Annotated in this window: 52 protein-coding genes (2 of these 52 only partly in view); 24 read left to right on the top strand and 28 right to left on the bottom strand. The window is 68.1% G+C overall.

Annotation, left to right across the window (positions count from 1 at the left end):
* Positions 1-46, top strand: the 3' end of a protein-coding gene (locus tag DFR24_RS15135) for a glycosyltransferase (RefSeq protein ID WP_133882223.1). The gene continues 1,166 nt to the left of window position 1, outside the view; only the last 46 of its 1,212 coding nucleotides appear in the window; its start codon lies beyond the left edge, outside the window; its stop codon occupies positions 44-46.
* An 82-nt stretch (positions 47-128) separates the two neighbouring features.
* Here DFR24_RS15135 and DFR24_RS15130 read toward each other — a convergent pair whose 3' ends face one another.
* Genes DFR24_RS15130 through DFR24_RS15110 form a run of 5 tightly spaced genes read right to left on the bottom strand, consistent with a single transcriptional unit; the run spans position 129 to position 4,827 of the window.
* Positions 129-1,277 (bottom strand): Gfo/Idh/MocA family protein, encoded by a 1,149-nt coding sequence (locus DFR24_RS15130; RefSeq protein ID WP_133882222.1) that lies wholly within the window; start codon positions 1,275-1,277, stop codon positions 129-131.
* Entirely contained in the window at positions 1,277-2,368 is a 1,092-nt protein-coding gene (locus tag DFR24_RS15125; protein WP_162851233.1) for a Gfo/Idh/MocA family protein, read from the bottom strand. The genes DFR24_RS15130 and DFR24_RS15125 overlap by 1 nt, the downstream gene beginning before the upstream one ends.
* A complete protein-coding gene (trpC, locus tag DFR24_RS15120) occupies positions 2,365-3,168 on the bottom strand; it encodes an indole-3-glycerol phosphate synthase TrpC (RefSeq protein WP_133882220.1) in 804 nt (267 codons plus the stop codon). The genes DFR24_RS15125 and trpC overlap by 4 nt, the downstream gene beginning before the upstream one ends.
* Positions 3,165-4,205, bottom strand: a complete 1,041-nt coding sequence (gene trpD, locus DFR24_RS15115) for an anthranilate phosphoribosyltransferase (protein ID WP_133882219.1) — start codon at positions 4,203-4,205, stop codon at positions 3,165-3,167. Before trpD ends, trpC begins: the two co-directional genes overlap by 4 nt.
* A gap of 40 nt (positions 4,206-4,245) precedes the next feature.
* Complete coding sequence (locus DFR24_RS15110; RefSeq protein ID WP_210772321.1) at positions 4,246-4,827, bottom strand: anthranilate synthase component II; 582 nt, start codon at positions 4,825-4,827, stop codon at positions 4,246-4,248.
* A gap of 179 nt (positions 4,828-5,006) precedes the next feature.
* Here DFR24_RS15110 and DFR24_RS15105 point away from each other — a divergent pair, with 179 nt between their 5' ends.
* A complete protein-coding gene (locus tag DFR24_RS15105; RefSeq protein WP_133882218.1) occupies positions 5,007-6,338 on the top strand; it encodes a hypothetical protein in 1,332 nt (443 codons plus the stop codon).
* Between the two features lie 13 nt (positions 6,339-6,351).
* On the opposite strand, the gene DFR24_RS15100 is transcribed toward DFR24_RS15105, so the two are convergent.
* The 3 genes from DFR24_RS15100 to rpe form a co-directional block, all read right to left on the bottom strand.
* On the bottom strand, positions 6,352-7,212 hold the full coding sequence (locus tag DFR24_RS15100; protein ID WP_133882217.1) for an alpha/beta hydrolase family protein: 861 nt from the start codon (positions 7,210-7,212) through the stop codon (positions 6,352-6,354).
* The gene (trpE, locus tag DFR24_RS15095; RefSeq protein ID WP_133882216.1) at positions 7,209-8,660 is read right to left on the bottom strand and encodes an anthranilate synthase component I; all 1,452 of its coding nucleotides are present in this window, start codon (positions 8,658-8,660) and stop codon (positions 7,209-7,211) included. The genes DFR24_RS15100 and trpE overlap by 4 nt, the downstream gene beginning before the upstream one ends.
* Positions 8,661-8,798: 138 nt before the next feature.
* A complete protein-coding gene (gene rpe, locus DFR24_RS15090; RefSeq protein WP_133882215.1) occupies positions 8,799-9,491 on the bottom strand; it encodes a ribulose-phosphate 3-epimerase in 693 nt (230 codons plus the stop codon).
* Positions 9,492-9,618: 127 nt separating this feature from the next.
* Between rpe and DFR24_RS15085 the strand changes: the two genes are divergently transcribed.
* The gene (locus DFR24_RS15085) at positions 9,619-10,842 is read left to right on the top strand and encodes an iron-containing alcohol dehydrogenase (protein WP_133882214.1); all 1,224 of its coding nucleotides are present in this window, start codon (positions 9,619-9,621) and stop codon (positions 10,840-10,842) included.
* 154 nt (positions 10,843-10,996) lie between these two features.
* Here DFR24_RS15085 and DFR24_RS15080 read toward each other — a convergent pair whose 3' ends face one another.
* Positions 10,997-11,764, bottom strand: coding sequence for a peptidase (locus DFR24_RS15080; RefSeq protein WP_133882213.1), 768 nt, complete (start codon positions 11,762-11,764; stop codon positions 10,997-10,999).
* A 103-nt stretch (positions 11,765-11,867) separates the two neighbouring features.
* Here DFR24_RS15080 and DFR24_RS15075 point away from each other — a divergent pair, with 103 nt between their 5' ends.
* The 8 genes from DFR24_RS15075 to DFR24_RS15040 all read left to right on the top strand — a co-directional run bounded on the left by DFR24_RS15075 (position 11,868) and on the right by DFR24_RS15040 (position 20,257).
* Positions 11,868-12,728, top strand: coding sequence for an alpha/beta fold hydrolase (locus DFR24_RS15075; RefSeq protein WP_133882212.1), 861 nt, complete (start codon positions 11,868-11,870; stop codon positions 12,726-12,728).
* A gap of 68 nt (positions 12,729-12,796) precedes the next feature.
* Positions 12,797-13,396, top strand: a complete 600-nt coding sequence (yjgA, locus tag DFR24_RS15070; protein WP_133882211.1) for a ribosome biogenesis factor YjgA — start codon at positions 12,797-12,799, stop codon at positions 13,394-13,396.
* 11 nt (positions 13,397-13,407) lie between these two features.
* The gene (locus tag DFR24_RS15065; protein ID WP_133882210.1) at positions 13,408-14,364 is read left to right on the top strand and encodes a tRNA dihydrouridine synthase; all 957 of its coding nucleotides are present in this window, start codon (positions 13,408-13,410) and stop codon (positions 14,362-14,364) included.
* A gap of 139 nt (positions 14,365-14,503) precedes the next feature.
* Positions 14,504-15,208, top strand: coding sequence for an MOSC domain-containing protein (locus tag DFR24_RS15060; protein ID WP_210772320.1), 705 nt, complete (start codon positions 14,504-14,506; stop codon positions 15,206-15,208).
* Positions 15,205-17,727 (top strand): ATP-dependent helicase HrpB, encoded by a 2,523-nt coding sequence (gene hrpB, locus DFR24_RS15055; protein WP_210772319.1) that lies wholly within the window; start codon positions 15,205-15,207, stop codon positions 17,725-17,727. Before DFR24_RS15060 ends, hrpB begins: the two co-directional genes overlap by 4 nt.
* Positions 17,728-17,838: 111 nt before the next feature.
* Positions 17,839-18,393 (top strand): L-threonylcarbamoyladenylate synthase, encoded by a 555-nt coding sequence (locus tag DFR24_RS15050; RefSeq protein WP_133882209.1) that lies wholly within the window; start codon positions 17,839-17,841, stop codon positions 18,391-18,393.
* Positions 18,390-19,319, top strand: a complete 930-nt coding sequence (hemF, locus tag DFR24_RS15045) for an oxygen-dependent coproporphyrinogen oxidase (protein ID WP_133882208.1) — start codon at positions 18,390-18,392, stop codon at positions 19,317-19,319. Before DFR24_RS15050 ends, hemF begins: the two co-directional genes overlap by 4 nt.
* Positions 19,316-20,257, top strand: a complete 942-nt coding sequence (locus DFR24_RS15040) for a hydrogen peroxide-inducible genes activator (protein ID WP_133882207.1) — start codon at positions 19,316-19,318, stop codon at positions 20,255-20,257. Before hemF ends, DFR24_RS15040 begins: the two co-directional genes overlap by 4 nt.
* Before the next feature lie 89 nt (positions 20,258-20,346).
* Here the strand turns inward: DFR24_RS15040 and DFR24_RS15035 are convergent, their stop codons facing one another.
* Entirely contained in the window at positions 20,347-20,733 is a 387-nt protein-coding gene (locus DFR24_RS15035; protein ID WP_133882206.1) for a hypothetical protein, read from the bottom strand.
* A 141-nt stretch (positions 20,734-20,874) separates the two neighbouring features.
* A complete protein-coding gene (locus tag DFR24_RS15030; RefSeq protein ID WP_133882205.1) occupies positions 20,875-21,669 on the bottom strand; it encodes a sulfite exporter TauE/SafE family protein in 795 nt (264 codons plus the stop codon).
* 82 nt (positions 21,670-21,751) lie between these two features.
* On the opposite strand from DFR24_RS15030, the gene DFR24_RS15025 reads away from it, so the two are divergent.
* Both DFR24_RS15025 and DFR24_RS15020 read left to right on the top strand, forming a co-directional pair.
* Entirely contained in the window at positions 21,752-23,716 is a 1,965-nt protein-coding gene (locus DFR24_RS15025; protein WP_162851232.1) for a transglycosylase SLT domain-containing protein, read from the top strand.
* Between the two features lie 5 nt (positions 23,717-23,721).
* Positions 23,722-24,945, top strand: coding sequence for a multifunctional CCA addition/repair protein (locus DFR24_RS15020; protein ID WP_133882203.1), 1,224 nt, complete (start codon positions 23,722-23,724; stop codon positions 24,943-24,945).
* Positions 24,946-25,194: 249 nt separating this feature from the next.
* On the opposite strand, the gene DFR24_RS15015 is transcribed toward DFR24_RS15020, so the two are convergent.
* On the bottom strand, positions 25,195-26,046 hold the full coding sequence (locus DFR24_RS15015; protein ID WP_211346608.1) for a hypothetical protein: 852 nt from the start codon (positions 26,044-26,046) through the stop codon (positions 25,195-25,197).
* Between the two features lie 43 nt (positions 26,047-26,089).
* Between DFR24_RS15015 and DFR24_RS15010 the strand changes: the two genes are divergently transcribed.
* Positions 26,090-26,305, top strand: coding sequence for a hypothetical protein (locus DFR24_RS15010; RefSeq protein WP_133882201.1), 216 nt, complete (start codon positions 26,090-26,092; stop codon positions 26,303-26,305).
* A 39-nt stretch (positions 26,306-26,344) separates the two neighbouring features.
* Here the strand turns inward: DFR24_RS15010 and DFR24_RS15005 are convergent, their stop codons facing one another.
* Together DFR24_RS15005 and DFR24_RS15000 are read right to left on the bottom strand one after the other, a co-directional pair.
* Positions 26,345-27,241 carry a DUF547 domain-containing protein gene (locus DFR24_RS15005; RefSeq protein ID WP_133882568.1) on the bottom strand — a complete coding sequence of 299 codons (897 nt, stop codon included), beginning with the start codon at positions 27,239-27,241 and terminating at the stop codon, positions 26,345-26,347.
* Positions 27,242-27,243: 2 nt separating this feature from the next.
* On the bottom strand, positions 27,244-28,179 hold the full coding sequence (locus DFR24_RS15000) for an alpha/beta hydrolase (protein ID WP_162851231.1): 936 nt from the start codon (positions 28,177-28,179) through the stop codon (positions 27,244-27,246).
* Between the two features lie 210 nt (positions 28,180-28,389).
* On the opposite strand from DFR24_RS15000, the gene glpK reads away from it, so the two are divergent.
* The 6 genes from glpK (at position 28,390) to DFR24_RS14970 (ending at position 35,099) form a co-directional block, all read left to right on the top strand.
* Positions 28,390-29,871, top strand: a complete 1,482-nt coding sequence (glpK, locus tag DFR24_RS14995; protein WP_133882199.1) for a glycerol kinase GlpK — start codon at positions 28,390-28,392, stop codon at positions 29,869-29,871.
* Positions 29,872-30,074: 203 nt separating this feature from the next.
* Positions 30,075-31,172 carry a bifunctional DNA-binding transcriptional regulator/O6-methylguanine-DNA methyltransferase Ada gene (gene ada / locus DFR24_RS14990; protein ID WP_133882198.1) on the top strand — a complete coding sequence of 366 codons (1,098 nt, stop codon included), beginning with the start codon at positions 30,075-30,077 and terminating at the stop codon, positions 31,170-31,172.
* Positions 31,169-31,915, top strand: coding sequence for a 2OG-Fe(II) oxygenase (locus DFR24_RS14985; RefSeq protein WP_133882197.1), 747 nt, complete (start codon positions 31,169-31,171; stop codon positions 31,913-31,915). Before ada ends, DFR24_RS14985 begins: the two co-directional genes overlap by 4 nt.
* Before the next feature lie 13 nt (positions 31,916-31,928).
* Entirely contained in the window at positions 31,929-32,573 is a 645-nt protein-coding gene (gene alkB / locus DFR24_RS14980) for a DNA oxidative demethylase AlkB (RefSeq protein ID WP_133882196.1), read from the top strand.
* 204 nt (positions 32,574-32,777) lie between these two features.
* Positions 32,778-33,503: a helix-turn-helix transcriptional regulator gene (locus DFR24_RS14975; protein ID WP_162851230.1), complete on the top strand. Its 726-nt coding sequence runs from the start codon at positions 32,778-32,780 to the stop codon at positions 33,501-33,503.
* Positions 33,504-33,662: 159 nt separating this feature from the next.
* Positions 33,663-35,099: an amidase gene (locus tag DFR24_RS14970; protein WP_162851229.1), complete on the top strand. Its 1,437-nt coding sequence runs from the start codon at positions 33,663-33,665 to the stop codon at positions 35,097-35,099.
* Positions 35,100-35,201: 102 nt separating this feature from the next.
* Here the strand turns inward: DFR24_RS14970 and DFR24_RS14965 are convergent, their stop codons facing one another.
* From DFR24_RS14965 to DFR24_RS14955, 3 genes are all read right to left on the bottom strand, one after another.
* On the bottom strand, positions 35,202-35,903 hold the full coding sequence (locus DFR24_RS14965) for a hypothetical protein (protein ID WP_133882193.1): 702 nt from the start codon (positions 35,901-35,903) through the stop codon (positions 35,202-35,204).
* A 133-nt stretch (positions 35,904-36,036) separates the two neighbouring features.
* A complete protein-coding gene (locus DFR24_RS14960) occupies positions 36,037-37,326 on the bottom strand; it encodes an ABC1 kinase family protein (RefSeq protein ID WP_133882192.1) in 1,290 nt (429 codons plus the stop codon).
* Between the two features lie 189 nt (positions 37,327-37,515).
* Positions 37,516-39,849, bottom strand: coding sequence for a Tex family protein (locus DFR24_RS14955; protein ID WP_210772317.1), 2,334 nt, complete (start codon positions 39,847-39,849; stop codon positions 37,516-37,518).
* Positions 39,850-40,056: 207 nt separating this feature from the next.
* Here DFR24_RS14955 and bchE point away from each other — a divergent pair, with 207 nt between their 5' ends.
* A complete protein-coding gene (gene bchE / locus DFR24_RS14950) occupies positions 40,057-41,604 on the top strand; it encodes a magnesium-protoporphyrin IX monomethyl ester anaerobic oxidative cyclase (RefSeq protein WP_133882190.1) in 1,548 nt (515 codons plus the stop codon).
* A gap of 155 nt (positions 41,605-41,759) precedes the next feature.
* Here the strand turns inward: bchE and DFR24_RS14945 are convergent, their stop codons facing one another.
* From DFR24_RS14945 to DFR24_RS14935, 3 genes are all read right to left on the bottom strand, one after another.
* Complete coding sequence (locus tag DFR24_RS14945; protein ID WP_133882189.1) at positions 41,760-42,062, bottom strand: hypothetical protein; 303 nt, start codon at positions 42,060-42,062, stop codon at positions 41,760-41,762.
* Positions 42,063-42,233: 171 nt separating this feature from the next.
* Complete coding sequence (locus DFR24_RS14940) at positions 42,234-43,979, bottom strand: N-acyl-D-amino-acid deacylase family protein (protein ID WP_133882188.1); 1,746 nt, start codon at positions 43,977-43,979, stop codon at positions 42,234-42,236.
* 383 nt (positions 43,980-44,362) lie between these two features.
* On the bottom strand, positions 44,363-45,472 hold the full coding sequence (locus DFR24_RS14935; protein WP_162851228.1) for a TPM domain-containing protein: 1,110 nt from the start codon (positions 45,470-45,472) through the stop codon (positions 44,363-44,365).
* A gap of 202 nt (positions 45,473-45,674) precedes the next feature.
* On the opposite strand from DFR24_RS14935, the gene DFR24_RS14930 reads away from it, so the two are divergent.
* Positions 45,675-46,283: a glutathione S-transferase family protein gene (locus tag DFR24_RS14930; protein WP_162851227.1), complete on the top strand. Its 609-nt coding sequence runs from the start codon at positions 45,675-45,677 to the stop codon at positions 46,281-46,283.
* 203 nt (positions 46,284-46,486) lie between these two features.
* Here the strand turns inward: DFR24_RS14930 and DFR24_RS14925 are convergent, their stop codons facing one another.
* The 3 genes from DFR24_RS14925 to DFR24_RS14915 all read right to left on the bottom strand — a co-directional run bounded on the left by DFR24_RS14925 (position 46,487) and on the right by DFR24_RS14915 (position 49,132).
* Positions 46,487-47,029 (bottom strand): hypothetical protein, encoded by a 543-nt coding sequence (locus tag DFR24_RS14925; protein ID WP_210772316.1) that lies wholly within the window; start codon positions 47,027-47,029, stop codon positions 46,487-46,489.
* Positions 47,026-47,931 carry a metal-dependent hydrolase gene (locus tag DFR24_RS14920; RefSeq protein WP_162851226.1) on the bottom strand — a complete coding sequence of 302 codons (906 nt, stop codon included), beginning with the start codon at positions 47,929-47,931 and terminating at the stop codon, positions 47,026-47,028. The genes DFR24_RS14925 and DFR24_RS14920 overlap by 4 nt, the downstream gene beginning before the upstream one ends.
* Positions 47,932-48,361: 430 nt before the next feature.
* Positions 48,362-49,132 (bottom strand): DUF2306 domain-containing protein, encoded by a 771-nt coding sequence (locus tag DFR24_RS14915; RefSeq protein WP_162851225.1) that lies wholly within the window; start codon positions 49,130-49,132, stop codon positions 48,362-48,364.
* A 109-nt stretch (positions 49,133-49,241) separates the two neighbouring features.
* Between DFR24_RS14915 and DFR24_RS14910 the strand changes: the two genes are divergently transcribed.
* On the top strand, positions 49,242-50,243 hold the full coding sequence (locus tag DFR24_RS14910; protein WP_162851224.1) for an AraC family transcriptional regulator: 1,002 nt from the start codon (positions 49,242-49,244) through the stop codon (positions 50,241-50,243).
* 66 nt (positions 50,244-50,309) lie between these two features.
* On the opposite strand, the gene ahpF is transcribed toward DFR24_RS14910, so the two are convergent.
* The 5 genes from ahpF to DFR24_RS14885 form a co-directional block, all read right to left on the bottom strand.
* On the bottom strand, positions 50,310-51,896 hold the full coding sequence (gene ahpF, locus DFR24_RS14905; RefSeq protein WP_133882182.1) for an alkyl hydroperoxide reductase subunit F: 1,587 nt from the start codon (positions 51,894-51,896) through the stop codon (positions 50,310-50,312).
* Positions 51,897-52,030: 134 nt separating this feature from the next.
* Positions 52,031-52,594: an alkyl hydroperoxide reductase subunit C gene (gene ahpC, locus DFR24_RS14900; protein ID WP_133882181.1), complete on the bottom strand. Its 564-nt coding sequence runs from the start codon at positions 52,592-52,594 to the stop codon at positions 52,031-52,033.
* A gap of 266 nt (positions 52,595-52,860) precedes the next feature.
* A complete protein-coding gene (locus DFR24_RS14895) occupies positions 52,861-53,790 on the bottom strand; it encodes a chorismate transformation enzyme, FkbO/Hyg5 family (RefSeq protein WP_133882180.1) in 930 nt (309 codons plus the stop codon).
* 43 nt (positions 53,791-53,833) lie between these two features.
* Positions 53,834-54,811 carry a magnesium transporter CorA family protein gene (locus DFR24_RS14890; RefSeq protein WP_133882179.1) on the bottom strand — a complete coding sequence of 326 codons (978 nt, stop codon included), beginning with the start codon at positions 54,809-54,811 and terminating at the stop codon, positions 53,834-53,836.
* Between the two features lie 139 nt (positions 54,812-54,950).
* Positions 54,951-55,940: a malate dehydrogenase gene (locus tag DFR24_RS14885; protein ID WP_133882178.1), complete on the bottom strand. Its 990-nt coding sequence runs from the start codon at positions 55,938-55,940 to the stop codon at positions 54,951-54,953.
* A 190-nt stretch (positions 55,941-56,130) separates the two neighbouring features.
* On the opposite strand from DFR24_RS14885, the gene DFR24_RS14880 reads away from it, so the two are divergent.
* Positions 56,131-56,404 carry the beginning of a glycoside hydrolase family 9 protein gene (locus DFR24_RS14880; RefSeq protein ID WP_162851223.1) on the top strand. 1,697 nt of this gene lie beyond the right edge of the window, so 274 of the gene's 1,971 nt are visible here — the first part of the coding sequence; its start codon is at positions 56,131-56,133; the stop codon falls past the right edge of the window.

The raw sequence follows: 56,404 nt of genomic DNA, 5'->3' as shown, positions 1-56,404 counted from the left end.
CGTGCTGGAGAAGGCGCTGACCGAAGTACCGATGTTCGACGCCTGAGCGTAGCCCGCACGAAGTCCGGGGTGAACGCCTCGATGAGCGATCTCGAACAGCCATCCCGGACTTCGTCCGGGCTACGACGCTACGAGGCCCAGGGCATCGGGGCGAGTGGCTCGAAGCGCGATTTCACTTCGCGCACGACGCCGTAGCGCTCCGGGTGCTGCATCGCGAGCACCAGTTCGTTCACATGCAGTGACCAGCGCGACGACAGGCGACTGTCACGGCCTTCGCGCGCCGCCGCCGCCGTCTCGGCGATGCCGCGGCAGAAATCCATCGGGTTGCTGCCTTTGGTGCGGTACTCGAAGCGGCGCTTGCGCACGAGCGACACCGTGGCCGGTCCCAGCCCGACGAGACGGGCGAGCGTCGGATATTTCTCGGCGCGGCCGGTGAAGCGGTTGCGCGTGGCCAGCGTCACGCGCGAGCCGTAGTCCCAGACGTTCTGCGTGGCCAGCGTGCCCTCGTCGCCGAAGATGCGCAGCCAATGATCATGCGGCGCGTAGAGACTGCAGGTGAAGCGCGCCACGGGACCGCTGGCGAACTCCACGCAGGCGGTCGCGAAGTCCGCCGTCTGCACGTCCAGCGCGATGCCCTTGTCCGGCTGCACGTTGCGGGCGAACGAGGTGATGCGGGTGGCGGGGCCGAAGAACGCGGTCAGCCACGTGAGGTAGTAGCCGGCGTGCTCGAGCGTGCAGCCCACTTCGAATTCGTCCTTCGCCGGCCACGGCGCGCCGCTGGCGCTGATCCAGTTCTGGTAGTCGCGCCGCGGCACGTTGCCGTCGTCGAGTTCGGCGTAGATCAGCCGCGGCGTGCCGATGCGGTTCTCGCGCAATGCCTTCCACAGCGTCTGCGCGGTCTCGCTGAGGACGCTGCACGGCGCGCTGTTCACTTGCAGGCCGTGCTGCTCGGCGAGCGCGACGAGGTGCTCGGCCTGTTCGAGCTGCATCGCCAGCGGTTTTTCGGAATAGACGTGCTTGCCGGCTTCGAGCGCGGCACGCGACACCGCGTAGTGGCTCGACGGATTGGTCAGGTTCACGACGAGTTCCACCTGCGGATCCGCCAGCGCGTCGTCGAGCGCCGGATAGATGCGTTCGATGCGATGGAACGCAGCGAAGGCTTTCGCACGCGCAGCGTCGCGATCGTGCACGCCCTGCAGCTTCAGCTCGGGATGGTTTGCGAGCGTGGCCATGTAGAAGTCCGCCACGTAACCGCATCCGATCACCGCGATACGCATCAGACGATCCAGGCTCTGCGGATGTGGTCGATGGTTTCCATGACGGCGAGCGTATCCGTCAGCGGCACGTCCGCGCTTTCTTTCGCGCCCGCACGAAGGCAACGCATCGCTTCCTCTGCCTCGACGGTGTAGCCGGTGCCGACGGGATAGAACGGCTTCGAGTCCTTGCGCAGGTCATCGCGCCAACCGCGCAGGCGATCCATCGCGGATCGCAGCAGCGGGTGCTGCCTGTATCGCCGTACGACGCTCGGCGATATAGGCGCAGGTTCGCCGGCCGCGTGCACCGGCACGAAGCTGTAGCGCTCCGGGAAGTACAGCGGCGCGTGCAGTTCGAGCACACCCTCGCGGCCATGCAGGCGCGCCGAGTTCGACAAGGTCGTGGAGAGGCTGGCGCTCAGGCTCGCGCTGCAGCCGTTCTCGTAGCCCAGCAGGATGTCGACGTGTTCGTCGACGCCCTCGGCCGTGCGGATGCGGCTGGCGCTGATGCGCGTCGGATTGCCGAACACGGCCTGCGCCAGCGCAAGCGTGTAGACCCCGAGATCGAGCAGCGCGCCGGCGCCCGCGCCTTCGAACAGGCGGTTGCCGGGCGTGGGCTGCTTGGCGAAACCGAGTTGCGCATCCAGATGCAGCAGCGGTCCGAGCCGCCCGTCGCGAACCTGCGCCAGCGCCTGCTTGAACGCAGGCGAACAGCGCGACCACATCGCCTCCATGCAGAACACATCGTGCTCGCGCGCCGCCTCGACGATCTCGTGCGCCTGCGTGCCGTCCAGCGCGAAGGGCTTCTCGCACAGCACCGCCTTGCCGGCGCGGATCGCGAGCAGGCAATGGTCGCGGTGATGCTCGTTGGGCGTGGCGACGTAGATGATGTCGATGTCGGGATCCGCGGCGAGCGCCTCGTAGCTGCCGTGCGCGGTGGGAATCCCGAAGCGCTGTGCGAAGGCGGTGGCGCTCAGCGTGCTGCGCGATGCCACGGCGACGAGCCTTGCGTCGCGTGCGTAGCCCAGGCCTTCGGCGAAGGCGCTGGCGACCCAGCCGGTGCCGAAGATCCCCCAGCGGATCGGCCGTGCTTCGGATCCCGCCGGGGCATTCACGAGGTGGCCACGAGTCTCTTGAGTGCGACGCCAGGGTTCGGCTGTCGCATCAGCGATTCGCCGACCAGGAAACGCTGCACGCCGGCGGCCAGCATGCGCTGCACGTCGGCGGGTGTACCGATGCCGCTCTCGGTGACCACCTCGTGACCCGGCGGCAGCCAGGGCAGCAGGTCGAGCGTGGTCTCCAGGCGCGTTTCGAAACTGCGCAGGTTGCGGTTGTTGATGCCGATCAGCAGGCCGGGTCCCAGCTTGGCGCCGAGCACGGCGTTGAGCTCGCTGCGGTCGTGCACTTCGATCAGCACGTCCATGCCCAGTTCGCGCGCCGTGCGATGCAGCACGGACAGGCGCGCCGGCGGCAGCGCCGCGGCGATCAGCAGGATGCAATCGGCGCCGATGGCGCGCGACTCGATCACCTGCAGCTCGTCGATGATGAAGTCCTTGCGGATCGCCGGAAGCGCGGTTGCGTTGCGGGCGGCCTTGAAGTCGTCCGCGGAGCCCTGGAAATAATCCTCGTCGGTGAGGATCGACAGGCAGGCGGCGCCGCCGCGTTCGTACTCGCCGGCGATCCAGGCGGGATCGAAGTCCGGACGGATCAGGCCCTTGCTCGGAGAGGCGCGCTTGATCTCCGCGATCACCGCGGGCTTGCCGGCATCGGCCATGGCGCGCAGGCCGGCGCAGAATCCGCGCGGTGCGCTCTGCGCCTGCGCCAGCTGCATCAGCGATGCGGCGGTGTGCTGCTTGCGAAGTAGTGCTACTTCCTCGCGCTTGCGCGTCAGGATGCGTTCCAGAATGTCATTCACGCCGCGACGGCTCCCAGGTCCTGCGAGAACGAGGCGAGCTCGTCCAGTTTCTGTGCTGCCTTGCCGGTCGCCAGCGTGTCGCGGGCCAGGGTCACGCCCGAGCGCACGTCCTCGGCCAGGCCCGCCACGTACAAGGCGGTGGCGGCGTTGAGCACGACGATGTCGCGCGCCGGTCCGGCCACGTTGTTCAGTGCCGCGCGGACCAGCGCCAGGCTCTGCAGCGGACCGTCGACCTTCAGGCCGGAGATGTCACCCATCTCCATGTCCAGCACGGTGGGCATCAGCGATCCGCTGTGGATCTGGCCGTTGCGCAGCTCCGCGAAATGCGTGCGCGCGCCGATCGAGATCTCGTCCAGGCCGTCCTCGCTGTGCACCACCATCACGTGTTCGCTGCCCAGTTCCTTGAGCACCTGCGCGACGGGGCGCAGCCAGTCGCGATGGAACACGCCGACGACCTGGCGCTTGGCGCCGGCCGGGTTGGTCAGCGGCCCCAGCAGGTTGAAGATGGTTCGCACGCCCATCTCGCGGCGCGGACCGATGGCGTGCTTCATCGAGGCATGGAATGCCGGCGCGTAGATGAAACCCACGCCGATGCGATGGACGCAGCGCGCCACGGCTTCGGGCGGCAGCTCCAGTTTCACGCCCGCCGCTTCGAGCACATCGGCGCTGCCGGACGTGCCGGAAACCGAGCGGTTGCCGTGCTTGGCCACGTGACCGCCGGCGGCGCCCACGACGAAGGCCACCGCGGTCGAGATGTTGAACAGGCCCGACTTGTCACCGCCGGTGCCGCAGGTGTCGATCAGGTGCTTGCGGAATTCCTCGTGCACCGGGACCGGCGTCACCAGTTCGCGCATCAGCTCGACGCCGCCGATGAGCTCGTCCACCGATTCGCCCTTCATGCGCAGCGCGATCAGGAAGCCCGCGACCTGCGCCGGCGTCGCGACGCCGGTCATGACATCGCGCATCGCGAGATTCATTTCCTCGCGCGTCAGGGATTCACGCTCGACCAGCTTGCGTAGCGCTTTTTGCACGCTCATGAGATGCCCTCGTGAAATCGCGTCCTGTCCTGCAGCGTGCTCATGCACCCTCCAGGAAGTTGCGCAGCAACTGGTGGCCGTGTTCGGTGAGGATCGACTCGGGATGGAACTGCACCCCTTCGATCGGCAGCGTGCGGTGACGCAGCCCCATGATCTCGTCCATCTCGCCGTCGGCGGTCTCGGTCCAGGCGGTGATCTCGAAGTCGTCCGGCAGGCCGGCGCGATCCACGATCAGCGAGTGGTAGCGAGTCGCGGTGTACGGCGTCGGCAGGTCCTTGAACACGCCGCGGCTGCGGTGGTGCACCAGGCTGGTCTTGCCATGCATGACTTCGCGTGCGCGCTTCACGACGCCGCCAAAGGCCTGCCCGATCGCCTGGTGGCCCAGGCAGACGCCCAGCAGCGGGATGCGTCCCTGCAGCTGGTCGATCAGGTCGAGACAGATGCCGGCCTCGTTGGGCGTGCAGGGACCCGGCGACAGCACGACGTGGCTCGGCTTCCTGGCGGCGACTTCGTCGACGCTGATGCGGTCGTTGCGATGCACCTCGACCTCGGCACCCAGCTCACCCAGGTATTGCACCAGGTTGTAGGTGAAGGAATCGTAGTTGTCGATCATCAGGATCATGGCGAGCCGGGCGTGCGAATCGGGTGTGCAGTGAAGAGACGGTCCGGACGCGAGGGGAAGCGCCGCGATATCGACTGAAGCCGTGAATACGGTAGGCGATTATCGGACCAAGGACGGTGTGCTGGATAGCGCGGCCAGGGCAGCACGCTAGGATCGGTGCGGGAAAACGGGGGTTGGCCATGGCAGAACGCGGAACGCTGGGGACGCTGATCGTGATCGCGGTCTACCTGCTCGTGGCCGCGCTGGTCCTGGGCGTGACCTGGATGCGGACCGGGCGCGCCGATCAGGCCGTCACCATCGTCGTCACCGTGATGTTGCTGGTGGTGCCGGTCGTGGCGGGGCTGGCCATGTTCGTCATGCCGGATCGCCGCGGACTGATCTTCTTCGGCAGCTTCTGGGCGTTCTTCGTACTGCCCTTCGTGGGCGTGCTGCTGTGGGTCGGGCCGCAGGCCTGGATGTCCTCCAGTTCGAGCGGGACCACAGCTTCCGAAGGTGCGGCCGAAAGCCCGTCGGCCGCCGCCGTCCCGAAGTTTCTGGCGAGCCAGCCGATGGCCTTGCGCAAGGGCGCGGAGTCCTCCGTCTTCGAGATGTGGTCCGACCGGGTCACGACGTGGCGCACGGTGTTCGTGGACGAGGCCGTCGCCGAGGAGACGCTGCAGGAATCCGAGCTGCGTGGCGGGGCATCCAAGCCCGCACGCCTCGGTCACCGCGAGGGCTGGATCAGGGAGATGCGGGCCGAGGGGCTGACGGTCTGGAACAGTCGCGAAGGGCGCGAACTGCTGCAGGCCACGGCGCCCGACGAGGCGACGCTGCAGCAGCATTTCGCGGCCAGGGATGCGGCGAAGCCCGCGCCGGTCGCGGCACCGAAGAGCTCCGGGCTGGTCACCGCACCGGGCGATCCGCTGGGTCTGGAGCGGCACTGGCCGCGATGGCTGGCCGGAATGGTCCTCTACACGCTGGTCATCGTGCTGTTCTTCTTCCGCGCGTCGAGCATCGCGACGACTTATGGCCCCGATGCCGGCGTCGCCACGCGCCCGGCTGCCTTGCTGAAGGCGCAGCTCCTCGCGCTCAACCGGGCCGATCTGCCGATCAAGGTCAGCCCTGCCGAGCGTCCGGACGAAGTTCTCGTCGACTGGCGTTTCGACGACGCCACCTGGCTGGATCTGGCGCGCGTGAGGCACGTGAACCGCGTGTTCCGCTATCGGCTGCGGCTGGACGAGAGCGACCACACGGTGCGCGTGCTCGAGTACAGCGCCAGCTTCGATGTTTCGGCGGGCTGGGACGGAACCGCGTCGCTGAATTTCCAGGCACAGCGCGGCATCACCTTCTTCGAGCGCAGCAGCGAGACGGTGTTCGGCCTGCAGCTGGGCCGCAAGCCGGGCCAGCCGCCGCTGCACTACACATGGCGCTTCGACGTGGACGAGATGCGCATTCCGCTGCGCGAGACCGTGACGGCCTCGGGCTGGACCTGGAAGCAGGTGATGCTGATCGCGCCCTGGCTGACGGGCTGAGGCCAGCACGGGTTCACCTCGCGTCGGCGAGCACGAAGGCCGCCACCGTCGGAACCACGAGATCGGGTCGCTTGGTCCAGGAGAAATGGTCGAGCGCGACGCCGCCGCTGTCGGCCGCGGTCCAGCGCAGATGCGTGCGCCGGCAACGGGGCAGCTTGGACAGCAGCCGCTCGGTCGAGCCGTAGGGCGCGAGCGTGTCGCCGGTGAAGCCGAGCGCCAGCACCGGCTTTTCCAGCCGCGCCATCGCCGCCTCGTAGTCGGTGGCCGAGCCCGCAACGACGTAGCGGCCGCCGCGCGCGGTGGCCGCCCAGTCGCGGATCACGCCGCGCGCTTCCTGGCCGCCGAAGCCCAGCTGCTTGCCCGGGAAGTGCCCGACGATCCGGCTGATCAACGTGGCGCTCTGCGTGAGCCCCAGGATGCGCAAGCCGCCGACGCCTTTCCAGCCGCGGAAATGCACGTTGCCGCTGGCGATCAGCACGACGCCGCTGACGTCCTGCGGCTCACGCGCGGAATACAGCGCCGACAACTGTCCGCCGAGACTGTGCCCACCGATCCACAGCGGCGCCTGCGGCAGCCGTTCGCGAAGTGCGCGGACCGCAGACGCGAAGTCCTGCTCCACCAGGTGCCGGTAGCCGAAGTCGACCTTGCGCGAGGCGCGCAGGGAACTGGTCTCGATGCCGCGCCAGTCGAAGCAGGCGAAGCTCACGCCGGCAGCCGCCATCGCGGCGCCGAAGGTCTTGTAGTAGCGCGCTCGGGTGCCCATCGCGGGCATGAACATCAGCAGCGGCGCGGTCGGCGACGCGGCAGCGAACAACGTGCCGCCGAAGCGATGGCCGTCGCCGGCCGTGACCTCGAAGTCCTGCGGCGCCGTCACGACGACGCGCCGGAGGCTTCCGTGGCGGCACGCATGACGGCGCGCGCCTTGTTCATGGTCTCGTTCCACTCGGACTGCGGATCGGAGTCGGCGACGATGCCGGCGCCGGCCTGCACGTGGAGCTGGCCGTCCTTGAGCACCGCCGTGCGAATGGCGATGGCTGTATCCATATTGCCGTCCCACCCGAGGTATCCCACAGCGCCGCCGTAGATGCCGCGCTTGACCGGCTCGAGCTCGTCGATGATCTCCATCGCGCGAACCTTCGGCGCGCCGCTGAGCGTGCCGGCGGGGAACGTCGCGGCCAGTGCGGCCAGCGCATCCAGGCCGGGCTTCAGCTTGCCAGTCACGTTGCTGACGATGTGCATGACGTGGCTGTACCGCTCGATGACCATCTTCTCGGTGAGCTTCACGCTGCCCACCTCGGCCACGCGGCCCACGTCGTTGCGGCCCAGGTCGATCAGCATCAGGTGCTCGGCGAGTTCCTTCGGGTCCGCCAGCAGCTCCACTTCGAGCGCGCGATCTTCCTCGGGTGTCTTGCCGCGCACGCGCGTGCCGGCGATCGGCCGCACCGTGACCTCGCCGTTCTCCACGCGCACCAGGATCTCCGGCGAGGAGCCGACCACGTGGTGGTCTTCCAGGTGCAGGCAGTACAGGTAGGGCGAGGGATTGAGCCGGCGCAGCGCGCGGTACAGATCGATCGGCTCGGCCGTGAACGGCGCGCTCAGGCGCTGAGAGGGCACCACCTGCATCACGTCGCCGGCGGCGATGTATTCCTTGATGCGCTCCACGCCCTGCTTGAACTTCTCCTCGCCGAAGCTCGACACGAAGTCGGGTATCACCGGCTTGCCCGCGCTCGCGCGCTTGGCGGCGACAGGCGCGTCCTGCGCGCCCTCGGTGAGCTGCTTCTCGATCTGGTCGAGCCGCTTCTCCGCGCGCGCCAGGTCCGCCTTCGACGACGGATCGGCGTGCACCACCAGGGTCAGCGTGGCGCGCTGCGAATCGAACACCACCAGTTCGTCGGACTGCATCAGCAGCACGTCGGGCGTACCCAGCGGATCCGGCTTCTCGGCCTTCAGCCGCGGCTCGAAGTAACGCACGCAGTCATAACCGAAGTAGCCGACATAACCGCCGGAGAAACGCGGCAGCGCGGGGTTCGGCTCGACGCGGATGCGCGAGGTGTGCGCCCGCAGCCAGCCCATCGGGTCGGTCGACTCGACGTTGAGCACCGCCTTGCCCTCGACCTCCACACAGACCTGGTTGCCGCGCAGGCGGATGACTTCGCGCGCGGGCAGGCCGATGAAGGAGTAACGGCCCCAGCGCTCCCCACCGTGCATCGACTCCAGCAGGTAGGTGTAGGGACGGTTACCGAGGCAGCGGTAGGTGCTGACCGGAGTGGCCAGGTCGCCTGGCAGTTCGCGCGTGAGCGCGACGCGGTTGTATTCAGTCATGGGAATCGGGAATCGGGAATGGGGAATCGTCACAGAGCAGGCGAGCGCACCACGCACCCCGTCGCCAGCGACGACGAGGTAGCGCGGGGTACGCCGCAGCCAACGATTCCCGATTCTCCATTCCCGATTCCCGGCTTCTCACGCCAGCGCGATCTGTTCGCGCATCGCGGCAATTGTAGCCGCGTAGTCCTTCGCGCCGAAAATCGCCGAGCCGGCGACGAAGGTGTCGGCGCCGGCGGCCGCGATCGCGCGGATGTTGTCGGTCTTCACGCCACCGTCGATTTCCAGCCTCACCTCGCGCCCGGTCTCGCTGCGATGGCGGTCCAGCAGCACGCGCGCATCGGCCAGCTTCTTCAGCGCCGAGGGCAGGAAGGACTGCCCGCCGAAGCCCGGGTTGACCGACATCAGCAGCACCACGTCGACCTTGTCGAGCACGTAGGTCAGCACGTCCAGCGGGGTGGCCGGGTTGAACACCAGCCCGGCCTTGCAGCCGGCGTCGCGGATGGCCTGCAGGCTGCGATCCACGTGCCGCGTGGCTTCCGGGTGGAAGGTGATGACGTCGGCGCCGGCCTTGGCGAACAGCTGCGCCAGCGCGTCGACCGGCTCGATCATCAGGTGCACGTCGATGGTCGCCTTGATGCCGTACTTCTTCAGCGCCTCGCAGATGGACGGCCCGAACGTCAGGTTCGGCACGTAATGGTTGTCCATCACGTCGAAATGGACCCAGTCGGCACCGGCGGCCACCACCTTGGCGACGTCGTCGCCGAGCCGGGCCAGGTCGGCGGAAAGGATCGAAGGAGCAATCAGCGGAGCAAGAGGGGAGCGTGACATTCGCGAAGTCTGAGGGCTGGGGCGGGAGGCCTCAAGCCGCAGCGCCCCCAAACAGGGTCATCACAGCTATTGACCGACCGTTTGCCGAAGTAGCCAATACCGCCCTCTTCACGGTTACGAGGCATCCATGATCCCGTTCGAACTCAAGGTCTTCTTCTTCAAGATCTGGCAATTCCTCCTGAAGTGGTCGACCAAGGTGCTGACCTTCCGCACCCCGGAACTGTTCAACGGTCCCGGATCGTCGCTGCAGCTCTGCGAGCACATCGCCAGCAAGACCGGCGTGCGCAACCTGCTGGTGGTCACCGACGGCATGCTGATGAAGATCGGCCTGCTCAAGCCGATGCTGGACAAGCTCAACGAGCTGGGCGTGCGCACCGCGGTCTACGACGGCGTGATGCCCAATCCCACGATCGAGCAGATCGAGACCGGGCTGACGATGCTGCGGCGTGAAGGCTGCACCGCGATCCTGGCCATCGGCGGCGGCTCGTCGATCGACGCGGCCAAGGTCATCGCGGCGCGCGCCACCAACCCGCACAAGATCACCTGGATGGCCGGCCTGCTGCGCGTGTTCTTCAAGCCGATGCCGCTTTACGCGGTGCCGACCACTGCCGGTACGGGTTCCGAGGTCACCGTCGCCGCGGTCGTGTCCGATCCGTCGACGACGCGCAAGTTCGCGATCATGGATCCCAAGCTCGTCCCCATCGGCGCCGCGCTGGACGGCGCGCTGATGACCGGCCTGCCCGCGGCGATCACGTCGGCCACCGGCATGGATGCGCTGACGCACGCCGTCGAGGCCTACATCTCGCGCAACTGGACGCCGGCCACCGACGCCGAGGCGCTCGACGCGACGCGCCTGATCATGGAAAACCTGCAGGAAGCGGTACGCAACCCGACCAACGTGCAGGCGCGCCAGAACATGGCGCTGGCCTCGTTCAAGGCGGGCGTGGCCTTCACCACCGCCGGCGTGGGCTACGTGCATGCGATCGCGCACAACTTCGGCGCCTACTACCACGTGCCCCATGGCCTGGCGAACGCGATCATCCTGCCGCGCGTGCTCGACTACTCGAAGCCGGAATGCACGCCGCGCCTGGCGCGGCTCGCCGAGGTCAGCGGCCTGAAGAAGGGCGGCGAGACCGAGGCGCAGCTCGCCGATGCGTTCATCGCGCACGTGCGTGCGCTCAATGCCGAGTTCGGAATTCCCACGCAGGTCGAGAAGCTCAAGGAATCCGACATCCCGGCCATCGCCGACAAGGCGATGAGCGAGGCCTACTGGTTCTATGCCGTGCCGCGCTACATGGACAAGCCGGTGTGCGAGGCCTTCATCCGCGGAATGCTGCCGCAGGCCGCGTAACCGTAGCCCGGACGAAGTCCGGGGTTGCGCTCCGTATTCGAGGGAAACCCCGGACTTCGTCCGGGCTACGAGATAGCGACGTAGCCCGGGTGAAACCTGGGGCCGCTGCTCTCACATCGAGGAAACCCCGGGTTGCACCCGGGCTACAACCGCGTCAGAGCATCTGCTGCTGCGCGGGATCCGGTTCCCAATCGAACTTCGGGAGCTGCTCGCGGAAGATCCGCTCGAGGTTCTCGCCCCAGGATTTCTTCAGCGCCGCGTAGTACGGCGTATCCAGGTCCAGCCGCAGCTTGTGCGTGATGCGCAGCGCGTCGCGCGGCACGATCGCCAGGTCCAGCGGCGGGCCGACCGTGAGGTTCGACTTCATCGTGGAATCCAGGCTCACCAGCGCGCAGCGCGCGGCCTCTTCCAGCGAGATGTGCGTGCGGATGATGCGATCCAGGATCGGCTTGCCGTACTTGTTCTCGCCGATCTGCAGGTACGGCGTCTCCGGCGAGGCCGAGATGCAGTTGCCTTCCGGGTAGATCAGGTACAGCGCAGGTTCTTCGCCCACCACCTGGCCGCCGAGAATCAGCGTGGTGCGGAAATCGACGTTCGTCGCGGTCTGACCGGCGGTCTGCGCGGATTCACGCTGCGCGCGCACCGACAGGCCGCCCACGTAATCCGCCGCGTCGTACATGTGGCGGATCATCGACAGGCTTTGCGGCGCATCCGGATTGTCGTTGTCGCGCCGCAGCGCGTTCACGATCCACTGCGTCGTTGCGAGGTTGCCGGCGGACAGCACGACGAACACGTGGTGTCCGGGACGTTCGAAGACATGGAGCTTGTTGTACGTCCGCACGTCGTCGACGCCCGCACTGGTGCGGGTGTCTCCTGCGAAGACGAGGCCGTCGTCGACCTTGATGGCACAACAGTAGGTCATGAGCGGGGGGCGGGATTTTTATGCGACGTTCTGGCGAAATAGGGTACCCGACGCGAGCGCAGAACCGCAGCAAGTTGCGCGCCAGTCTTGTATTAATTGGACCATGAACCTTTCGCGTTCCGAATTCGTCAGCGTCCGCGGCCTGCGCTACCACGTGCGGCGATGGGGTCCGGTCGATGCGCCGATGCTATTCCTTTGCCACGGCTGGATGGATGTTTCGGCCACGTTCACGCCGGTCGCGGAGCGCTTGTCGCCGCAGCTGCAAGTGCTGGCGCCGGACTGGCGCGGCTTCGGTGAATCCGAATGGCCCGAGGACGGCTACTGGTTTGCCGACTACGTGGCGGACCTCGACGCGCTGGTCGAGCACTACTCGCCGGGGCGGCCGATCCTGCTGGCCGGCCACAGCATGGGCGCCACGGCCGTCTGTCACTTCGCCGGTCTGCGCCCGGAGCGGGTCGCCAAGCTCGCGGTACTGGACGGTCTGGCGCTGCCGGACGGCGATTCCCGAAAAATCGTGTCCGCCTACCGGCGCTGGCTGGACGCGCTGCAGCACCCGCCCGAGACGCCGTCGTACCGTTCCTTCGAAGAGCTTGCGGGTCGCGTGCACAAGCGCCATCCGCACCTGGATGTCGAGCGCTGCCTGTTCATCGCCCACTGCTGGGGAAAGCTCGAGGAAGACGGCCGCGTGCGGCTGCAGGCGGATCCTCGGCACCTGCTGAACATGCCGCGCACCTACCTGCAGGCCGACTCGGACGCGATCTGGGCCGGAATCACGGCCGAGACGCTGTTCATCGACGGCGGCAGCTCGGTATTCCGCAGGACGCTGCCCGCCGGCGAGATCGCGCGCCGGCGCGCGCTGTTCCGGAATCACCGCGAGGTGGAGATCGAGAACGCCGGCCACATGCTGCATTTCGAGGCCCCGGAAGCCCTGGCCGCGCGGCTGACCGAGTTCTTCGCAGGCTGAAGTCGCGCCGCGAGGGGAGTATCGTGCGCGGCCCGATACCGGCCGCACCCGCGCCCAGGCCCTAGTTCATGCCCCGCCAATCGCGCTACGACGACGCAGCCGAGGCCTACGACGGCCCCAGCAAGACCCAGCAGAAGCAGGACTCGCACGACCTGCAGGACCTGGGTACCGAGCTGCTGAAGCTGTCGGCCGCCCAGCTCGACGGCATCCCGATGGACCCGAAGGTCCGCGCCGCGCTGCGCGAACACGGCCGCATGCCCACGCGCGAGGCCAAGCGCCGCCACATGCAGTACCTGGGCAAGCTGCTGCGCGAGGGAGAATCCGAGCCGCTGCGCGTCGCCCTGCACCAGATCCGCGCCGGCGAGACGCGCCTGCTGGCCGAGGCCGAGCAGTGGCGCGAGCGCCTGCTCGCCGACGATGCCGCGCTGACCGACTGGATCAAGGCGCACCCGCAGGCCGAGGTCCAGCCGCTGCGCGTCCTCGTGCGCAATGCCCGACGCGAGATCGCCGCGGCCCAGGAAGCGAATCCCGACGGTGTTGCCGCGCTGGGCAAGAGCAGGTTCTACCGCGACCTGTTCCAGATGTTGCGCACGACGCTGAAGAATGCCGAACGCAGCGCGCGCGAGCCGGCGGCGGGCGGCGACGCGGACGACGAATCCGCCCAGTAGGCGTCTGGCCGATGCAGATCGCGCTCGCGCCGATGGAGGGGCTGGTCGACGACATCCTGCGCGACGTGCTCACGCGCGTCGGTGGCATCGACTGGTGCGTCACCGAGTTCATCCGCGTCAGCCAGTCGATGCTGCCGCCGCGCGTGTTCCATCACCTCGCACCGGAGCTCAAGCACGGCGCCCGCACGCGCGCCGGCACGCCGATGCGCGTGCAGCTGCTGGGTTCCGATCCGAGCTGCCTGGCCGACAACGCGGCGCTGGCCTGCAAGCTCGGCGCGCCGGTGATCGACCTGAATTTCGGTTGCCCGGCCAAGACCGTGAACAAGTCACGCGGCGGCGCGGTGCTGCTGAAGGAACCCGAGCTGCTGAATCGCATCCTGATCGAGGTGCGGCGCACGGTGCCCGACGCGATCCCGGTCACCGCGAAGATGCGCCTCGGATACGAGGACACGGATCTGGCGCTGACCTGCGCGCAGGCGCTGGCCGACGGCGGTGCCGCGCAGATCGTCGTGCATGCCCGCACCAAGACCGATGGCTACCGGCCGCCGGCGCACTGGGAGTGGATTGCGCGCGTGCGCGACGCCGTGAAGGTGCCGGTGTTCGCCAACGGCGAGGTCTGGAACGTCGACGACTGGAAGCGTTGCCGCGAGATGAGCGGCGTCGAGGACCTGATGCTCGGCCGCGGCCTCGTCGCGCGGCCGGATCTCGCGCGGCAGATCGTGGCGGCCCGGAAGGGCGAGTCGATCGAGCCGATGCGCTGGGAAGAACTCGTGCCGTTCGTGCAGGATTTCTGGGCGCAGGTGCGCGCCAAGCTGCCGGACAAGCAGGCGCCGGGCCGGCTCAAGCAGTGGCTATGCTGGCTGCGGCAGAACTACGTGCAGGCCGAGAGTTTGTTCATCGCGGTGCGGACCGAAACGGATTGCGCGCGGCTGGATGCGGTGATTGCGGCGTTGTCGCGGACGCATTGAGAGGCGCCGGCACGAACCCAACCGTAGCCCGGACGAAGTCCCGGAGCCGAGCCCCTCGGACGCGGGGTTCGTGCCGGAGTGAAAAACCATCCCGGACTTCGTCCGGGCTACGGTTGGGCGCATATCGCAGAATTGCCACATGTCCGCACCGACGCTCTCCACGCCGATCACAGCGATCTACACCGGCCGCGTGCAGCTGATGCCCGGCGACAGCCGCACGACCGGCATCTTCAAGCACGCCGTCACCGGCCCGCTGCAGGTCGGCGTCGAAGGGCTCGAAGGCGACCAGCAAGCGGATCGGCGCGTGCACGGCGGACCCGAGAAGGCGCTGCATCACTTTCCGGTCGCGAACTACCGCCGCCTGGCCGATCGATTCCCGGACCTCGCTGCGGCCTTCGTGCCCGGCGCGCTCGGCGAGAACATCACGACGCCCGATCTCGACGAGGGGGACGTCTTCATCGGAGACACGTTCGCCTTCGGCAGCGCGCGCATCCAGCTCAGCCAGCCGCGCCGCCCGTGCTGGAAGATCGACGCGCGCTTCGGTCTCGAAGGCATCGCGCTTTTCATCGAAGCGCACGGACTCGCCGGCTGGTACTACCGCGTGCTCGAGCCGGGCACGGTGCGCAGCGGCGATGAACTGAAGCTGCTCGATCGTCATCCCGAATCGCTGAGCCTGCGCGAGTTCCACGTGCTGGCACATGCGCATCGCCCGACGGTGGCCGAACTGATGCGCCTCGCCCATCTTGCCGGTCTCGAGCCCAGCTGGGCCGAACGCTTTCGCGCCCGCGCGCTGTGGCTGCATCACAACGCGCCGGCAGACGGCGCGCGGACAAACGAGACGTGAGAAAGCTGCCGGACTACCCGGTTCGCGACGCGATCCCGGCCTTGCAGCGCGCATTGGCGGAACACGGGCGCGCCGTGCTCGCGGCGCCGCCCGGCTCGGGCAAGACCACCACGGTGCCGCTCGCGCTGCTCGACGAGCCCTGGTTGCGCGATCAGCGCATCGTCATGCTCGAACCGCGTCGCGTCGCGGCGCGCGCATCGGCGGCGCGCATGGCGCAGCTGATGGGCGAAGCCGTCGGCGAGACGGTGGGCTACCAGGTGCGCTTCGATCGGCGCGTGTCGAATGCCACGCGGATCGAAGTCGTCACCGAAGGCCTGCTGACGCGGCGCCTGCAGAGCGATGCCGAGTTGCCGGGCGTGGGCCTGGTGATCTTCGACGAGTTCCACGAGCGCAGCCTCGATGCGGATCTCGCGCTGGCGCTGACGCTCGATGCGCGCGCCAACCTGCGGCCCGAGCTGCGCGTGCTGGTGATGTCGGCGACGCTCGACACCGCGCGTGTCGCCGCGCTGCTCGACGGCGCGCCGGTCATCGAGGCCAGCGGGCGGATGTTCCCGGTCGACCTGCGCTATCTCGGTCAGAAGCCGGACGCGCGCCTGGACGATGCGATGGCCAGCGGCGTGCTGCGGGCGCTCGCGGAGACGCGGGGCGATGTCCTCGCTTTCCTGCCCGGCGCACGCGAGATCCGCGGCACGCAGCGGCAGGTGGAGTCGAGCGCTGCGGCGAAGGATCTGGTCGTGCGTCCGCTGTACGGCGAGCTGTCGTCCGCCGAGCAGGACCTCGCGCTGGCGCCGGACGCGCAGGGCCGGCGCAAGCTGATTTTGGCGACCAACATCGCGCAGACCAGTCTCACCGTCGAAGGCGTGACCACCGTCATCGACGGCGGTTACGTGCGTGCAGCGCGTTTCGATCTGGGCGCCGGTTCCAACCGGCTGGACACGCTGCGCGTATCGCGCGCCGCGGCCGACCAGCGCGCCGGTCGCGCCGGTCGCCTCGGGCCCGGCGTCGTGTATCGCTTGTGGAGCCAGGACCAGCAGGGCGCGCTCGCCGCACACGACACGCCGGAAATCCTCGCGGCGGATCTCACGCGCTTCGCGCTCGAGCTCGCCTCCTGGGGCGCCGGCGATCCGGCGCAGCTCGCGCTGCTCGACCGTCCGAGTGCCGCCAACTGGAACTACGCGCGCGACCTGCTGCTCGCGCTGGGCGCGCTCGACAGCGCGGGCCGCATCACGCCGCACGGTCGCGCCTTGTCACGGCTGCCCGCCGCGCCGCGCATCGCACACCTGATGCTGGTGGCGCGTGATCGCGGGCTCGCACAGTCCGGCGCCTGGCTCGCCGCAGCGCTCGACGAGCGCGATCCCGGAGGATCGACCGATCTCGTCGAGCGCGTGGCGCGACTCGCGGCCGGCAGTCCGGATCCGGCGCAGCGGCGTCGCGTCGACGAGACGGTGCGGCAGACCCTGCGTCTGCTCGGCGAAGAACCGCGTTCGGCGCGCAGCGCATCGACGCTCGATCACGACGGCCTGCCGGTGCTCGTGTCGGTGGCGTTCCCAGAGCGTCTCGCACGGCGCCGCGAAGGCCTGCGCGAACTCTCGTCCGGCGGCCCGCGCGGTGCACGAGAGGTGGCGTTCCTGTGCGCCGATGGCGGCGAGGCGCGCCTGCCGGAGAACGATCCGCTCGCGCGTGCGGAGTGGCTGGCCATCGCGCACTGGGACCCGGGCGCGACGCGGCGCATCCGCCTGGCCGCCTCGCTCGACGAGGCCGCGGTCCGTGCCGCGCACGCCGATCGCCTGGTGTCGCACCGCGAAGTGCGCTGGGACGCGCAGCAGGACATCGTCGTCGCCGAGGAGCAGCAGCGCCTGGGCGCGATCGTGCTGTCGGCGCGCCGCATCGCGGACGCCGGCGAGGCGGGCCGCACCGCGATGATCGCCGGCATCCGCCGCCTCGGCCTGGGCTGCCTGCCGTGGAACGAATCCGCGCGGCAGTGGCAGGCGCGCGTGCAGAGCCTGCGTGCCTGGCAGCCGGAAGGCGCGTGGCCCGACGTCTCGGACGATGCGCTGCTCGCCACGCTGGAGGACTGGCTCGCGCCACACCTGGACGGCGTGACGCGACGCGCGCACCTGGACGCGCTGAACCTGCCGGACATCTTCAACGGCATGCTCGACTACGCCGCGCAGCAGCAACTGCAGAAGCTCGCGCCGACGCAGCTCACGGTGCCCTCGGGCCAGCGCCGCGGGCTGAGCTACGCGGCCGGCGCGCCGCCGACGCTGGAGGTGAAGCTGCAGGAGATGTTCGGCTGCCTGCAGACGCCCACGGTGTGCGCGGGGCGCGTGCCGGTGCTGTTGCACCTGTTGTCGCCCGGCCAGCGGCCGGTGGCGGTCACGCAAGATCTCGCCGGGTTCTGGGAGCGCGGCTACATCGAGGTTCGCAAGGACCTGCGCGGCCGGTATCCGCGCCATCCATGGCCGGATGATCCGCGGGCGGCGCAGGCGACGCACCGGGCGAAGCCGCGCGGGACGTGACCAGAAAAAGGCGGGCGTTCGACGCTGCAACATCCCCGACTTCGTCCGGGCTACGTAAGCGGATAGCACGCCGCCTTATGATTCCCGCATGAAACTTCCGATTGCGACCCGATGAGCTCCGTCCACTTCCGCAAAGCCGCGCGTGCCCTGCGTGCCGGCGGCGTCATCGCGTATCCGACCGAGGCCGTCTGGGGCCTGGGGACCGATCCCTGGAACGAGCGCGCCTGCGAGCGCCTGCTGGCGATGAAGGACCGCAGCTGGGACAAGGGCCTGATCCTGGTCGCGTCCAGCGCAGAGCAGCTCGCACCGTTCATCGAGGTGCCGTCGAACGCGGTCTGGAAGCGCGCGGCACTGACCTGGCCCGGCCCGAATACCTGGGTGTTTCCCTGCCGCGAAGAAACGCCGATGTGGATCAGCGGCGATCACGACACGATCGCCGTACGCATCTCGGCGCACGAGACCGTGCGCGCGCTGTGCGAGCGTTTCGGCGGCGCCGTGGTGTCGACCAGCGCCAACCCGGCGGGGCGCGAACCGGCGCTGTCGGCGACGCAGGCTCGTCTCTACTTCGGCGACGAACTCGACTACGTGCTGCCCGGCGCACTCGGCGGCCTGAGCAAGCCGACGTCGATCCGCGACGCGCAGACCGGCCATATCCTGCGGCGATGAGCCCGCTTCCCGAACAGCAGCCGGATGCCGCCGCCGTCGAGCAGTGGCTGCGCGGTTTGCAGACGCGTATCTGCGAAGGGCTGGAACAGGCCGACGGTTCGGCGCAGTTCTGTCGCGACGAGTGGACACGCGCCGAAGGCGGGGGCGGCACCACACGCATCCTCGAGAACGGCGCGCTGTTCGAACGCGCAGGCGTGGGCTTTTCGCTCGTGCACGGCCCGCGGCTTCCGCCGTCGGCGAGCGCCGCGCGACCGGAACTCGCCGGCCGCGGCTTTCGCGCGATGGGTGTCTCGCTGGTGCTGCACCCGCGCAATCCGTTCGTGCCGACCACGCATCTGAACGTGCGCTACCTCGTCGCCGAGAAGCCGGACGCGGATCCGGTGTGGTGGTTCGGCGGCGGCTACGACCTGACGCCGTACTACCCGTTCGAGGAAGACGCGGTGCACTGGCATCGCAGCGCGAAGGCCGCGTGCGATTCGGCGGGCGCCACGATCTACCCGCGCCTGAAGAAGCACTGCGACGACTACTTCGTGCTCAAGCACCGCGGCGAGACACGCGGTGTCGGCGGACTGTTCTGCGACGACTGGAGCGAGGGCGGCTTCGGCGCGAGCTTCGCGCTGATCCGTGCGATCGGCGACAGCTTTCTGCCAGCGTATCTGCCGATCGTCGAGCGTCGCCGCGGCACGCCGTACGGCGAGGCGGAACGCGACTGGCAGCTCGTGCGCCGCGGCCGCTATGTCGAGTTCAACCTCGTCTGGGATCGCGGCACGCTGTTCGGCCTGCAGTCGGGCGGGCGCACCGAATCCATCCTGATGTCGATGCCGCCCGAGGTGCGCTGGCGCTACGATCTGAAGCCCGCGCCCGGCTCGCCCGAGGCCAGGCTGATCGACGAATTCCTCAAACCACGCGACTGGCTCGGGACATGACGCTCACCGAACTGCGGTATCTCGTGAACCTCGACAAGGAGCGCCACTTCGGCCACGCGGCGGAGCGTTCCTTCGTGTCGCAGCCGACGTTGTCGGTGGCGATCAAGAAGCTCGAGGAGCAGCTCGGGGTGACGCTGTTCGAGCGCGTGCGTGGCGAAGTCAAACCCACGCCGGTCGGCGAGAAGGTGGTGGCGCAGGCCAAGCGCGTGCTCTCCGAGGCCAAGCTGCTGGAGGACCTGGCGCGTGAAGGCCAGGACGAACTCGTCGGCCCGCTGCGCTTCGGCGCCATCTACACCGTCGGGCCGTACCTGCTGCCGCACCTGATTCCGCTGCTGCGCCAGCGCACGCCGAACATGCCGCTGGTGATCGAGGAAAACTTCACGGCGCGCCTGCTCGAGCAGCTGCGCGACAACGAGATCGACGTCATCTGCGTCGCGGTGCCGATCGACCCGCAGGGCCTGAGCATCTGGCCGATCTACGACGAGGATTTCGTCGTCATGCTGCCGGCGGACCATCGCTGGGCGGGCGAGGCGCAGATCACCGCGCGCAAGCTCGCCGAAGAGCCGCTGCTGCTGCTCGGCCCGGGACACTGCTTCCGCGAGCAGGTCATCGAGGCCTGCCCGAAGTGCGTGGATCCGGATGCCTCCGGTCCGCAGCCGCAGACCGGCAGCAGCCTGGAGACGATTCGCCACATGGTCGCCAGCGGCCTGGGGCTCACGGTGCTGCCGCGCTCGTCGGTTGAGAACCGTCCCGCCGAAGACGCGCCGCTGCTGGTGGCGCGCCCGTTTGCCAACAAGGCGCCCTCGCGTCGCATCGCGCTGGTCTGGCGCAAGACGTTTCCGCGCCTCCAGGCGATCCGCGCACTGCACGAGGTCATCCTGTCGATGCCGATGCGCGGCGTGAACTTCCTTCCGGACGCACCGCTCACCGAAGGCTGATCGAGTAGCCCGGGCGAAGCCCGGGAAGCCGCCATCACAAACGAAAAACCCTCCGCAAGGAGGGTTTCTTGAAGCCATCCGGGAAACGCTCAATCCGAGGGCTTGGGCCCCGACTCGCCGGGCCGGCGCGCATGCTTCTGATCCGGAACCAGTGCCGCGACGTGCGACTGCGGACGGCGACGCAATTCGCGCAGGCGGGTGAGCGTGGTGACGGCGTCGCGATCCAGCGCCGTGACGACCAGCCCGAAGTCTTCGTTGATCAAGCGCACCATCGGACCTTCCGGCGTCTGATCGATCGTCAGATGTCCCGATTTGCGCAGGCCTTCGAGGCCCTTGATCAGATCTCCGCGGCGCAATGCCGTCTCCGGCCACTCCGCCATCAACTGCTTGAGAGGAAAACTGAAGCCTTGCTCGACCCGGTGGCGGGCCAGCAGCCCGTGAATCGCGTAGTGGATCGCTTTGGGAGGGATATTCATGGCATTTCGGCGCGAGCTTTCTGCATCCGCAGATGCGCGAAGGAGCGTCGGAAATCTAATACGCCACGTGAACGCACGGGCCGCAACGGGACACCGCTGGTCGCCCCACAGCTGCCGCTCAGCCCGCAGCTGCCGGTCCGTTCAGGTTCGCAGCATTTCGTAGGCGACGAGCACCAGCATCGCGGCGAACGACAATTGCAATTTGCGCGGGGAAAGGCTGTGCGCCAGGCGCGCGCCCAGGGGTGCCATCAAGGTGCTGGCCACCGCCAGGCCGGCGAACGCCGGCCCGCTGACATAGCCGAGCGACGGCGCCGGCACGCCCGCATGTCCCCAGCCGGCCAGCACGTAGCCGAATGCGCCTGCCCAGGCGATCGGAATGCCGCCGGCCGCCGCCGTGCCCACGCACTCGCGCAGCGCGATGCCGCGCAGCGCCAGGTACGGCCCGGTCAGCGATCCGCCGCCGATGCCGATCAGCGACGACAGCATGCCGATGATGCCGCCCGACACGCCCAGTTCGGTCGTGCGCGGCGCAGCCAGGCGCTGCATCGCGCCGAACTTGTAGTCGAACGCCATCTGCATCGCGATCAGCAGGCTGCTGATGCCGACGAGCTTGCGCAGCGCCTGTCCGGGCAGCGCGTCGGCGACGAACGCACCGGCGAGCGCACCGATGGCCAGGGCGGGGCCGTACACACGCAGCAGGTCCCAGCGCACGCCGCCGCGACGATGGTGCGACAACGTGGAGGTGATCGACGTCAGCGCGATCACCGCCAGGGAAGTGCCGAGCGAGATGTGCATGACGATCTCGGGCGGCACGTTCTGCCGCGCCAGCACCAGCGCCAGCGCGGGCACCATCACCATGCCGCCGCCGATGCCGAAGAGGCCGGCCAGCACTCCGGCAACCGCACCGGTGGCGAGAAAGATCAGCAGGGTTTCCATGAGTGCCCGCAGATGCGCCGGTGTTCAGGGCGCGATTCGTACAATGGGGCGCGCATCCTACCCACCGTACCTGCCTGTCGCCATGCTTTCGAGAGCACTGACCGTCGTCGTCGCGCTGTTGCTGCCTTCACTGGCGGCGGCCCAGACGCCTGACGCGCTGGCCCCGGCGCGGGCCGCATTCGTCGAGGCGCTGGCCGCCATCCCGCGAGGCGTCGTCGACGCCAACGACAGCGCGTTGCTGCGCAGCTATCCGCTGTATCCCTATCTCGAAGGCGAGCGCCTGGAGTGGCAGCTCGCGCGCAGCCCGCTGCCGCCGGACGACGCCATCGGCACCTTCCTGACGCGCGACGGTGACGCGCCGTGGACGCGGGATCTGCGCACCGCCTGGCTCAGGAAGCTCGCCGACCAGGGCCGCTGGCCGGAGTTCCTGGCCTATTACGTCGAGGCGCGTGCCGACACTTCGCTGCGCTGTCACGCGATCGTCGCCAGCATCGCCACCGGACCGACGCCGGCGCTGATCGCGCCGGGTCTGGCGATCTGGCGCACCGGTTCCGAGCTGCCGGCGTCGTGCGCGCCGATGATCGACTGGCTGACGCAGCAGGGCGTGCTGGGCGCGGCGCAGGTCGCGGAACGTGCGCGCCTCGCGCTCGAGGCCGGCAAGCTGGATGTCGCCCGCATGCTCATCCGCCAGCTTCCGGCTCCGCAGCGCGCTCCCTACGAACTGTGGGTCGACGTGCTGAGCGATCCGACGCGCAATCTCGAGCGCGGCATCGTGTCCGGCGTCGAGCCGCGCGCGGCGATCGACGGCTTCGCGAAACTCGCGCGCGCCAACCCGGACGACGCCGCCGTCGTCGCGGCACGCCTGGAAGCCAATTGCGGAAGGCCGTGCACGATGCCCTCGCTGCAGTCGCCGGGCAGCACCGGCGAGATGCGCCGCGAGATCGCGCTGAACCTGGCCTGGAGTCGCCGGCCGGAAACCGTCGGCATGTTCCGCCAGGTGCCCGAGGTGGCGCTCGACGAGCGCGCGCACGAGTGGCGCGTGCGCGCCGCGCTGTGGGCCAGCGACTGGCCGCAGGCCGCGAGCTGGATCGCGCAGATGCCGCCGGCACTGGCCGAGCAGCCGCGCTGGCGTTACTGGCGCGGACGCGTCGCTGAAAAGCTCGACCGGCGCGACGCTGCGAGCGCCGACTACCAGCGCCTCAGCACCGAGAACGGCTACTACTCGGCGCTGGCGTCCGAACGTCTGGGCCGGGCCTATGCACCGCGCGCGCAGGTGCGTCCGGGCGATCCGGCGGCGCGTCAGCTCATCGGCGATTCGCCTGGATTCGTTCGCGCCAGGGAAGCCTGGAAGATCGAGCAGCTGCCGTGGGCGCGCGCCGAGTGGAACGAGGCGACGAAGAACTTCGACGCGACGCATCTGCTGGAGGCCGCACGCGTCGCGTCCGCCTGGGGATGGCATCTGCAGGCGGTCGCCTCGTCGACCCGCGCCGAGGTTTTCGACGACTTCGATCTGCTCTACCCGCGCCCCTACGCCGCGGAACTCACCGGCGCCGCCAAGCGCGCGAAGCTGCCGCCGGAATGGGTCTGGGGCGTGCTGCGCCAGGAGAGCCTGTACGACCCGCGCGCACGCTCGTCCGCCAACGCGCTGGGCCTGCTGCAGCTGCTGCCGGAGACGGCGCGCGCCGTGGCGCGACGCAACGGCTTCGACAAGCCCACCGAGGAGAGCCTGTTCGATCCGTCGACCAACCTGCTGCTCGGCACCACCTACCTGCGCGAGCAGTTCGAGACGTTCGGCGGGCGCTTCGTGCTCGTGCTCGGCGCCTACAACGCCGGCCCGAATGCGGTGCGGCGCTGGCTGCCGGCGCAGCCGCTGGAGACCGACGTCTGGATCGAGAACATTCCGTTCAACGAGACGCGCAATTACATCCAGCGCATCGCCTGGCACAGCACGGTGTTCGGCTGGGAGGCGAGCGGCAAGCCGCAGCGCATGAAGCCCTGGCTGACGCCGATCTCGGCGGACCTCGCCCCGACCGGGCAGCTGGAATGACGGCGATGAAGATCTATCTGGTCGGTGGCGCCGTGCGCGACGCGCGTCTCGGCCTGCCGGTGAAGGAACGCGACTGGGTCGTCGTCGGCGCCACGCCCGAAGAGATGGTGGCGCAGGGCTATCGGCCCGTCGGCAAGGACTTCCCGGTGTTCCTGCATCCGAAGACGCAGGAGGAATACGCGCTCGCCCGCACCGAGCGTAAATCCGGACGCGGCTACCACGGCTTCCAGTTCCACACCGGTCCCGAGGTGACGCTCGAGGACGATCTGTGGCGGCGTGATCTCACGGTCAATGCGATGGCGCAGGACGAGGACGGCAAGCTCGTCGATCCGCACGGCGGACAGCGCGATCTCGATGCGCGCCTGCTGCGTCACGTCTCGCCTGCGTTCGCCGAGGACCCGGTGCGCATCCTGCGCATCGCGCGTTTCGCCGCGCGTTTCGCCTCGCTCGGATTTCGTGTGGCGGACGAGACGATGGCGCTGATGCGGTCGATGGTCGACGCGGGCGAGGTCGATCATCTCGTCGCCGAGCGCGTCTGGAAGGAAACCGAGCGCGCGCTGATGGAGCCGAGCCCCGGCACGTTCTTCGAAGTGCTGCACGCCTGCGGCGCGCTGGCGCGCGTGATGCCAGAACTCGCCGCGCTGTCCGGCGTGCCGCAACGCGCGGACTACCATCCCGAGGTCGACACGCTGGTGCACACGCTGATGTGCGTCGACGCGGCGGTGCGTGCGCAGCACGGCATCGAGGTGCGCATCGCCACGCTGCTGCACGACCTGGGCAAGGCGGCGACGCCCAAGGGCGAGCTGCCGAGCCATCGCGGCCACGACATGCGCGGCCTGCCGCTGGTCAAGCAGTTCTGCGAACGCCTGCGCGTGCCCAACGGCGCGCGCGACCTGGCGCTGATGGTCACGCGCGACCACCTGCTCGTGCACAAGGTGCGCGAGCTGCGGCCCAAGACGCTGCTCGAATTGCTCGAGCGCTTCGATGCGTTCCGGAAGTCGGGCCGTTTCGAACAGGCCTTGAGCGCCTGCGAGTGCGATGCGCGCGGGCGGCTGGGTTTCGAGGACGACCCGTATCCGCAGACGGATTACTTGCGTGCTGCCGCGAAGGCTGCGGCCGTGGCCAATGCGGATGTGCTGGCCGATGGATTCACCGGTCCTGCGGTCGGCGAAGAGATCGTGCGTCGCCGGCTCGCGCGGCTCGTGACGTGGAAGCAGTCGCAAACCTGATCCCGCGTAGCCCGGGTGAAACCCGGGATGGGCGCTCGTTGGGAAGAGACGATCCCGGGTTTCACCCGGGCTGCGGGTTACGGAGACCCGCGCAGGCGATGGCGCCAACGTAGCCCGGACGAAGTCCGGGATGGATGCTCGTTGAATAGGGGCAACCCCGGACTTCGTCCGGGCTACACAAACAAAAACCCCGCGGGGCCGAAGGCCGCCGCGGGGTTTGTTCGGGCGATGAATTGCCCGGCGCTGACCTCAGAGGGCCAGACCGCTGGTCACGCTCGACACCGGCAGCTGGCCGAGCACCGGCAGCACGCCACCGACCAGGCCGTTGGCCGTACCGCTGACGGCCGGCAGGTTGGTGAGGCCACCGACCGTGCCGCTGAGCGAGCCGTTCAACAGGCCGCCGACCACCGGCAGACCGTCGAGGCTGGGCAGGCCGCCCGAGACGCTGCCGCTCAGCAGGCCACCGACCACCGGCAGACCCGCGAGGGCGCCGGAGCCGCCGACCGAGCCACCCAGCAGACCGCCGACGACCGGCAGACCGTCGAGCGTCGGCAGGCCACCGGACAAGGTGCCGCCGAGCACGCCACCCACGACCGGCAGGCTCGCCAGCGCGGTCAGCCCGCCCGTGGCGCCACCGACCGAGCCGCTCAGCAGGCCGCCGACGACCGGCAGGCCGTCGAGGCCGGGCAGGCCGCCCGAGAGCGTGCCGCCCAGGACGGGCAGCCCCGCGAGGCCGCCGCCGGTCGAACCGCTCAGCACGCCGCCGATCACCGGCAGGCCGTTCTGGCCACCGATCACACCGGTGAGCGAGCCGGTCAGCGAGCCGAGCACCGGCAGGCCGTTCAGCGCGCCGCCGAGGCTGGAGCCGAGGCCGCCGACCACGGGCAGACCACCGACGGGGGCGGCCTGTGCCGACGCGGCGCCAAGCAGGGCGGAAGCGGCGAGGAACATCGAGATCTTGCGCATGGGAATCCTCCAATCTGGAAACGAAAATGAGATGTCCGGACGGTGGGTGCGGACCTTTCCGGAGACGCCGCCCGACTGCTTCGCGGTGTCTCCCGGCAGGTGTCTGCGCTTGCCGCCCTCCGGTGGACCATTCATAGGAGTCAGGTGGCAGCTTGTTTCGTCGGCGCAGACGGACGGCATGGACATGGCGACGCCGGGGATGAGCGGTGGTCCGCGACCGATGGCCGCCGACGTGATCGACCCGTCAGTCGGATTCCGGCGCACGGAAAACCGTCACGCGCGTCAAGATTTCGTCGCGCGGATCGATGCGCGCGTGCTGTCGGACTCGGCTGCCTGTCGTGAGCGAGGCATTGAAGCGCGCTCAGCGCGGGTGCCTCCCCTCATCCTTTCGTGACGAGACGTATCGGGCGCAACCCGATGCGGGGATACGCCGCTACTCGCCGGCAGCCGGAGCAGCAGGCCCGTAGAGCGTCGGCGCCAATTCCCCGCCGCCCTGCGAGTCATCGATCTGGTCGTTGAGCTTCCAGTCGAACGCATCGCCGCCGATCCGCGTCACGCTGGCAAGCTGCTCCGCCAGCGCCGGCGCCGCGTACTGGCGCAGGTGCGCGATGACGTCCGCGTCCTTCGCGCCGAAATCCGGCTTCAGCCATTCGTACAGGCTCGACACCTGCAGGCGGCCCTTCTCGTCGAAGCGCACGCCGCGCGGCGTGTTCACGAAGGCGCGTGCGGCGGCATCGAACATCGCACCGGCGTTCGAGGCGGTGTAGGCCTCGCTGGCGAGATTCGGACTGCCGATGGCCGCGCGGCACAGCGCGTAGGCGGTGCGCGGGTCGTGCCAGAGCGGTCGCAGGATGCGGTGCTCGATGTCGTCGAGCGACAGCGTCTCGTCCTCGACCTTGAGCATGTTCGCGCCCCACGGGCCCTTGGCGAACAGGCCCGGCGAGATCGCGATCGACAGGATGCTGGCCAGCGGGTAGCGCTCCAGCACCAGCTTCACGGTGTGCGCGTTGTACAGGTTGATCCAGTACGCGAGCTGCTCGTCGGGCCGCAGCTTCGACACCTCGGTGCGCTGGAGCTGGTCGAGATACACGCGCAGGTACCCGCGATCCTCGCCGCTGACGGCGCCGTAGCGCACACGGGCCACGCCATCGGCGCCGGTGACGACGTAACGGCCGAGGAACTGCGTCCACAGCGTGTGATTGAGCACGCGCGGGGCGGCGGGGTTGTTGCGCGTCCAGCGTTCCCAGCGCTCGGCCTTGGGCGGCGCGGCGATCGCGAGCACCGGCGACAGCGCGAGCCCCAGCAGCAAGGCACGACGCGTCGGCTGCATCTTCAAGTGCGGCGCGCTGTGGAGTGCGCGATCAGCCAGTCGGTGATGTCGGTGGTGACCTGCTCGCGGCAGGTGTCGTTCAGCAGTTCGTGACGGCCGCCGTCGTAGATCTTCAGCGTCACGTCCTTGAGGCCGGCCTGCGCGTACGCGCGCTCGAGGATGCTGGGTCCGCGCGTGCCCTGCGTGGCTGCGTCCTCGGTGCCGGCGATGATCAGCACCGGCAGGTTCTTGGGAATGCGCGCGAGCCGTGCCGGCTCGCGCAGGCGCGCGCCGTAGGCCAGCAGGTCGGACCACAGCCCGGACGACGCGCGAAAGCCGCAGCGCGGATCGTTGACGTAGGCGTCCACCTCGGCGGCGTCGCGCGACAGCCAGTCGAACGCCGTGCGCGTCGGCTTGAAGCGCCGGTTGAACTTGCCGAACGACAGGCGCTCGGCCAGCGCGCTGCGATGGCGCGGACCGCCCCAGGCGATCTCCGCGTTCATCAGCACGGCGCCGATGGCGCGCATCGCGCCCATGTTGCCGGTGGTCGACGACAGCACGCAGGCCTGGATGTCGCGGCCGTGATGGACGATGTAATCCTGCGACAGCAGCGCGCCCATGCTGTGACCGAACAGCATCAGCGGCACGCCGGGGTAACGCTCGCGCATGTCCACCTGCACCGCGCGGATCGATTGCAGCGCCAGGCGCCAGCCATGCTCGTCGGCGAAATGCCCGAGCTCGTCCGGGGCACGCGCCGTGCGGCCGTGACCGGGCAGGTCGTGCGCGAACACCGCGTAGCCGGCGCGCGTCAACGCGGTGGCGAAACGTGCGTAGCGACCGCCGTGCTCGGACATGCCGTGCACGATCTGCACGCAGGCGCGCGGCGCAGCCGAAGGCAGCCAGGCGCGCACGAATGCGACGCCATTGCGCACCTTCAACTGGAACTCGGTCGCACTCAAGATGTAGTTTCCGTCTGCTGTACGCCTGGGCCGGCGCATCTCGATCGATATCGGCGCAGTCTTCCACAACCGAGGAGGTCAATCCATGCGAGTCCCGCAATTCCTCCGGCGAGCCCGATGTCTTCGTAGCCCGGACGAAGTCCGGGACTTTTCCCCGACGTACCGGCGCCACTCCCGGACTTCGTCCGGGCTACGACAGAGGAACGCTTCATGAAGGCACTGCTCGCCATCGACCAGGGCACCACCAGCACCCGCGCCATCGTGTTCGACGCCGCCGGGCACAAGCTCGGCACGCACCAGGTCGAACTGCCGCAGTCGTTCCCGAAGCCGGGCTGGGTCGAGCACGACGCGCTGCAGATTCGCGACGACGCCATCGCCTGCGTGCGCGGTGCGCTGAAGGCCGCGAAGCTCGGCGCCAAGGACATCGCCGGCATCGGCATCACCAACCAGCGTGAGACCGCGGTGATCTGGGACCGCAAGAGCGGCAAGCCGATCCATCCAGCGATCGTCTGGCAGGACCGGCGCACGGCGGACTTCTGTGCGAAGCACGCCGATCGCAGCGAATGGCTGTCGGAGCGCACCGGCCTGTTGCTCGATCCCTATTTCTCCGCGACCAAGATCGCGTGGATGCTGGAACACGTGGACGGAGCGCGCGCCCGCGCCGAGAACGGCGAGCTGGCGTTCGGCACCATCGATTCCTGGCTGCTGTGGACGCTCACCGGCGGCAAGGTGCACGCCACCGACGCCAGCAATGCATCACGCACGGCGCTGTTCAACCTGCGCACGCAGGACTGGGACGACGAGCTGCTGACGTTCTTCGGCGTGCCGCGCGCGCTGCTGCCCGAGGTCATGGATTGCGCCGCCGAATTCGGCGCCACCGACGGCGCGCTGTTCGACGGCGCCATCCCGATCCGCGGCATCCTCGGCGACCAGCAGGCCGCCACCGTCGGCCAGGCCTGCTTTGCGCCCGGCATGATCAAGAGCACCTACGGCACCGGTTGCTTCATGGTGCTCAACACCGGCGAAGAGTTCGTGCGCAGCCGCAACAAGCTGCTGTCGACGGTGGCCTACCGCTTCGGCGGCAAGACCACGTATGCGCTCGAAGGCAGCATCTTCGTCGCCGGCGCGGCGGTGCAGTGGCTGCGCGACGCGGTGCACCTGATCGAGTCGGCCGGCGACACCGAGAAGCTCGCGCGTTCGATCGAGGACACCGAAGGCGTGTATCTGGTCCCCGCCTTCACCGGTCTGGGCGCGCCGTACTGGGATCCGCAGGCGCGCGGTGCGATCTTCGGCCTGACGCGCAACTCCGGCATCGCGCACATCGTGCGGGCCGCGCTGGAGAGCGTCTGCTACCAGACGCGCGATCTTCTCGGCGCGATGCGCGAGGACGCGATGGATCCCACCGAGCTGCGCATCGACGGCGGCATGGTGGTGAACGACTTCGTCGCCCAGTCGCTGGCCGACATCCTGCAGGTCGCCGTCGTGCGCCCCGCGACGGTCGAGACCACGGCGCTGGGCGCGGCGTTCGCGGCCGGCCTGCAGGCCGGTGTCTACGACTCGCTCGACAGCATCTCGAAGCTGTGGGAGGCCGAGGCGCACTTCAAGCCAGCGCTGGCGTCGAAGAAGGCGGATGCCTTGTACGCCGGGTGGCAGACGGCGGTGGAGCGGGTGCGGAGTCAGCCAGGGGAATAGTGGTTCGCGGCGAATTCGACGCCCCCGTAGCCCGGACGCAGTCCGGGATCGCTGCTCGAATTGCGAGGTGAGCCCCGGACTTCGGCCGGGCTACGTCGCTCTTGGACCTTTCGAATTCGACCGCAAGACCCGGAGTGTGCAAGCTCGGATCGGGCCGTAGATTGGCACCTGCACCATCCAGTTCCAGACGAGGGACAGAGGCCATGAACACCGCAACCCATTCCACCAAGGCTGTCACCGCCGAGCGCGCCGCCCGCACGCAAGGCGACCCGCGCTGGCCGCGCGTGCAGGCACGCGATGCGAGCGCCGACGGACAGTTCTTCTATTCGGTGAAGACCACCGGCGTGTACTGCCGTCCCTCCTGCGCCGCGCGCCCCGCGCGTCCGGAGAACGTCGACTTCCACCTGACGACCGCCGCCGCCGAAGCCGCGGGCTTCCGGCCGTGCAAGCGCTGCAAGCCCGACCAGCCCTCGCTGGTCGAACAGCACGCTGCGAAGGTCACGAAGGCCTGCCGCGTGATCGAGTCCTCGGAGGAAATGCCCAGCCTCGATGCACTGGCGCAGCAGGCGGGCATCAGCCGCTTCCACTTCCACCGCGTGTTCAAGACGGTCACCGGCCTGACGCCGAAGGCCTACGCCGCGGCGCACCGGGGCCGCGTCGTGCGCAAGGAGCTGGTGAAGAACGGCGGCAGCGTGACCGACGCCATCTTCGAAGCGGGCTACGGATCCAACGGACGCTTCTACGCGCGATCCAACGAGCTGCTCGGCATGACGCCCACGGCCTATCGCGACGGTGGTGCGAACACCGAGATCCGATTCGCGATCGGCGACTGTTCGCTGGGCGCCATCCTGGTCGCCGAAAGCGCGCGCGGCATCTGCGCGATCCTGCTCGGCGACGATCCCGAAGCACTCGCACGCGACCTCCAGGACCGCTTCCCGAAGGCCAGGCTCGTCGGCGGCGACGCCGGGTTCGAGCAGCGCGTCGCGCAGATCGTCGGCTTCGTCGAAGCGCCGGGCACGGGTCTGGATCTTCCGCTCGACGTGCGTGGAACCGCGTTCCAGCAGCGCGTGTGGCAGGCGCTGCGCGAGATTCCGGCCGGCCAGACGGCGAGCTACGCGGACATCGCGAATCGCATCGACATGCCCAAGGCGGTGCGCGCGGTGGCGCAGGCCTGCGGCGCCAACGCGATCGCGGTCGCCATTCCCTGCCATCGCGTCGTACGCAACGACGGCGCGCTGTCGGGTTACCGCTGGGGCGTGGAGCGCAAGCGCGCCCTGCTCGATCGCGAGGCACGCGCTTGAGCGCGGTGCTTCGCGAAGCGGATGGGACGCCGCACGACGCGCTCGTGCGGCGCCTCGACGCCATCGACTGGCAGAACGTCCACGACGATCTGAACGCGCACGGCTACGCCGTGATCCCCAAGCTGCTCGACGCCACGCAATGCGCGTCCGCCATTGCGCTCTACGACGAAGCGGCGCTGTTTCGCAGCCGCATCGTCATGGCGCGTCACGGCTACGGCCGCGGCGAGTACCAGTATTTCGCGTACCCGTTGCCGGATCTGGTCGCGACCTTGCGCACCGGCGTGTATCCGCACCTGGCGCCGCTGGCCAATCGCTGGAGCCAGGCGATGAAGATCGACGTGCAGTATCCCGCGACGCACGCCGATTTCGTGCAGCGCTGCCACTCCGCTGGGCAGAAGCGTCCGACGCCCTTGCTGCTGCGCTACGGCGCCGACGACTACAACTGCCTGCACCAGGATCTCTACGGCGAGCACGCGTTTCCGCTGCAGCTGGCCGTGCTGCTGTCGAAACCGGAAGAGGATTTCACCGGCGGCGAGTTCGTGCTGACCGAGCAGCGCCCGCGGATGCAGTCCGTCGCCGAGGTGGTGCCGCTGCAGCAGGGCGACGCCATCGTGTTCGCCGTGCATCACCGGCCGGTGAACGGATCGCGCGGCGTCTATCGCGTGAATCTGCGGCATGGCGTGAGCCGCTTGCGCTCGGGTCACCGGCACACGCTCGGCGTGATCTTCCACGACGCCACCTGAATCGCGACGCGCGATGGACCTGTTCGCCGACACCGCGCCGCACACCGGAACCGAAGCGCTCGCACCGGGCGCGGTCGTGCTGCGCGGCTTCGCGCTCGACGATCAGCACGATCTGCTCGCGGCCGTCGACGCCATCACGGCGCAGTCGCCGTTCCGTCATCTCGTCACGCCCGGTGGCCACACGATGTCAGTGGCGATGACCAACTGCGGCCGGCTCGGCTGGGTCAGCGATCGGCGCGGGTATCGCTACGACGCCATCGATCCGCTCAACGGCCAGCCGTGGCCGTCGATGCCGGCGCTGTTCGCGGATCTGGCGGATCGCGCCGCCGCCGCGGCCGGGTTCGAAGGCTTCAAGCCGGACGCCTGCCTGGTGAACCGCTACGAACCCGGCGCACGCCTGACCCTGCACCAGGATCGCGACGAGGGGAATTACGCGCATCCGATCGTGTCGGTTTCGCTCGGCGTGCCGGCCACGTTCCTGTTCGGTGGCGACCAGCGTGCCGACAAGCAGCAGCGCGTCCCGCTGGTCCACGGTGATGTCGTCGTCTGGGGCGGGCCTTCAAGGCTGCGGTATCACGGTGTTCAGCCGATCAAGGCGGCGCAGCATCCGCTGCTCGGGGAGTTGCGCATCAACCTGACGTTTCGCAAGGCGAGCTGACGCACCCGCTTTGCCCCTCTGCCCGCTGCCGCGGGGGAAGGAGAGCACCTTCCCGCCGACGTAGAGCGTCCGTCGGCGCGGAGCGCAGGAAAGCCCGCAATGGCCACGCGACCCCTGCGCCGATACGCTAGGTCGATCCAGGTCTTCGACCCGGATCCCGGCCCGCCTCGACGCGGTCCGGTGATCGCAGCGAGGAGATGTGCCATGCAGATCGAAACCGGTTTCCACCGCGCCCGTTCGTTCGACGTCGCGCTCGACCGTCTCGCGGAAGCCACGCACGCGCTGGGCTTCGACGCCGTCGACTATGGCTTCATGCGCCGGGCACGCACGCCGGACGGGCAATACAACGCACCCGACATCGCGTGGCGCAACTGGCCGGCGCGCGTGAGGACGGGATGGTCGCGCTTCAGCCGCGTCGACCCCTTCCTCGTCGCCAGTTATCCGCGCACGCTGCCGCTCGACTGGCAGCACGTGAAAGGGGCGGGCTGGCTCACGCCGCTGCAGAAGGAAGCGCTCGCCTACGTCGAGAATTTTGGAATCGAGGATGGGCTCTCCGTGCCCATCCATCTGCCCGACGGCGGCTTCGCGTTCGTCACGGCGGTGGCGCACGAAGGACACAGCGCGTGGCGCACGCAGCAGGCACGGGTCACCGACCAGTTGTTCGTGATGGCGCACGAGTTCCACGCCGCCGTCGCGTCGCGCTTCGGACTGCGCGCCGACACGCCGCGCGTCACCAAGCTGTCGCCGCGCGAGCGCGAGATGTTGTCGCACGCCGCCGCCGGCCTGAGTGCGCCCGAGACCGCGCGCCGCGTGCACCGCTCGGTGGAGACCGTGCGGCGACAGCGCAAGTCGGCGATGGAGAAGCTTGGTGCGCATACGGTGGCGCAAGCGGTGGCGCACGCGATGGGGCAGGGACTGCTGTCCCCGTAGCCCGGACGAAGTCCGGGGTTGCGCTCCCTATGCGAGGGGAACCCCGGACTTCGTCCGGGCTACGGGCGTCACAAATGACCCAACCGGGTCATTGTGAGCATGGGGGGCGAGTTCGATGATCCCTGCGTCCCACAACGACCCGAACGAAAGGCGCGCCCCATGATCCTCAAGGAATACTCGAAGTACGACGGCCTCGGCCTCGCCGACCTGGTGCGCCGCAAGGAGGTCTCGCCGGAGGACCTCGTCGACAGCGCGATCGACGCCATCGAACGCATGAACCCGAAGGTGAACTGCGTCGTGCAGAAGCTGCGCGACCACGCGATGGGCGAGATCAAGAACCTGCCGATGGGTCCGTTCCGCGGCGTGCCCTTCCTGGTGAAGGAGTTCGGCATGCACTTCAAGGGCATGGTGTCGTCGGCCGGCTCGCGCCTTGCCGAGGGCATGCGCTACGACGTCGACACCGTGATGATGCAGCGCTGCCGCGCGGCGGGCCTGGTGACGGTGGGCACCACGACACTGCCCGAGATGGCGTTCAACGCCAACAGCGAGGCGCTGCTCTATGGCCCCACGCGCAATCCCTGGAATCTCGGCTACTCCGCCGGTGGATCATCCGGCGGCGCTGGCGCCGCGGTGGGCAGCGGCATGGTGCCCATCGCGCACGCCAACGACGGCGGCGGATCGATCCGCATCCCCGCGGCCGTCAACGGCCTGGTCGGCATGAAGGTGTCGCGTGGCCGCACGCCGGGCGGACCGGACTTCGGCGCGCTGCTGTGGGGCCTGGGCGTGGAGTTCGTCGAGACGCGCACGGTGCGCGATTCGGCCGCGCTGCTCGATGCGATCCACGGTCCCGACGATGGCCACTTCTACGCGGCGCAGCCGCCGAAGCGCGGCTTCCTCGCCAGCGCGATGACCACGCCCCGGCGTCTTCGCATCGGCGTCGTCGACGGCCTGCCGGGCGCGATGAAGACGGCGCCGGAGAATCTCGCGCGCCTCGCCGACACCGTGAAGCTGCTGGAGAGCCTGGGCCACGTGTGCGAGCCGCTGAAGTTCGAGTACGACGCGCCGACGTTCAACGAATCCACGATTCGCCTGTGGGCGACGACGCTGGGCTATTACATGGAGCAGTTCTCGCAGGCCACTGGCCGCAAGATCGGCCCCGACACCGCCGAGCGCGTGACGCTGACCGTGTACGAGTACGGCAAGTCGCTGCGCGCGTTCCAGATCGAGGAGGCGATGGCGCAGCAGAACGCAATCACGCGCAGCGTCTGCACCGCGATGCGCGGTTACGACCTCGTGCTGACGCCGGGCCTGGGGCGTGATGTCGCGAAGCTCGGCGAGCTGGATCAGAACGCGCCGAACCTCGACATGCTGGGCTGGTGGAACCACATCATCCAGAACTATTCGACGTTCACCGCGCTGTTCAACACCACCGGACAACCTGCCGTGATGCTGCCGCTGTGGCAGGCCAAATCAGGGCTGCCGATGGCGATGCAGTTCGTCGGGCACCTGGGCGACGAGGAGACGCTGTACAGCCTCGCAGGTCAGCTCGAGCAGGCCGCGCCGTGGGCGGGGCGCAGGGCGCCGAATTACGCGTAAGGCAAGCGGAACACCGTAGCCCGGGTGAAACCCGGGGTTCCCTCGTTCAACGAGCAGCCATCCCGGGTTTCACCCGGGCTACGGGCGCGTCCGACCTTCAGCTCACACCCACTTCGCCGCCTTCAGATCCGGATCGGCCTTCGCCTTCACGAGATCGAGCTGCGTCACCGCGGCCTTGAGCTCATTCTTCCTGATGAGCTTCCACACCGAGCCGAAGCCCGGCACGGAACGCCCGGGTTCGAGCTTGAAGACCATCAGTGCCGGACCCGTCCCGGCCTTGCGCAAACTGGCGATCGAGTTGGCGGACGTCGGCCCGACCTTCTCGGTGTAGGCCTGCACCGGGCCTTCGCGCGTGAAGTACTGCGCGGTCAGACACGGGTCGTACCACTTGCCGTTGCACTTGATGAAGTAATGGGTGCTGAAGTGGCAGGCCAGCGCGTTGCCGGCGCCCGTTTCGTCGAAGAGATTGCCGGTGACGCGCGCGTCATAGCACTTGAGGCCCGGCTTGGTGAGGAAGTAGCTGTTGATGTCCTCGTTCACCGCCGTCTGCTCGAGGTCCTCGCGCAGCATGAGCTTGAGCGCTTCGCGGATCGTGCCGCAGGCCAGCGTCGCGGGACCGGTTGCGGCCAGGGCATCGGCCGCTTTCTGGGCGCCAGGCTGTGCCTGGTAGAGCCAGTTGGCCTTCGCGTACATCACGAAGTTCTCGAACAACTTGTCGGACAGTTCGACCGCGCCGGTCTTCTTGTCGGCCTTGAGTTTCAGGATGTCGTGTTTGTTGCCGAGAATGTCCGCACGCGCCGTCATCGCCATCTCCCTTCCCCGAGTGTTCCCGACTGTACTCCGCTAGCGGCGCAGGCCGGGGGAGGGAGAACCGTAGCCCGGGTGAAACTCGGGGTTTCTCTCGTTCAGCGGGCAGGCACCCCGGGTTTCACCCGGGCTACGGGCGCCGCAGCGTCAAGCCATGCTCGGCCAGCACCGCATTCAGATCCACCCGCGCACCCAGCCCCCGCATCAACCAGTACAACCCGCTCACGGCGCGCAGCACGAACACCATGTCGGTGACCGGCTTGAACTTGAACGTCAGCCCCAGATGCGCGCGCGCGTTGTCGCGCAGCGCCGGGATGAACGCCGGGTCGGAAAAATCGAAGCCGTCGGGATTGGCCAGCGGCTGCGTCATCAGGCGCTCGATGTCGCGGTACAGCGGTTCGATCAGCTTCAGCGGGGTCTTGTCCGCGAGCCCGCCGAGACGGTCCAGCGCCGCGTGCGTGCGCGGCCAGTTTCGTTCCGAGAACGCATCGATGATCTCGCGCACGTCCGCCACCACCGCCGGCGGCACGCGCTTCACGCAACCGAAGTCGTACACCACGATCTCGCCGGTCTCTTCACGAAACGCGAAATTGCCGGGGTGCGGATCCGCGTGCACCGCGTGCGCCACGAACAGCTGGTGCGCGAGCCAGCGGCACAGCGTGAGCGCCAGCGCATCGCGCCGTTGCTGCGACCAGGTGCGCGCCATTTCCAGCGACACGCCCGGCTCTTCGCTGAGCACCAGCACGCCGGGACCGCACAGCGATTCCAGCGGCTCGGGATAGACGATGCCCGGCAGCGCGGCGTCCGCGCGCAGCAGGCGCAGATGGACCAGCTCCGTGCCGTAATCCGTTTCATCGCGAAAGCGCGCGCGCACTTCGCCCATCAGCTTGTCCATCGCCGAGTCGTCCACCGGCAGCAGCTTGGACATGCCGATCAGCCGGCGCAGCTGCGTGAGGTCCGCGTCCACGGCCCGCTCGACGCCCGGATAGCGAACCTTCACGACCACGTCACGGCCATCCGCGAGCCGCGCGCGATGCACCTGTCCGATGCTGGCCGACGCCAGCGCCTTGGGCTCGATGTGCGCCACCTGCGCGCGCTGCTCCGCGCTCCAGCGTTCGGCCAGTGCGGCCTCGACCTTGGCAAACGGGATCGGCTCGGCCGCGTTCTGCAGCTTCTTCAACTGCTCCGCGAGTTGCGGCGGCAGCACGTCCGCGTATTGCGACGCGAGCTGGCCCAGCTTCATCGCCGCGCCGCGCATCTCGCCCAGCGTCTGCGCCCAATCTCGACCCACGTCGGTCCAGTAATCGACCTTGCGCTGTGCCGCGTCACCGCCCGGCAGGCGCTTGAGCAGCGAGCGCCCCAAGGTGCGCGCGCCGACGCCGAGCAGGCGGGCGGTGCGACGGGTGGGCGAAGAGTCCATGGGCGAGATCCGGGAGAGTGGATCCAAGCTATCGCAGTCCGGCTCCGGATGGCGTTGCGTTGCGCCGAGCGGTACGTAGCCTGGGTGCAACCCGGGTATTCCGTCCCCGTAGCCCGGACGAAGTCCGGGATGCCGCTCGCCCGAGGAGATGAACCCCGGACTTCGTCCGGGCTACGAAAGCGGCCCGCGCTACTTCCGCTTGAACGCATCCGCCAACGCCGCACCCATCGCGCCCTGCGGTGCCGGCGTGTTCTTCACCGGCCGCGTGCTCCGCACCTCCGGCGCCCGACGCGAATCCCCGCGCTGACCCGAAACCGCGGCCGCGCTGCCGTCGTCCTTCGACTTCATCGTCAGCGCGATCCGCTGACGCTTCACGTCCACGTCGACCACGCGCACCTGCACGATCTGCCCGGCCTTCACGACCTGGTGCGGGTCCTTCACGAAACGATCCGCGAGCTGCGAGACGTGCACGAGCCCGTCCTGGTGCACGCCGATGTCCACGAACGCGCCGAACGCCGCCACGTTGGTGACCGTGCCTTCCAGCACCATGCCCGGCTTCAGGTCCACGATCTCGTTCACGCCGTCGGCGAACGCCGCGGTGCGGAATTCCGGGCGCGGATCGCGGCCGGGCTTTTCGAGTTCCAGAAGGATGTCGCGCACCGTCGGCAAGCCGAAACGCTCGTCGACGAACTGCCGCGCATCCAGCTTCTTCAGCGCCGCGCTGTCGCCGAGCACCGCGCGCGCATCGCGCCCGCAAGCCTTCACGATGCGGTTGGCCACGACATAGGCCTCGGGATGCACGCTCGACGCGTCCAGCGGTTCCGCGCCGTCGCGGATGCGCAGGAAGCCCGCGCACTGCTCGAAAGTCTTCGGCCCGAGGCGCGACACTTCCAGCAATTCCTTGCGGCTCTTGAACGCGCCGTGCTGGTTGCGATGGACCACGATCGCGTCGGCAATCGATCCACCCAGCCCCGACACGCGTGCCAGCAGCGAGGCCGACGCGAGATTGAGGTCCACGCCCACGGCGTTCACCGCGTCCTCCACCACTGCGTCGAGCTGCTTCGCCAGCCGGTACTGGTCGACGTCGTGCTGGTACTGCCCCACGCCGATGGACTTCGGATCGATCTTCACCAGCTCCGCCAGCGGGTCCTGCAGCCGTCGCGCAATCGACACCGCACCGCGCAGCGACACGTCCAGGTCCGGGAACTCGTTGGACGCCAGTTCGGACGCCGAGTACACCGACGCACCGGCCTCGCTGACCACGACCTTGCGCGGCAGCGGTTGAACCGGCAGCGCCGTCAGCAGCTCGGCGACCAGCTTCTCGGTCTCGCGGCTCGCCGTGCCGTTGCCGATGGCGAGCAGCTCGATGCCGTGCTTCTTGATCAGCCGCGCAATCTCCGCCTGCGCGCCGCGCACGTCGTTCTTCGGCTGGAACGGATACACCGTCGCCGTCTCCACCAGCTTGCCGGTGCCGTCGATGGCCGCCACCTTGACGCCGGTGCGGATGCCCGGATCCAGGCCTAGCGTCGGCTTCGCCCCCGCAGGCGCGGCCAGCAGCAGCTCCTTCAGGTTCTTCGCGAACACGTCGATGGCCTCGGCCTCCGCGCGCTGCCGCAGTTCCATCATCAGGTCCACCGACAGGTTCATCGACAGCCGCACGCGCCACGTCCAGCGCGCCACGTCCATCAGCCAGGCATCGGCGGCCGTGCCGTCCGGCCGGATGTTCTGCGACGCCGCGATGATGCGTTCGACGGGTTTGACCGGTGCCGGATCGTCCACATCCACCTCGATCTCCAGCATCAGGATGTCTTCGTTGCGGCCGCGCATCATCGCCAGCGCGCGATGCCCCGCGACTTTCGCCCAGGGTTCGACGTGCGAGAAGTAGTCGCTGAATTTCGCGCCCGCCTCCTGCTTGCCCTCGAACACGCTGGACTTGAGCACCGCGCGCTCACGCAGGTGCTGGCGCAAGCGGCCGAGCAGCGCCGCGTCTTCCGAGAAGCGCTCCATCAGGATGTCGCGCGCGCCTTCCAGCGCCATCTTCACGTCGGTGACCTCGCCCGCGACGAACGCAGCGGCCGCTTCGGTCGGCACCTGGCTGCGATCCGTGAGCAGCAATTCGGCCAGCGGCCCGAGCCCGCGCTCGTGCGCGATCTGCGCCTTCGTGCGCCGCTTGGGCTTGTACGGCAGATAGAGGTCCTCGACCTCCGCCTTCGTCGTCGCGGCCTGCAACTTCGCTTCCAGGTCTTCGCTGAGCTTGTCCTGCGAGCGGATCGACTCGATCACCGCTGCGCGGCGATCTTCGAGCTCACGCAGGTAGCCGAGGCGCTCCTCGAGCTTGCGCAACTGCGTGTCGTCGAGTCCGCCGGTGACTTCCTTGCGGTAGCGGGCGATGAAGGGGACGGTCGAGCCTTCGTCGAGCAGTGCTACTGCGGCTTCCACCTGCCGCGGTTGGGCGGCGATCTCGGTGGCGATGGTGGTGGTGATGCGGTGGCGGGTGCTGGAGGCGGTCGAAGCTTCGGTCATCGAGCGAACAGGGATTGAGGGATCGGAGTTGATCGGAGGCGCGCGACGATACAGCCGCATGGCGCTCGCTCCAAGCTTTCGCAAATGTCCGGGCTCCGGTGTCCGTCAGGTCCTGCGTCGTGCGGCGAAGGCGTGGGCGTTGTCGCGCCGCAAAAGCTCCACCGCTTTGGCACCGCGATTGCACTTGCGCCCGGCACGCTAGGCTGCATGCGCATCCTCCTGCTCAATCCGCGTCACACCTCGATCGGCAGCCGTATCCCGGACGATCATCTGCCGCCGCTCGGGCTGCTCGCATTGGGCGGACCGATCCTCGATCACGGGCACCGCGCGACATTGCTCGACGCCGATCGAGAGAACCTGCCGATCGCCGAGGTGGTGGAGCGGATTGGCGGCGAGATGCCGGACGCGCTCCTGATCGGACACTCGGGATCGACGTCTGCGCACCCGGTCGTCCGCGAGGTCAGCCGATGGGTGCGAAGGCGCTGGCCCGGGATCCGCATCATCTATGGCGGCGTCTACCCGACGTACCATTGGCGCGACGTCCTAGCCGCCGAGGGCCAGGTGGACGTGATCGTCCGCGGAGAGGGCGAGGCGACCGTCGTGCAGTTGCTGAATGCATTGGAGAACGGCACCTCGCTCCGGGAGGTTCGAGGCATCGCATTCCGAGTCGATGGAGTGCCGTTGGCGACTCCTCCAGCCCAGGTCATCGCCGACCTCGATCGCTACCGCGTCGGCTGGGAACTGATCGATCACGCTCGATACAGCTATTGGGGCGGCAAGCGAGCCGTGGTCATGCAGTTCTCGCGCGGGTGTCCGCACCTGTGCAGCTACTGCGGCCAGCGTGGCTTCTGGACGCGCTGGCGACATCGTGACCCGGTCGCGTTCGCTCGCGAGATCGCGCGGCTGCACCGCGAACAGGGCATCGAACTCGTCAATCTCGCCGACGAGAACCCGACGTCATCGCGCGTGCACTGGAAGGCGTTTTGCCAGGCGCTGATCGCAGAGAACGTAAACGTGCTGATCGTCGGCTCGACCCGGGCCGGCGACATCGTCCGCGACTCGGACCTGCTGCATCTCTACAAGCGGGCCGGCGTCATCCGCTTCCTGATGGGCACGGAGGCGACCGACTCGCAGACGCTCGAGCTGATTCGCAAAGGCAGCACGACCGCCATCGATCGAGAAGCCATTCGCCTGCTGCGGCAGCACGGCATCCTCTCGATGGCGACGTGGGTGGTGGGGTTCGAGGAGGAGACGGCGACCGACTATCGACGCGGGATGCGACAGCTGCTCTCTTACGACCCCGACCAGATCCAGATGCTCTACGTGACGCCGCACCGCTGGACGCCGTTCTTCGACGTGGCGAAGGATCGCGCGGTGATCCAGCGCGACCAGCGCCGCTGGGACTACAAGCACCAGGTGCTCGAAACGAAAGGATTACGGCCGTGGCAGGTGTTCTGCTGGGTCAAGCTGACCGAGGTGGTCCTTCAGGCACGGCCACGCGCCATCGCACGACTGTTCCATCGGGACCCCGAGCTTCGGCACGCGCAACGCTGGTACACGCTGATGGGCCGCCGTGTGTGGTTCTTCGAGATCTGGGCTTTCCTGTTTCGCGACCGTCGAGCGGTGGGGCCGCGGCTGCGGGAATTCTGGGGCGAGTCACAAGCACATGAAGAGGAGTCGATGCTCGTCGGTCGGCGAGATCATGCTTCCGCGCGCCGGGTGGGCCCGGACACGAGCAAGCGTAGGGCGGGTTAGGTGCGGCTTCTTGCGGATGACGCGATGAAGCCGCCCGCCAGCGTAGCCCGGGTGAAACCCGGGGGCTTTTCCACCGCCCGCGAGAAGCCCCGGGTTTCACCCGGGCTACGCCGCAGTAGCGGGACTAGTGCGAGCGCCGAGCAGCCCGCCCACGATCACCGAACCGCGATCGTCTCGCCGCTGGGCAGCGTCACCGCGACGAACGCGCCGACGTGAGCGCCATTGGCGACCGGACTCTGGAGCAGCGGGCCCTGGATGATAGGACCCTGCAGGACGGGACCCTGCAGCGTGACGCCCTGAAAGATCGGGCCGTTGACCCGCAGTCCATTGAGCTCGATGCCGTTGAGCCTCACGCCGCCGCAGAGCGGGCATGCCTGAGCCGGCGTCGACACCGCGACGGCCATCAACGTGGAGGCGGCGGTAAGGGTTGAGACGACGAGAGACTTGAAGGACTTCATGGCGAGGCTCCTGGATCTGGGGCGAAGGACGCGTCCTTCGATGGAACCCAGACTAGGCCCGGCCTGTATCGGGCGAATGTCGCGCGATGGAAATCCGATGTCAGGCCGATGCGGACTTCTTGTTCCCGTTCACGACTGGATGAGCCATGCCATCTTGCGACGACGGCACAGCTACGACGCCGGACCTCGGGCCGGCGCCGCCTGCAGGCCGCGCACGAGCTTGCCTGGCAGCGTCCCGGTCGGGACGCCGTTGCGATAAATCATCTCCCCCGCCACGAACGTCGCCTCGATGCCCTCGCAATCCTGGATGAACCGCGACCCGCCGCCCGGCAGATCCTCCACCTTGCGTGGCGTCTTCAGCATCAGCTTGTCGATGTCGAGAATGTTGATGTCGGCCTTCATGCCGGGCGCGAGCACGCCGCGATCGTTCATCGAGAAGAAGCTCGCCGGGTCGTGCGTGATGCGGCGGATGCCCTGGGCGAGATCGAGCAGCTTTTCGTCGCGCACCCAGCGCGTGAGCAGGAACAGGTTGGCGCTGCTGTCGCAGATCGAGCCGACATGCGCGCCGCCGTCGCCCAGTGCCGAGATCGTGTGCGGATGCTTCAGGAACTCAGCGATCACGCGGCCGGACTTACTGGTGAGCGGTGTGTAGAGAAGATTCCGGCCTTCGTTGCCGAGCAGGAAATCGTAGAGCCACTCCATCGGCTCGCGGCCTTCGCGGCGTGCGCAGGCGGCGACGCTGTCGTCGGAATTGGGCAGGTAGTTGATCGGCTCTTCCATCGGATACATCTGGTCGAACGCGTGCTCGAACAGTTCGATGAAGACGTGCGGGCGATCGTTCTTCTCCGACAGGATCTGCGCCTTGATCGCGGGGTCGCGCAGCATCGCGAGGCGCTGCGCCTTGTCGGCGATGGCGGCGGCCTGCATGTACGTGGGGCGCTTGTAGAACGGGCTCATCGTGGCGGGATGCCCGAGCAGCACGCCGATCGGACGCGAGATCACCTGCCCGCGGATATCCAGGCCCTGGGCCTGCGCGGTCTCCAGACGCTCGAGCTGCTCGCGCCAGAGATTGGGGTCGGGATTCATGCCGGCCGGCGGCTTGTCGAGCGCCACCAGCGTGAACGTGCCCTTCGCGCCGGTCTTCGCACTCACGTCGCGCAGGATGCCGAACTCCGCGTCCGCATCGACCCAGTCGGAGATGAACTGCATGACATGGCCCTGCTCGCCGGACAGGCATCCGCCGAGGGCCTTGAGCTCCTTCACGTCGGCGCCCATCGTCGGCACCGATTCGCCGGAGCTGCTGCGATGGAGCATCGTGCGCGAACTCGAAAAGCCGACGGCGCCGGCGTCCATCGCTTCGCGCACGAGCTTCTGCATGGCCTCGATGTCGGCCGGTGTCGCGTCCTCGCGGTCGACGCCGCGCTGGCCCATCACATAGACGCGCAGCGGCGCGTGCGGCAGGAACGCGGCGACGTCGATGTCGCGCGGCTTGGATTCCAGTGCGTCGAGAAATTCGGGAAAGCTCTCCCAGTTCCAGCGGATGCCGGCGGCCAGCGCCGAGCCCGGGATCTCCTCGACGCCTTCCATGAGCTGGACCAGCACGTCGCGGTCGGATTTTCGGCAGGGCGCAAAGCCCACGCCGCAGTTGCCGAGCACGACGGTGGTGGTGCCGAGGTTCGACGAGGGCGCAAGGTGCGAGTCCCAGGTGGCCTGGCCGTCGTAGTGTGTGTGCACGTCGACGAAGCCGGGTGTCACGGCCTTGCCCTTCGCGTCGATCTCCTGCGTCGCGGTGCCGGCGATGCGCGGCGCGATCTGCGCGATGCGGCCGTTCCTGATCGCGAGGTCGGCGATGAAAGGTGCGGCGCCGGTGCCGTCGACGATCTGGCCGGCACGAATCAGCACATCGAAATCCGCCATGACACTTCTCCTGCTGCCCACGAGGGTCGCGAGCCCGCAGTTCTAGCCCATCGGGGCAAGAGGTTCAAAGCGTGCGTGCCCTTGGTGCGGCGTTTTGCGCGCGGGCACGCGGCGTGCGCCGCACGCCGCTCGTGCGTCGCTCACGTAGCCCGGGTGAAACCCGGGGTTCCGGTCGCCCGGCGAGAGAAGCCCCGGGTTTCACCCGGGCTACGAGGGCGTCGGGTGTCGAGAGACCGCGTCGGGAGGGCCCCTCCGCTTTTCTTGGATAGGGCTGCTTCTCACGAGCGGCAGGCCTTTGGAGATCGCGCTCACCGTAGCCCGGGCGAAGCCCGGGGTTCCGCTCACCCGTCGAGAAAAGCCCCGGGTTTCGCCCAGGCTACGGGCTACCAGCCGGAGCTGGCGCCGCCGCCGCCGGAGCGGCCACCACCGGAGGACGAGGACGAACTGCTGCTCGACGACGATGAAGAGGAGGACGACGAGGCGCGACTCGCGTGGTACGCAGCGGTGTAGCGGTAGTCGCCGGCCGCGGTCTGCTCGAGATGGCCCTTGGCGATCAGGTCGGCGCGTTCCTTCGCGACTTTCTCCAGGAACTGCTGATAGCGCTCGATCGAGCCGTACTTGCGCCCCGGCATGAAGATCACCAGCAACGCGATGAGCGCTGTGACGGCGACCGCGCCGTAGTAGACGAGCTGCTCCATCGCCGACAGGAAGAACACGAACACGCCCGGGTTGACCGACAGGAACAGCAGGATTCCCCACTTGAATGCTCCGCCTCCGGCGGTCGCTTGCGGCTTCGCCACCTGCTCGTCACCGCGCAGTGCCAGCACCGGATGTTCTTCGAACAGCGCGCGGCGCCGGTAACCGACCCAGAGGTTGCGCAGCGGTATGCACAGCCACAGCGGCACCAGGAACACGCCCCAGGCGACCAGGCCGCGATGCCAGTCCATGTCGTCGTCGCCGGACGTGGACTCGATGTCGGGTGTCTGCAGTTCGAGCACGGCGCCGGGATCCTGCGCGACCAGGCGCGACAGGAAGCCGAACGCATTCACGATCGCGCCCTCGATATTGCCTTCGCGCATGCCCGGTGCGAGATAACTATCGAGTGCCCGCAGCGAGGCCACGTCGGTGATCGTGCCTTCCAGTCCGTAGCCGACCTCGAAGCGCGACTTGCGATCGTCGATCGCCAGCACCAGCAGCAGGCCGTTGTCGACGCCCTTCTCGCCGAGCTGCCATTTCTCGAAGGCCTTCACGGCGACGTTCTCGATGGGCTCGCCGCCGAGCGTGTCCACGATGTAGACCGCGCCCCAGACGTGGCTCTCGTCGCGGATCCGCTGCAGCTCCAGGTTGACGCGCTCGGTGGCGGCCGCGTCGAGGTAGCCGTGCGGGTCGACGACGTTGGGCGTGAACGGCGGGATCGCGAGCGCCGCGGCCGAGGCGGGCAGCGAGAGGAACCACGTCAGCGACGTGACGACGAGAAGCCAGAGGATGCGCATCGGCGACTCCAGGGGGCGGCGCTGGAACAGCGACCTTCGCGGCATGCGAAGGACCGGGTGCAGCGTAGTCCACTGCGCGGCCGTCGGGCGGCCGGTGATGTGGGTTTCTTCACAGCGCGCCGAGGGTGTCTTCGAATTGCGGCGCGATGCGGCGCCCGGGTTACGCTCGGGCCTGAATCCGAATCTGTGCAGGAGCGCTCCGATGATCCGCATCCACGGTCACCCGTACTCCACCTTCGTCCGCCGCGTGCACATCGCGCTCGTCGAGAAGAACATTCCGCACGAGAAGATCGTCGTGGACATGCAGGCCGGCGAGCATCGCAAGCCGGAGTACCGCAAGCGCAATCCCTACGGCCGGGTGCCGGCGCTGGAAGAGGACGGATTCATGCTCTACGAATCCTCCGCGATCCTGAATTACCTCGAGGCCACGCACCCGACGCCGGCGCTGGTGCCGGCGGATGTGCGGGGACGCGCGCTCGTCGACATGCACATGAAGCTTTGCGACCTGCAGATGACGCGGCAGACCGGGACGATCATCTTCCCGAAGCGGTTCCTGCCGAAGGACCGCTGGATCGAGGCCGACATGGCCAAGGCCAGGGAGGAGATCGAGAAGCACCTCGCGATTCTCGAAAGCGATCTGGGTGGCGCGGAGTATCTCGTCGGTGGCCGCTATTCGCTGGCCGACATCGCCTACATCCCGTTCCTGGAATTCCTGCCGTTGATGGAGATCACGCCGCCGCCGGGCATCGCGGCGTGGCGCGAGCATTTGATGGCGCGGCCGAGTTCGGTGGCGACGAAGCCCGCGCAGTGACGCATCCGTAGCCCGGACGAAGTCCGGGGTTGTGTTCGCCCGTCGAGAAAAGCCCCGGGTTGCACCCGGGCTACGGGGTCGAGCCGCCGCTCGCATTCTCGAACCGGCATCGGATCAACACGTAGCCCGGGTGAAACCCGGGATCGCACTCGCTCGCCCGCGGCGAAATACCCGCAGGCTGCGCGATCGACGTTCCGCCCGCTCTACCGAACCGACTTCAAATGCCGCCACACGCCGAGCAATGCGAGCCCGAGCATGATGTGCACGCACAGCACCGGCGGCCATCCGGTGAGATAGATGATGTCGTTGGCGAGTCCGCCCTTGAACGGGGCGCCGCCGAACGACAGTCCGCGCGTGCCGAACAATGCGTTGAAGATCGTCGGGATGGTGAACAGCCAGCCGGTGATCAGCGCCGACCAGAAGAACCATTTGAACTGGCGCACGCTGAGACGGAAGAAACGTCCGCCGGCGGCCCAGGCCATCAGCAGCAGGCCGTGCGTGATGCCTTCCATGTGCGCCATGCGCCATGCGCGGCCGTCGTCCGGCAGCGAGATGGGGATGTCGATCGGCAGCGGCCACAGCACGATCTTGCCGAGCAGCGTGAAGAACCAGATCCAGCCGATGAAGATCGCCAGGATCAGCAGGCCCACGCCGTTGAGGAACAGCAAGGTGCGCATGCGTTCGGTCATCGGGCCCGGCCCGGCGACCGTGCTTGCTTCGGTTCCGATCGAGGATTCAGCGCTCATGGCGTTCCGGCAGGTGGGGGTGCGGCAAGGGGAATGGGTTCGGCTGCATCGAGGCGTCGTGTATCCAGCCGCAGCGCGGAGCGGTCACGCGCGAACAGCTTGACCCACAGGCTCGCCCACGGCGGATCGCCGACCTGCCGCGGGTTGTACCCGGGCACGAGGATGCGCAGCAGCTTGGGCGTGAGCTTGCGGAAGATCCGCCCGATCAGCAGCAGCAACGTGACGCGCGAACGCCAGTTGCGCCAGAGGCCGTCTTCCTTGAGCAGCGCCTGGTAGTTGCCGCGCGTCAGCAGGAAGATGTGGGTGATTGCGTACAGCAGGCCATGCACGCGGCGGAAATAGTTTCCGTGCACGTGCTCGAAGACGTCGAACGCGACGTTCTTGTGCTCGATCTCCTCGACGAAGTGCCACAGCACCAGCGAGGCGACACCGCTCTCGCTGTTGCCGAACAGGTATTCGCGGTCCTCGATCAGCATCTCGCCGACGGCCAGCGCCATCGACTCGAAGCCTTCGGCGTAGGCGAGGTTGAACTCCAGGCTGCGGGTGGATTCCAGTTCGCCGTACTCGCGCGCGAGCCGCGCCTCGATGGCTTCGATGGCGCGGTAGCCGCGCGCCTTGAGTTCGTCGTTGAACACGCGGTGCTGCTTGTAGTGCGTGGCCTCCTGGCGGATGTAGCTGTCCAGGTCGGCCTGCAACGTCGCGTCGCGCACCAGCGGCCGCGCGGCGCGCATGGTCTTGATCAGGTACGGCTCGAGATACGGCATCGCCAGCGAACCGGCGTTGACGATGTGCGAGAACTCCGGCTTGCCGGGATTCCAGTGGCCCCGCATGGTCGCCGGGTAGGCGAACTCCACCTGGCGCACCGTCATGCGATTGTCTGCGGCTGCTGTCGTGGCCGTCATCTGGGTCTCCTCTCGCACGGGTTGGCCCTCTTGGCGGGGCTCGCGCGCGGTTGCCATCGTTTGGTTCGGGGCGGGGGGTGTCAATCCCCTTTTCGAGTAAACACTCTAATCAGGATTTGCGCTTGCTGCGCGGGTTTCGGTCCTTTTTCTTTGCGTCCTCCGCGCCTCTGCGTTCAAAGGCTTTCCCGCGGTCTCGACGAAATCGGGCGGGATCCCGAACTTCGCGCCGACTACAGGGCATCCGACGATCATTCGACGGCGCCGCGGCGCCAGACCGGGAAATCACGTTCCAACGCAAAGGCGCAGAGGACGCAAAGGAAAGATTCGCTCGCGTTGCCGGGAGGCATCCCGTTTTCTGCCACTACCCGTAGCCCGGGTGAAACCCGGGGTTGCGTTTTCCCGCCGAGAGGAGCCCAGGGTTTCACCCGGGCTACGCGGCGACCGGCATGCGCGGCGCCGGCGCCCACAACCCGCGACCTTCGCGCCGGCAACGCCGGTAGTGGATCAGCAGCTCGGCCACGAACAGGTTCGGCACCCAGCACATCCACAACGCCGTGAGGTAGTTCTCGTGCCACGGCAGCCCGGCGTGATCCATCAGCGGGATCATCACGCGCAGCGTCGTGCCGGACAGCGTCTGGCTGTAGCTGCGGATCATCCATTCGCCGTGCGCAAGGTAGTCGCCCTGCGAGAGCCGCAATGCGCCCAGCGCCGTGAAACAGAACGTGGTCGAGGCGACGCCGACGATCGCGAGGATCGCGGGCAGGCCGGGTTCGGCAGGGAGCGTCACCGCGAAGATGCCGCCGGCCAGCGAGCCGATCAGCGCGGCCGGCATGTAGATCATGCCGATCGCGCGATGCAGCTTCGGCTTGCGCCGGCGCAGCGCCGGCACGAACTGCAGACCGCCGATCATCAGCGCCGTGCCCATGCCCGCGGCGTGGAAATACAGCAGCAGCGGATGCTCCTTGAACTTGGGCATCTGCTCGGCCACGAAGTCATTGAAGCCGGTCATGCCGACGATCTCGTAGACGGCATTGAGCTGCATCACGCCTTCGGGGCCCGTCACCAGATACCGCAGCGCATAGGCGCCGATGAACAGCGAGGGCAGCGCGAGGGCGATCCACACGACCCAGGAGGCATGACCCCAACGCGGCTCGAGGGTGGCCGCGGAACGGGCGACGGGAATGCGGGCGCTGATCGACATCGATGCCTCCGGTGGTGGGTGCCCGGCATGCGGGCCTGCCGCGGGCATCTTGCTCGGGCGCTCCTCCGGTCGATTGACATCCGACGACAGACTTTTATCTTTGGGCGACATGAGCATCCTGATCCGGTCGACCGTCCTGGAGGGTTTCCGCGACCTGGTCGCGGAATTGCGCGGCGACGGAGACGCCCTGCTCAAGCGCTTCGGCCTGGATCGCGCCGATGCGCATTCGCCCACTGCGCTGATCTCCTACGAGGCGCTGTTGCGGCTGCTGGACGTGTCGTCGCGCACGCTGCGTTGTCCGAATTTCGGCGCGCGCCTGGCGCGCTTCCAGAGCCTGGACAAGCTCGGGCCGCTGGCGCTGCTCGCGATCAACTGCCGCACCGTGGAAGCCGCGATCGTCAGCGTCGGCGCGCACCTGCACACCTACACGCCAGGCGTGAAGATGGACCTCGCGCGATCCGCGCGCGGCGCCGCGTGCCTGAGCTTCGAGGTGGACATGCCGCCGGGTTGCACGGTGGGACGGCAGCAGATGGTGGAGTTTTCGCTGGCGTTCGCGGTGCGCGGCTTGCACCTGCTGGCCGGCGAAAGCTTCCGGCCGGATGCGGCGCTGCTACGGCACGAAACCACGTTGCCGGTGAGCGCGTATCGCGTGGACTTCGGTGTTGCGCCGCAGTTCGCGCAGGAGCTGGATGCCTTGCTGATCGCGCCGCGCTGGTTGCGTCAGCCGGTGCGTCTCGCCGACGAGCGCCTGCGTCGCGCGATCGATGACTACCTGGAGCCGCTGATCCAGGGCGAGCGGCTCGTGCTGGATCAGCAGGTGGAGCAGCTGATCATCAGGCTGTTGCCCACCGGACGCTGCAACCTCGAGACCGTGGCGAGCCAGCTGTCGATGCATCCGCGCTCGCTGCAACGCAAGCTCGAGCAGGACGGCGTGTACTTCGTGGAGATGGTCGACCGCCTGCGCCGCGAGCGGGTGCGCGAGCTGCTCACCGGCACGCACATCCCGCTGTCGCACGTCGCGGGGCTCGCCGGATTCAGCGAGCAGAGCAGCCTGACGCGATCCTGCCGTCGCTGGTTCGGCGTGACGCCGTTGAAGCTGCGCCAACCGTAGCCCGGGCGCAGCCCGGGGTTTCTCTCGATGGGAGAGCGCAACCCCGGGCTGCGCCCGGGCTACGGGTTACGCCGCTTTCGCGCTCTCGGCTGGCGCCGAATGACGGATCAGGTGATCGAACGCGCTCAACGCCGCCTTCGATCCTTCGCCCATCGCGATCACGATCTGCTTGTACGGCACGGTCGTGACATCACCGGCGGCGAACACGCCGGGCAGCGAGGTCTGGCCGCGATCGTCGACGATGATCTCGCCGCGCGGCGACAAGGCCACGCCGCTGTCCTTGAGCCATTCGGTGTTCGGCAGCAGACCGATCTGCACGAAGATGCCCTCGAGCTCGACGTGATGCTGCTCGTCGGTGCCGCGATCCTTGTACGTCAGGCCGTTCACCTTCTGGCCGTCGCCGGTGACTTCGGTGCTCAGCGCCGACAGGATCACGCGCACGTTGGGCAGGCTGTAGAGCTTGCGCTGCAGCACCGCGTCGGCACGCAGCTTCGAGTCGAACTCGATCAGCGTGACGTGCGTGACGATGCCCGCGAGATCGATCGCGGCCTCGACGCCCGAGTTGCCGCCGCCGATCACGGCCACGCGCTTGCCCTTGAACAGCGGACCGTCGCAGTGCGGGCAGTAGGCCACGCCCTTGTTGCGGTACTCGTTCTCGCCGGGCACGCCCATCTGCCTCCAGCGCGCACCGGTGGAGAGGATCACGGTCTTGGACTTCAGCGACGCTCCGCCGGCGAGCTGCACTTCCACCAGCCCGTCGTCACCGGCCGCGACCAGCTTCTCGGCGCGCTGCAGGTTCATCAGGTCCACGTCGTACTGGCGCACGTGCTGCTCCAGCGCGGCGGCCATCTTCGGGCCCTCGGTTTCCTTCACCGAGATGAAGTTCTCGATGCCCATCGTGTCCAGCACCTGGCCGCCGAAACGCTCGGCCGCGATGCCGGTGCGGATGCCCTTGCGTGCGGCGTAGATCGCCGCGGCCGCGCCGGCCGGTCCGCCGCCGACGATCAGCACGTCGAACGCCGCCTTGGCCTTGAGCTTCTCGGCTTCACGCGCGGACGCGCCGGTGTCGACCTTGGCGAGGATCTCCTCGGCGCTCATGCGGCCGGCGCCGAACATCTGGCCATTGAGGAAGATCATCGGCACCGATCCGACCTGGCGCTCGTCGACCTCGCTCTGGAACAGCGCGCCGTCGATCGCCACGTGCTGGATGCGCGGGTTGAGCACCGCCATCAGGTTCAGCGCCTGCACGACGTCCGGGCAGTTGTGGCAGGACAGCGAGAAGTAGGTTTCGAACTTGAAGTCGCCGTCGAGATTGCGGATCTGCTCGATGACGTCGGCCGCCAGCTTCGACGGGTGACCGCCGACCTGCAGCAGCGCCAGCACCAGCGAGGTGAACTCGTGGCCGAGCGGAATGCCGGCGAAGCGCAGCGAGATGTCCTGGCCGGGCGTGGTCAGCGCGAACGAGGGCTTGCGCTGATCGTCGTCGCGGCGCTCGGTGACGGTGATCTTGTCGCTCAGCGCGGTCAGGTCCGCGAGCAGGCCGCGCAGTTCGTTCGACGCGGCGGAGTCGTCCACGGAAGCCGTGATCTCGATCGGCCGCGTCACGCGCTCGAGATAGGCCTTGAGTTGTTCCTTGAGGTCAGCGTCCAACATGGCGGGCTCCGAAAAAGGTTTGTGAGTCGTTAAAGGGCCAGCCGCCCCCGTAGCCCGGACGCAGTCCGGGACTTCCATTCCTTCCGCGAGGAACTGCCCCGGACTTCGTCCGGGCTACGGGTGGCGTCGAGCGATCAGATCTTGCCGACCAGATCCAGCGACGGCTTCAGCGTCTTGGCGCCTTCCTGCCACTTGGCGGGGCAGACCTGGCCCGGATTGTTGGCGACGAACTGGGCAGCCTTGAGCTTGCGCAGCGTCTCCTTCATGTCACGGGCGATCGCGTTGTCATGCACTTCCAGCGTCTTGATGACGCCATCCGGGTTGATGACGAACGTGCCACGCAGCGCCAGGCCTTCCTCGTCGATGTGCACGCCGAACGCCTTGGTCAGCACGTGCGTGGGGTCGCCCACGAGCGGGAACTTGGCCTTGCCGACGGCGGGCGAGGTCTCGTGCCAGACCTTGTGCGAGAACTGCGTGTCGGTCGTGACGATGTAGATCTCGGCGCCGACCTTCTGGAACTCGGCGTAGTTGTCGGCGGCGTCCTCGACCTCGGTCGGGCAGTTGAACGTGAAGGCGGCCGGCATGAAGACGACGACCGACCACTTGCCCTTCAGGTTGGCCTCGGTGACGGTGATGAATTCGCCCTTGTGGAAGGCATTGACCTTGAACGGCGGGACGGCGGTGTTGATCAGCGACATGGCATTTCCTTGTGGGGAGAAGATGGGAGTCGCCATCCTAGGCACCCCGTCTTGATAGGGGAAATGATTTGTCGGTATGGGGTTTGAAGGGTTTGTCTATCGTAGCCGGGAACGCCTTCGTTTCAGCGGTCGGCGCCGCGTATTCCACGCATTCATAGCCTTGAGCGGGATCGCAGTGCAGCAAACCGGATGCCCGCATTGCCGTAGCCTGGGTGAAACCCGGGAGCGTTTGCGACGGGAAAGGGGGGGCCGGGCTTTCGCCCGGGCTACGCGGGGAGGAAGGTCCAGACGCCTTCGATTTCGACCACCAAGCCTGCCCGCGAGATGTCCCCGCGCAGCACGGTAATGGGTACCTCGGCACCGAAGCGTTCGAGCACGCGGGGCAGCACGGCCGGCAGGTCGGCGTCGCGCCGCACATAGAGGCGCAGCGCCTGGGCCTCCCATCGCCCCGGCTGCCCGGCAGCCGCGTGCTCGAGCAGGGCGTCGACATTGGCGTCGATCTCGTCGATCTGGGCCACAGCGTCGCCGGGATGCAGGGTCGCGTGGCCGACCACGGCGGCGGTTCCGGACACCAGCAGATGCGAGCCGATGCGGGTGGCACGCGAGAAGCTCGGGCTGATCGGGCCGTAGTCGCGCGGGTAGCGGAAGGCCGGGGTCTGCCGCGGGTTCTCGACCTGAACGCCGGCTTCACGTCCCGCCAAAAAGCTGATGACCAGGCCAGGGGTCTGGCCGCCGATCACCGTCGCGGCCGGCAGTTGCGTCTCGAACCCCGGCGCCGCGATGGCCCGGTGCCGGCCCACGCAGAATCGCCGGTAGCGTTCGGCATCGCCTTCGCCCTCGTTGAGGCGGTCGAAGAAATTCCATACGCGCAGCAACTGCGGGTAGGCGCTGGTGGTGATGAACGCGCGCAGCCGCGTGTACGCGTCGAACGCGGCCTGCTCGATGTCTTCGCTGCGGGCGGCATCCACGCGCAGCTCGCCGATCAGCCATTGGCCGTTCTGGCGGATGCGAAGGCCGTCCTGTTCATGGGCGCTCGCCGCCGTCGACGCGAACCAGGTTTCGTACGACGCGCCGAAGAGCCGGACCAGCGGCACGCCGAGCGCATCGCCATCGGCGTCGTCGCCGAACGCGAAGCGGGCGAGCGTCGCGGACGCGTCGTGTTCGAGACGGACGGAAGGAGAAGGTATCGGCGACATCAGGAGAGTGCGGACTGCGAAAAGGCCGCCGGGGGATGAAGCATCAGAAGATGCCGCGGCGCCGGAAGTACAGCAGCAAGGCGCCTGCCACCGTCACCAGCAGGCCCAGCACCATGAAATAACCGTAGCGCCAGTGCAGCTCGGGCATGTGATCGAAATTCATGCCGTAGATGCCGGTGATCAAGGTCAGCGGGAAGAAGATTGCGGACAGCACGGTCAGCGATTGCACGATCTTGTTGGTGCGATGCGCCACCGACGAGAAGTGCAGTTGCACGGCGATCTCGATGTCGCGCTGCAGGGCATCGGCATGCATCGACACGCGCTGGATGTGCTCGCGCAGGTCGGACAGGCGGATGCGCTGGTTCTCGGTGATCTCGCTGCGCATCTCGCGGCGCCAGGTGTCGAGCGCATCGAGGTTCTTGCCGCACAGCAGTTCCAGCTTGTGCGCCTGCTTGCGGTACGCCAGCAGCGACTGCCAGTCGTGGAACGGGCTCTTCGGATCGATCAGCTCGTCGCTGATGCGTTCGAGCCGGTCCTCGAGTTCGTCGGTGATCTTGAGATAGCGCTCCACCATCATGTCGATGACGACATGCACCAGGCCGAACGGCGTCGAGGGGAAACGCAGCTTGGTTTCGCAGAACTTGCGCTTGACCGAGTCGAACGAGATGTTCTGCGCCGATCGCACCGAGATCAGCAAGTGGTCGAACAGGAAGAACGCGGCGGACTTGGTGACGATCAGGTCGGCGTCCTCGTCCGTGCGGTCATGCGGCGTCAGCGCCTGGAAGATCACCATGTCGTAATCCTCGGTGCCGTCCGAGTACGAGGGATGATCTTCGTTGAGGCTGTCGGAGACGTGCTCCTCGTTGATCGTGACGTCGGCGAGTTTCTTGGCCCACACCGTCCAGTCGATGGCCTCGTCGCGCGTGAAATCCAGCCACACGAAGCCTTCTTCCGGAAGCTGCTCGACATGATCGAGCCGCTTGGGGATCTCGCCCTGGCGACTGAACTGGAAGATCTGCATGGGACCGTCGGCTCGGCCTTGGTGGGGATGCGCGGGCGGGTTGCGGCTGCTCGCGGACTGCTCTACGTCGAGTGTTCAAAAGCCGGTGGGCAGGACGTGCCTGCCCACCGTTTCCGCATTGCTTCTATCTCGACCTGCGTTACTTCAGCAGGTCTTCCACGGCGGCGCGCTCTTCGCGCAGCTCGTTCTCGGTGAGCGTCATGCGCGAGCGCGAGAACTCGTCCACCGACAGGCCCTGCACGATCTCGTACTGGCCGTTCTTGCAGATGCAGGGGTAGCCGTAAACGATGCCCGGCTTGATGCCGTAGCTGCCGTCCGAGGGCACGCCCATCGAGACCCACTTGCCGTTCGAGCCCAGCACCCAGTCGTGCATGTGATCGACCGCGGCCGAGGCGGCCGAGGCGGCCGACGACAGGCCGCGCGCCTTGATGATGGCGGCGCCGCGCTGCTGCACGACGGGGATGAAGTCCTTCTCGATCCAGTTCTGGTCGACCAGCGACTTGGCCGGCTTGCCCTTCACGGTGGTGTGGCTGATGTCGGGGTACTGCGTGGAGCTGTGGTTGCCCCAGATGATCATCTTCTCGATGTCGTTGCCGTGCGCGCCGGTCTTGGTGGCGAGCTGGCTGACCGCGCGGTTGTGGTCCAGACGCACCATGGCGTGGATCTGCTTGGGGTCCAGGCCGCCCTTGGCCGCGGCGGTGGCCGCGATCAGTGCGTTGGTGTTGGCCGGGTTGCCGACCACCAGCACGCGCACGTCCTTCGAGGCCTTGGCGGCCAGGGCCTTGCCCTGAGGTCCGAAAATGCCACCGTTGGCCGTGAGCAGGTCCTTGCGCTCCATGCCGGGGCCGCGCGGGCGGGCGCCGACGAGCAGGGCGTAGTCCGTGCCTTCGAAGGCCGTCATCGGGTCCGAATGCGCCTCGATCGACGACACCAGCGGGAAGGCGCAGTCATCGATCTCCATGATCGTGCCCTTCAGCTTCTCCTGGACCTCGGGAACCGGCACTTCGAGCAGCTGCAGGATCACGGGCTGGTCCGGACCGAGCAGGGAGCCGTCAGCGACGCGGAAGATGAGCGAATAGGCGATCTGGCCGGCGGCGCCGGTGATGGCGACCTTGACGGGCTTTTTCATGCGGAAGGACTCCGGAATGATCTGGGGGAAGGGGCGGCCGACGGAAATCGGCCGGGGGCGAAGTTTAGCTGGCCCGGCCGTAACTGGAAGCGACCCCGCGTCCCGCGCGTGGGGCCGCTGTTATTCTCGGGACACGGGGATTCCCGGATCCTGTGGATGCCGTGGCCATGCAGCAATGCTATTCAGGCTGATGAAGCTCCTGACGGTGTGCGCCCTGGCGGCGGTCGCGTTCATCACCGTGAAGGGCGACGGCTCCCTGAAGGCGGGTCTGCACAAGCTGAAGGCGCGAGCTACGCCGCTGCTGGCCGCCGCGGTTGGCGCGCCCGATACCTCCGGCCCCGCCGTCGGCGCCGGGCCGCTGGTACGCGGTCCGGATGTGCCGCTCGATCTGAACATCCTCGTCGACCAGTTCGGCTACCGGCCCGCGGACAGCAAGATCGCCGTGATCCGCAGCGCCCGTGAAG

Source organism: Panacagrimonas perspica (assembly GCF_004364935.1).
Lineage (GTDB): Bacteria > Pseudomonadota > Gammaproteobacteria > Nevskiales > Nevskiaceae > Panacagrimonas > Panacagrimonas perspica.
Note: the sequence above shows the minus strand (reverse complement) of the source record. Positions and strands in the feature narration are given on the sequence as shown.

Bases quoted from the DNA above. Each gene is read 5' to 3' on its own strand.
- DFR24_RS15105 (WP_133882218.1), top strand. From the start codon at position 5,007: ATGGCAGAACGCGGAACGCTGGGGACGCTGATCGTGATCGCGGTCTAC.
- DFR24_RS14935 (WP_162851228.1), bottom strand. From the start codon at position 45,472: ATGCGCATCCTCTGGCTTCTCGTCGTCACGTCGCTGACGTGGTTCCTC.
- ahpF (WP_133882182.1), bottom strand. From the start codon at position 51,896: ATGTTGGACGCTGACCTCAAGGAACAACTCAAGGCCTATCTCGAGCGC.
- DFR24_RS14920 (WP_162851226.1), bottom strand. From the start codon at position 47,931: ATGACGGCCACGACAGCAGCCGCAGACAATCGCATGACGGTGCGCCAG.
- DFR24_RS15050 (WP_133882209.1), top strand. From the start codon at position 17,839: ATGAGCTCCGTCCACTTCCGCAAAGCCGCGCGTGCCCTGCGTGCCGGC.
- hemF (WP_133882208.1), top strand. From the start codon at position 18,390: ATGAGCCCGCTTCCCGAACAGCAGCCGGATGCCGCCGCCGTCGAGCAG.
- DFR24_RS14940 (WP_133882188.1), bottom strand. From the start codon at position 43,979: ATGGCGGATTTCGATGTGCTGATTCGTGCCGGCCAGATCGTCGACGGC.
- DFR24_RS14965 (WP_133882193.1), bottom strand. From the start codon at position 35,903: ATGACGGCGCGTGCGGACATTCTCGGCAACAAACACGACATCCTGAAA.
- DFR24_RS14930 (WP_162851227.1), top strand. From the start codon at position 45,675: ATGATCCGCATCCACGGTCACCCGTACTCCACCTTCGTCCGCCGCGTG.
- DFR24_RS14960 (WP_133882192.1), bottom strand. From the start codon at position 37,326: ATGGACTCTTCGCCCACCCGTCGCACCGCCCGCCTGCTCGGCGTCGGC.
- DFR24_RS15075 (WP_133882212.1), top strand. From the start codon at position 11,868: ATGAACCTTTCGCGTTCCGAATTCGTCAGCGTCCGCGGCCTGCGCTAC.
- DFR24_RS14955 (WP_210772317.1), bottom strand. From the start codon at position 39,849: ATGACCGAAGCTTCGACCGCCTCCAGCACCCGCCACCGCATCACCACC.
- DFR24_RS15010 (WP_133882201.1), top strand. From the start codon at position 26,090: ATGGACATGGCGACGCCGGGGATGAGCGGTGGTCCGCGACCGATGGCC.
- DFR24_RS15060 (WP_210772320.1), top strand. From the start codon at position 14,504: ATGTCCGCACCGACGCTCTCCACGCCGATCACAGCGATCTACACCGGC.
- DFR24_RS15015 (WP_211346608.1), bottom strand. From the start codon at position 26,046: ATGAATGGTCCACCGGAGGGCGGCAAGCGCAGACACCTGCCGGGAGAC.
- DFR24_RS15065 (WP_133882210.1), top strand. From the start codon at position 13,408: ATGCAGATCGCGCTCGCGCCGATGGAGGGGCTGGTCGACGACATCCTG.
- DFR24_RS14945 (WP_133882189.1), bottom strand. From the start codon at position 42,062: ATGAAGTCCTTCAAGTCTCTCGTCGTCTCAACCCTTACCGCCGCCTCC.
- DFR24_RS15130 (WP_133882222.1), bottom strand. From the start codon at position 1,277: ATGCGTATCGCGGTGATCGGATGCGGTTACGTGGCGGACTTCTACATG.
- DFR24_RS15080 (WP_133882213.1), bottom strand. From the start codon at position 11,764: ATGACCTACTGTTGTGCCATCAAGGTCGACGACGGCCTCGTCTTCGCA.
- DFR24_RS14885 (WP_133882178.1), bottom strand. From the start codon at position 55,940: ATGAAAAAGCCCGTCAAGGTCGCCATCACCGGCGCCGCCGGCCAGATC.
- DFR24_RS14975 (WP_162851230.1), top strand. From the start codon at position 32,778: ATGCAGATCGAAACCGGTTTCCACCGCGCCCGTTCGTTCGACGTCGCG.
- DFR24_RS14970 (WP_162851229.1), top strand. From the start codon at position 33,663: ATGATCCTCAAGGAATACTCGAAGTACGACGGCCTCGGCCTCGCCGAC.
- ada (WP_133882198.1), top strand. From the start codon at position 30,075: ATGAACACCGCAACCCATTCCACCAAGGCTGTCACCGCCGAGCGCGCC.
- DFR24_RS14910 (WP_162851224.1), top strand. From the start codon at position 49,242: ATGAGCATCCTGATCCGGTCGACCGTCCTGGAGGGTTTCCGCGACCTG.
- DFR24_RS14915 (WP_162851225.1), bottom strand. From the start codon at position 49,132: ATGTCGATCAGCGCCCGCATTCCCGTCGCCCGTTCCGCGGCCACCCTC.
- DFR24_RS14925 (WP_210772316.1), bottom strand. From the start codon at position 47,029: ATGAGCGCTGAATCCTCGATCGGAACCGAAGCAAGCACGGTCGCCGGG.
- glpK (WP_133882199.1), top strand. From the start codon at position 28,390: ATGAAGGCACTGCTCGCCATCGACCAGGGCACCACCAGCACCCGCGCC.
- DFR24_RS15030 (WP_133882205.1), bottom strand. From the start codon at position 21,669: ATGGAAACCCTGCTGATCTTTCTCGCCACCGGTGCGGTTGCCGGAGTG.
- DFR24_RS15110 (WP_210772321.1), bottom strand. From the start codon at position 4,827: ATGATCCTGATGATCGACAACTACGATTCCTTCACCTACAACCTGGTG.
- DFR24_RS15085 (WP_133882214.1), top strand. From the start codon at position 9,619: ATGATCCCGTTCGAACTCAAGGTCTTCTTCTTCAAGATCTGGCAATTC.
- bchE (WP_133882190.1), top strand. From the start codon at position 40,057: ATGCGCATCCTCCTGCTCAATCCGCGTCACACCTCGATCGGCAGCCGT.
- DFR24_RS15040 (WP_133882207.1), top strand. From the start codon at position 19,316: ATGACGCTCACCGAACTGCGGTATCTCGTGAACCTCGACAAGGAGCGC.
- DFR24_RS15035 (WP_133882206.1), bottom strand. From the start codon at position 20,733: ATGAATATCCCTCCCAAAGCGATCCACTACGCGATTCACGGGCTGCTG.
- yjgA (WP_133882211.1), top strand. From the start codon at position 12,797: ATGCCCCGCCAATCGCGCTACGACGACGCAGCCGAGGCCTACGACGGC.
- trpE (WP_133882216.1), bottom strand. From the start codon at position 8,660: ATGACTGAATACAACCGCGTCGCGCTCACGCGCGAACTGCCAGGCGAC.
- alkB (WP_133882196.1), top strand. From the start codon at position 31,929: ATGGACCTGTTCGCCGACACCGCGCCGCACACCGGAACCGAAGCGCTC.
- rpe (WP_133882215.1), bottom strand. From the start codon at position 9,491: ATGTCACGCTCCCCTCTTGCTCCGCTGATTGCTCCTTCGATCCTTTCC.
- DFR24_RS14890 (WP_133882179.1), bottom strand. From the start codon at position 54,811: ATGCAGATCTTCCAGTTCAGTCGCCAGGGCGAGATCCCCAAGCGGCTC.
- DFR24_RS15020 (WP_133882203.1), top strand. From the start codon at position 23,722: ATGAAGATCTATCTGGTCGGTGGCGCCGTGCGCGACGCGCGTCTCGGC.
- DFR24_RS15025 (WP_162851232.1), top strand. From the start codon at position 21,752: ATGCTTTCGAGAGCACTGACCGTCGTCGTCGCGCTGTTGCTGCCTTCA.
- DFR24_RS14895 (WP_133882180.1), bottom strand. From the start codon at position 53,790: ATGTCGCCGATACCTTCTCCTTCCGTCCGTCTCGAACACGACGCGTCC.
- ahpC (WP_133882181.1), bottom strand. From the start codon at position 52,594: ATGTCGCTGATCAACACCGCCGTCCCGCCGTTCAAGGTCAATGCCTTC.
- DFR24_RS15005 (WP_133882568.1), bottom strand. From the start codon at position 27,241: ATGCAGCCGACGCGTCGTGCCTTGCTGCTGGGGCTCGCGCTGTCGCCG.
- trpD (WP_133882219.1), bottom strand. From the start codon at position 4,205: ATGAGCGTGCAAAAAGCGCTACGCAAGCTGGTCGAGCGTGAATCCCTG.